This window comes from Extibacter sp. GGCC_0201 (assembly GCF_017566055.1).
In the GTDB taxonomy this organism is placed as follows: domain Bacteria; phylum Bacillota; class Clostridia; order Lachnospirales; family Lachnospiraceae; genus Extibacter.
Genome location: NZ_JABFCH010000009.1, coordinates 57,672 through 114,030 on the forward strand (window position 1 = coordinate 57,672; position 56,359 = coordinate 114,030).

The 56,359-nt window shown below is 42.2% G+C and carries 67 protein-coding genes, 1 tRNA gene and 1 pseudogene (2 of these 69 only partly in view); 45 read left to right on the forward strand and 24 right to left on the reverse strand.

Annotation, left to right across the window (positions count from 1 at the left end; all coding sequences use genetic code 11):
* From HJV72_RS07970 to HJV72_RS07985, 4 genes are all read left to right on the forward strand, one after another.
* Positions 1–330, forward strand: the 3' portion of a protein-coding gene (locus tag HJV72_RS07970) for a DUF4446 family protein (protein ID WP_066571215.1). Its footprint begins 213 nt before the window's first position; 330 of the gene's 543 nt are visible here — the last part of the coding sequence; its start codon lies beyond the left edge, outside the window; its stop codon occupies positions 328–330.
* Positions 331–362: 32 nt separating this feature from the next.
* Positions 363–1,649: a serine--tRNA ligase gene (gene serS, locus HJV72_RS07975; RefSeq protein WP_066571214.1), complete on the forward strand. Its 1,287-nt coding sequence runs from the start codon at positions 363–365 to the stop codon at positions 1,647–1,649.
* Positions 1,650–1,675: 26 nt separating this feature from the next.
* Positions 1,676–2,551 (forward strand): DUF3881 family protein, encoded by an 876-nt coding sequence (locus tag HJV72_RS07980; RefSeq protein WP_066571212.1) that lies wholly within the window; start codon positions 1,676–1,678, stop codon positions 2,549–2,551.
* A 206-nt stretch (positions 2,552–2,757) separates the two neighbouring features.
* A tRNA-Arg gene (locus tag HJV72_RS07985) sits at positions 2,758–2,834 on the forward strand.
* 233 nt (positions 2,835–3,067) lie between these two features.
* Here the strand turns inward: HJV72_RS07985 and HJV72_RS07990 are convergent.
* Both HJV72_RS07990 and HJV72_RS07995 read right to left on the reverse strand, forming a co-directional pair.
* Entirely contained in the window at positions 3,068–4,579 is a 1,512-nt protein-coding gene (locus HJV72_RS07990; protein ID WP_006773345.1) for a tyrosine-type recombinase/integrase, read from the reverse strand.
* Positions 4,580–4,587: 8 nt separating this feature from the next.
* The gene (locus HJV72_RS07995) at positions 4,588–4,800 is read right to left on the reverse strand and encodes a helix-turn-helix domain-containing protein (protein WP_006778124.1); all 213 of its coding nucleotides are present in this window, start codon (positions 4,798–4,800) and stop codon (positions 4,588–4,590) included.
* Between the two features lie 243 nt (positions 4,801–5,043).
* Between HJV72_RS07995 and HJV72_RS08000 the strand changes: the two genes are divergently transcribed.
* A complete protein-coding gene (locus HJV72_RS08000; RefSeq protein WP_006778125.1) occupies positions 5,044–5,745 on the forward strand; it encodes a helix-turn-helix domain-containing protein in 702 nt (233 codons plus the stop codon).
* Positions 5,746–5,801: 56 nt separating this feature from the next.
* Here the strand turns inward: HJV72_RS08000 and HJV72_RS08005 are convergent, their stop codons facing one another.
* Complete coding sequence (locus tag HJV72_RS08005) at positions 5,802–5,999, reverse strand: ribbon-helix-helix protein, CopG family (protein ID WP_006773348.1); 198 nt, start codon at positions 5,997–5,999, stop codon at positions 5,802–5,804.
* A 90-nt stretch (positions 6,000–6,089) separates the two neighbouring features.
* On the opposite strand from HJV72_RS08005, the gene HJV72_RS08010 reads away from it, so the two are divergent.
* From HJV72_RS08010 to HJV72_RS08020, 3 genes are all read left to right on the forward strand, one after another.
* Complete coding sequence (locus HJV72_RS08010; protein ID WP_006773349.1) at positions 6,090–6,566, forward strand: hypothetical protein; 477 nt, start codon at positions 6,090–6,092, stop codon at positions 6,564–6,566.
* A 49-nt stretch (positions 6,567–6,615) separates the two neighbouring features.
* Positions 6,616–7,035: a hypothetical protein gene (locus tag HJV72_RS08015; RefSeq protein WP_006773350.1), complete on the forward strand. Its 420-nt coding sequence runs from the start codon at positions 6,616–6,618 to the stop codon at positions 7,033–7,035.
* Between the two features lie 157 nt (positions 7,036–7,192).
* Positions 7,193–7,639, forward strand: coding sequence for a hypothetical protein (locus HJV72_RS08020; RefSeq protein WP_006776313.1), 447 nt, complete (start codon positions 7,193–7,195; stop codon positions 7,637–7,639).
* 262 nt (positions 7,640–7,901) lie between these two features.
* On the opposite strand, the gene HJV72_RS08025 is transcribed toward HJV72_RS08020, so the two are convergent.
* The 8 genes from HJV72_RS08025 to HJV72_RS08060 form a co-directional block, all read right to left on the reverse strand.
* Entirely contained in the window at positions 7,902–8,543 is a 642-nt protein-coding gene (locus HJV72_RS08025; RefSeq protein ID WP_006776314.1) for a hypothetical protein, read from the reverse strand.
* A 70-nt stretch (positions 8,544–8,613) separates the two neighbouring features.
* Positions 8,614–8,805 carry a hypothetical protein gene (locus HJV72_RS08030; protein WP_006776315.1) on the reverse strand — a complete coding sequence of 64 codons (192 nt, stop codon included), beginning with the start codon at positions 8,803–8,805 and terminating at the stop codon, positions 8,614–8,616.
* Positions 8,806–9,179: 374 nt separating this feature from the next.
* A complete protein-coding gene (locus HJV72_RS08035) occupies positions 9,180–9,905 on the reverse strand; it encodes a TraX family protein (RefSeq protein WP_006776316.1) in 726 nt (241 codons plus the stop codon).
* 352 nt (positions 9,906–10,257) lie between these two features.
* A complete protein-coding gene (locus HJV72_RS08040) occupies positions 10,258–10,668 on the reverse strand; it encodes a plasmid mobilization protein (protein ID WP_006776318.1) in 411 nt (136 codons plus the stop codon).
* 220 nt (positions 10,669–10,888) lie between these two features.
* Positions 10,889–11,440, reverse strand: a complete 552-nt coding sequence (locus tag HJV72_RS08045; RefSeq protein WP_006776319.1) for a hypothetical protein — start codon at positions 11,438–11,440, stop codon at positions 10,889–10,891.
* Positions 11,441–11,620: 180 nt separating this feature from the next.
* Positions 11,621–12,676 carry an AAA family ATPase gene (locus tag HJV72_RS08050; protein ID WP_208070131.1) on the reverse strand — a complete coding sequence of 352 codons (1,056 nt, stop codon included), beginning with the start codon at positions 12,674–12,676 and terminating at the stop codon, positions 11,621–11,623.
* Between the two features lie 585 nt (positions 12,677–13,261).
* A complete protein-coding gene (locus HJV72_RS08055; protein WP_208070133.1) occupies positions 13,262–14,641 on the reverse strand; it encodes a site-specific integrase in 1,380 nt (459 codons plus the stop codon).
* A gap of 13 nt (positions 14,642–14,654) precedes the next feature.
* On the reverse strand, positions 14,655–14,867 hold the full coding sequence (locus tag HJV72_RS08060) for a helix-turn-helix domain-containing protein (protein ID WP_208070135.1): 213 nt from the start codon (positions 14,865–14,867) through the stop codon (positions 14,655–14,657).
* Positions 14,868–15,479: 612 nt separating this feature from the next.
* On the opposite strand from HJV72_RS08060, the gene HJV72_RS08065 reads away from it, so the two are divergent.
* The 29 genes and pseudogenes from HJV72_RS08065 (at position 15,480) to HJV72_RS08195 (ending at position 38,566) form a co-directional block, all read left to right on the forward strand.
* Positions 15,480–15,668 carry a 2-ketoisovalerate ferredoxin oxidoreductase gene (locus HJV72_RS08065; protein ID WP_208070137.1) on the forward strand — a complete coding sequence of 63 codons (189 nt, stop codon included), beginning with the start codon at positions 15,480–15,482 and terminating at the stop codon, positions 15,666–15,668.
* 343 nt (positions 15,669–16,011) lie between these two features.
* A complete protein-coding gene (locus HJV72_RS19765) occupies positions 16,012–16,251 on the forward strand; it encodes a hypothetical protein (protein ID WP_243765575.1) in 240 nt (79 codons plus the stop codon).
* 141 nt (positions 16,252–16,392) lie between these two features.
* Positions 16,393–17,148, forward strand: a complete 756-nt coding sequence (locus HJV72_RS08070) for a hypothetical protein (RefSeq protein WP_243765576.1) — start codon at positions 16,393–16,395, stop codon at positions 17,146–17,148.
* Between the two features lie 15 nt (positions 17,149–17,163).
* Positions 17,164–18,207: a YqaJ viral recombinase family nuclease gene (locus tag HJV72_RS08075; protein WP_208070139.1), complete on the forward strand. Its 1,044-nt coding sequence runs from the start codon at positions 17,164–17,166 to the stop codon at positions 18,205–18,207.
* Positions 18,207–18,596, forward strand: coding sequence for a DUF7768 domain-containing protein (locus tag HJV72_RS08080; protein ID WP_208070141.1), 390 nt, complete (start codon positions 18,207–18,209; stop codon positions 18,594–18,596). Before HJV72_RS08075 ends, HJV72_RS08080 begins: the two co-directional genes overlap by 1 nt.
* Positions 18,574–20,811, forward strand: a complete 2,238-nt coding sequence (recD2, locus tag HJV72_RS08085) for an SF1B family DNA helicase RecD2 (protein WP_208070143.1) — start codon at positions 18,574–18,576, stop codon at positions 20,809–20,811. The genes HJV72_RS08080 and recD2 overlap by 23 nt, the downstream gene beginning before the upstream one ends.
* Positions 20,812–20,902: 91 nt before the next feature.
* The gene (locus tag HJV72_RS08090) at positions 20,903–21,790 is read left to right on the forward strand and encodes a hypothetical protein (protein WP_208070146.1); all 888 of its coding nucleotides are present in this window, start codon (positions 20,903–20,905) and stop codon (positions 21,788–21,790) included.
* Positions 21,791–21,844: 54 nt separating this feature from the next.
* Positions 21,845–23,122, forward strand: a complete 1,278-nt coding sequence (locus tag HJV72_RS08095) for a DNA primase (protein ID WP_243765577.1) — start codon at positions 21,845–21,847, stop codon at positions 23,120–23,122.
* 42 nt (positions 23,123–23,164) lie between these two features.
* Positions 23,165–23,944 (forward strand): class B sortase, encoded by a 780-nt coding sequence (gene srtB, locus HJV72_RS08100; protein WP_208070148.1) that lies wholly within the window; start codon positions 23,165–23,167, stop codon positions 23,942–23,944.
* Positions 23,941–24,348 (forward strand): hypothetical protein, encoded by a 408-nt coding sequence (locus tag HJV72_RS08105; RefSeq protein ID WP_208070150.1) that lies wholly within the window; start codon positions 23,941–23,943, stop codon positions 24,346–24,348. The genes srtB and HJV72_RS08105 overlap by 4 nt, the downstream gene beginning before the upstream one ends.
* Positions 24,349–24,385: 37 nt before the next feature.
* Positions 24,386–25,459: a phosphoadenosine phosphosulfate reductase domain-containing protein gene (locus HJV72_RS08110; protein ID WP_208070151.1), complete on the forward strand. Its 1,074-nt coding sequence runs from the start codon at positions 24,386–24,388 to the stop codon at positions 25,457–25,459.
* Between the two features lie 128 nt (positions 25,460–25,587).
* Positions 25,588–26,526, forward strand: a complete 939-nt coding sequence (locus tag HJV72_RS08115; RefSeq protein ID WP_208070152.1) for a ParM/StbA family protein — start codon at positions 25,588–25,590, stop codon at positions 26,524–26,526.
* Positions 26,519–26,893, forward strand: a complete 375-nt coding sequence (locus tag HJV72_RS08120) for a hypothetical protein (protein WP_208070153.1) — start codon at positions 26,519–26,521, stop codon at positions 26,891–26,893. Before HJV72_RS08115 ends, HJV72_RS08120 begins: the two co-directional genes overlap by 8 nt.
* 23 nt (positions 26,894–26,916) lie before the next feature.
* Complete coding sequence (locus HJV72_RS20495) at positions 26,917–27,174, forward strand: sigma factor-like helix-turn-helix DNA-binding protein (RefSeq protein ID WP_442899296.1); 258 nt, start codon at positions 26,917–26,919, stop codon at positions 27,172–27,174.
* A 260-nt stretch (positions 27,175–27,434) separates the two neighbouring features.
* Positions 27,435–27,899 (forward strand): VOC family protein, encoded by a 465-nt coding sequence (locus tag HJV72_RS08125; RefSeq protein ID WP_208070154.1) that lies wholly within the window; start codon positions 27,435–27,437, stop codon positions 27,897–27,899.
* Positions 27,900–27,944: 45 nt separating this feature from the next.
* Positions 27,945–28,313 (forward strand): hypothetical protein, encoded by a 369-nt coding sequence (locus HJV72_RS08130; protein WP_208070155.1) that lies wholly within the window; start codon positions 27,945–27,947, stop codon positions 28,311–28,313.
* A gap of 53 nt (positions 28,314–28,366) precedes the next feature.
* Positions 28,367–29,119: an inositol monophosphatase family protein gene (locus tag HJV72_RS08135; RefSeq protein WP_208070156.1), complete on the forward strand. Its 753-nt coding sequence runs from the start codon at positions 28,367–28,369 to the stop codon at positions 29,117–29,119.
* 12 nt (positions 29,120–29,131) lie between these two features.
* A pseudogene (locus tag HJV72_RS20320) lies at positions 29,132–29,604 on the forward strand (GNAT family N-acetyltransferase).
* 58 nt (positions 29,605–29,662) lie between these two features.
* The gene (locus HJV72_RS08145; protein ID WP_208070157.1) at positions 29,663–30,220 is read left to right on the forward strand and encodes a CD3072 family TudS-related putative desulfidase; all 558 of its coding nucleotides are present in this window, start codon (positions 29,663–29,665) and stop codon (positions 30,218–30,220) included.
* A gap of 36 nt (positions 30,221–30,256) precedes the next feature.
* Positions 30,257–30,661, forward strand: a complete 405-nt coding sequence (locus HJV72_RS08150) for a GNAT family N-acetyltransferase (protein ID WP_208070159.1) — start codon at positions 30,257–30,259, stop codon at positions 30,659–30,661.
* Positions 30,662–30,731: 70 nt separating this feature from the next.
* Positions 30,732–31,148, forward strand: coding sequence for a pyridoxamine 5'-phosphate oxidase family protein (locus HJV72_RS08155; protein WP_025641484.1), 417 nt, complete (start codon positions 30,732–30,734; stop codon positions 31,146–31,148).
* Positions 31,149–31,233: 85 nt separating this feature from the next.
* Positions 31,234–31,785, forward strand: coding sequence for a DUF3795 domain-containing protein (locus tag HJV72_RS08160; protein ID WP_066733216.1), 552 nt, complete (start codon positions 31,234–31,236; stop codon positions 31,783–31,785).
* Between the two features lie 301 nt (positions 31,786–32,086).
* Complete coding sequence (locus tag HJV72_RS08165) at positions 32,087–33,010, forward strand: DUF2268 domain-containing protein (RefSeq protein ID WP_025641490.1); 924 nt, start codon at positions 32,087–32,089, stop codon at positions 33,008–33,010.
* On the forward strand, positions 33,000–33,221 hold the full coding sequence (locus tag HJV72_RS08170) for a MerR family transcriptional regulator (RefSeq protein ID WP_025641492.1): 222 nt from the start codon (positions 33,000–33,002) through the stop codon (positions 33,219–33,221). Before HJV72_RS08165 ends, HJV72_RS08170 begins: the two co-directional genes overlap by 11 nt.
* The gene (locus HJV72_RS08175) at positions 33,215–33,550 is read left to right on the forward strand and encodes a TipAS antibiotic-recognition domain-containing protein (RefSeq protein ID WP_029467290.1); all 336 of its coding nucleotides are present in this window, start codon (positions 33,215–33,217) and stop codon (positions 33,548–33,550) included. Before HJV72_RS08170 ends, HJV72_RS08175 begins: the two co-directional genes overlap by 7 nt.
* Before the next feature lie 515 nt (positions 33,551–34,065).
* The gene (ltrA, locus tag HJV72_RS08180) at positions 34,066–35,346 is read left to right on the forward strand and encodes a group II intron reverse transcriptase/maturase (protein ID WP_208070160.1); all 1,281 of its coding nucleotides are present in this window, start codon (positions 34,066–34,068) and stop codon (positions 35,344–35,346) included.
* 116 nt (positions 35,347–35,462) lie between these two features.
* Entirely contained in the window at positions 35,463–36,392 is a 930-nt protein-coding gene (locus HJV72_RS08185; protein ID WP_025641494.1) for an AraC family transcriptional regulator, read from the forward strand.
* Positions 36,393–36,583: 191 nt separating this feature from the next.
* Entirely contained in the window at positions 36,584–36,709 is a 126-nt protein-coding gene (locus tag HJV72_RS19775; protein ID WP_242868062.1) for a DUF3788 family protein, read from the forward strand.
* A gap of 159 nt (positions 36,710–36,868) precedes the next feature.
* The gene (locus HJV72_RS08195; protein WP_049947331.1) at positions 36,869–38,566 is read left to right on the forward strand and encodes a S8 family peptidase; all 1,698 of its coding nucleotides are present in this window, start codon (positions 36,869–36,871) and stop codon (positions 38,564–38,566) included.
* A 175-nt stretch (positions 38,567–38,741) separates the two neighbouring features.
* Here the strand turns inward: HJV72_RS08195 and HJV72_RS08200 are convergent, their stop codons facing one another.
* On the reverse strand, positions 38,742–40,205 hold the full coding sequence (locus tag HJV72_RS08200; protein ID WP_025641498.1) for a GntR family transcriptional regulator: 1,464 nt from the start codon (positions 40,203–40,205) through the stop codon (positions 38,742–38,744).
* Positions 40,206–40,365: 160 nt separating this feature from the next.
* Between HJV72_RS08200 and HJV72_RS08205 the strand changes: the two genes are divergently transcribed.
* From HJV72_RS08205 to HJV72_RS08215, 3 genes are read left to right on the forward strand one after another with little or no spacing between them, the layout of a single operon-like run.
* A complete protein-coding gene (locus tag HJV72_RS08205) occupies positions 40,366–42,018 on the forward strand; it encodes a diguanylate cyclase (protein ID WP_025641500.1) in 1,653 nt (550 codons plus the stop codon).
* 19 nt (positions 42,019–42,037) lie between these two features.
* On the forward strand, positions 42,038–42,400 hold the full coding sequence (locus tag HJV72_RS08210; protein WP_025641501.1) for an Hpt domain-containing protein: 363 nt from the start codon (positions 42,038–42,040) through the stop codon (positions 42,398–42,400).
* A gap of 5 nt (positions 42,401–42,405) precedes the next feature.
* On the forward strand, positions 42,406–44,970 hold the full coding sequence (locus tag HJV72_RS08215) for a hybrid sensor histidine kinase/response regulator (RefSeq protein WP_208070161.1): 2,565 nt from the start codon (positions 42,406–42,408) through the stop codon (positions 44,968–44,970).
* A 200-nt stretch (positions 44,971–45,170) separates the two neighbouring features.
* Here HJV72_RS08215 and HJV72_RS08220 read toward each other — a convergent pair whose 3' ends face one another.
* Positions 45,171–45,506, reverse strand: a complete 336-nt coding sequence (locus tag HJV72_RS08220) for a helix-turn-helix transcriptional regulator (RefSeq protein WP_208070162.1) — start codon at positions 45,504–45,506, stop codon at positions 45,171–45,173.
* 373 nt (positions 45,507–45,879) lie between these two features.
* Between HJV72_RS08220 and HJV72_RS08225 the strand changes: the two genes are divergently transcribed.
* From HJV72_RS08225 to HJV72_RS08245, 5 genes are all read left to right on the forward strand, one after another.
* Positions 45,880–46,338 (forward strand): sigma-70 family RNA polymerase sigma factor, encoded by a 459-nt coding sequence (locus HJV72_RS08225; RefSeq protein WP_208070163.1) that lies wholly within the window; start codon positions 45,880–45,882, stop codon positions 46,336–46,338.
* Positions 46,328–46,516, forward strand: a complete 189-nt coding sequence (locus HJV72_RS08230; RefSeq protein WP_208070164.1) for a helix-turn-helix domain-containing protein — start codon at positions 46,328–46,330, stop codon at positions 46,514–46,516. The genes HJV72_RS08225 and HJV72_RS08230 overlap by 11 nt, the downstream gene beginning before the upstream one ends.
* Positions 46,517–46,829: 313 nt before the next feature.
* On the forward strand, positions 46,830–47,489 hold the full coding sequence (locus tag HJV72_RS08235) for a recombinase family protein (protein ID WP_208070165.1): 660 nt from the start codon (positions 46,830–46,832) through the stop codon (positions 47,487–47,489).
* A gap of 44 nt (positions 47,490–47,533) precedes the next feature.
* On the forward strand, positions 47,534–47,761 hold the full coding sequence (locus tag HJV72_RS08240; RefSeq protein WP_208070166.1) for a DUF5348 domain-containing protein: 228 nt from the start codon (positions 47,534–47,536) through the stop codon (positions 47,759–47,761).
* 9 nt (positions 47,762–47,770) lie between these two features.
* Positions 47,771–48,082, forward strand: a complete 312-nt coding sequence (locus HJV72_RS08245) for a hypothetical protein (protein ID WP_208070167.1) — start codon at positions 47,771–47,773, stop codon at positions 48,080–48,082.
* A gap of 153 nt (positions 48,083–48,235) precedes the next feature.
* Here HJV72_RS08245 and HJV72_RS08250 read toward each other — a convergent pair whose 3' ends face one another.
* The 11 genes from HJV72_RS08250 to HJV72_RS08300 form a co-directional block, all read right to left on the reverse strand.
* Complete coding sequence (locus HJV72_RS08250) at positions 48,236–48,532, reverse strand: hypothetical protein (RefSeq protein ID WP_208070169.1); 297 nt, start codon at positions 48,530–48,532, stop codon at positions 48,236–48,238.
* A gap of 12 nt (positions 48,533–48,544) precedes the next feature.
* Positions 48,545–49,012: an NADAR family protein gene (locus HJV72_RS08255; protein ID WP_243765578.1), complete on the reverse strand. Its 468-nt coding sequence runs from the start codon at positions 49,010–49,012 to the stop codon at positions 48,545–48,547.
* Positions 49,013–49,077: 65 nt separating this feature from the next.
* Complete coding sequence (locus HJV72_RS08260) at positions 49,078–49,767, reverse strand: YkgJ family cysteine cluster protein (RefSeq protein ID WP_208070173.1); 690 nt, start codon at positions 49,765–49,767, stop codon at positions 49,078–49,080.
* A 37-nt stretch (positions 49,768–49,804) separates the two neighbouring features.
* Positions 49,805–51,808: an NAD-dependent DNA ligase LigA gene (gene ligA, locus HJV72_RS08265; RefSeq protein WP_208070175.1), complete on the reverse strand. Its 2,004-nt coding sequence runs from the start codon at positions 51,806–51,808 to the stop codon at positions 49,805–49,807.
* Positions 51,809–52,421: 613 nt separating this feature from the next.
* Complete coding sequence (locus HJV72_RS08270; protein WP_208070177.1) at positions 52,422–53,054, reverse strand: hypothetical protein; 633 nt, start codon at positions 53,052–53,054, stop codon at positions 52,422–52,424.
* Positions 53,051–53,299 (reverse strand): hypothetical protein, encoded by a 249-nt coding sequence (locus HJV72_RS08275; RefSeq protein WP_208070179.1) that lies wholly within the window; start codon positions 53,297–53,299, stop codon positions 53,051–53,053. Before HJV72_RS08275 ends, HJV72_RS08270 begins: the two co-directional genes overlap by 4 nt.
* Positions 53,300–53,317: 18 nt before the next feature.
* Complete coding sequence (locus tag HJV72_RS08280; protein WP_208070181.1) at positions 53,318–54,373, reverse strand: SAM-dependent methyltransferase; 1,056 nt, start codon at positions 54,371–54,373, stop codon at positions 53,318–53,320.
* Complete coding sequence (locus HJV72_RS08285) at positions 54,370–54,930, reverse strand: RNA polymerase sigma factor (RefSeq protein WP_208070183.1); 561 nt, start codon at positions 54,928–54,930, stop codon at positions 54,370–54,372. Before HJV72_RS08285 ends, HJV72_RS08280 begins: the two co-directional genes overlap by 4 nt.
* Before the next feature lie 15 nt (positions 54,931–54,945).
* Positions 54,946–55,461, reverse strand: coding sequence for an AbrB/MazE/SpoVT family DNA-binding domain-containing protein (locus tag HJV72_RS08290; protein WP_208070185.1), 516 nt, complete (start codon positions 55,459–55,461; stop codon positions 54,946–54,948).
* Between the two features lie 54 nt (positions 55,462–55,515).
* The gene (locus HJV72_RS08295) at positions 55,516–56,211 is read right to left on the reverse strand and encodes a hypothetical protein (protein ID WP_208070187.1); all 696 of its coding nucleotides are present in this window, start codon (positions 56,209–56,211) and stop codon (positions 55,516–55,518) included.
* 13 nt (positions 56,212–56,224) lie between these two features.
* Positions 56,225–56,359: the end of a vWA domain-containing protein gene (locus HJV72_RS08300; protein WP_442899295.1), read on the reverse strand. It continues 1,935 nt past the right edge of the window; only the last 135 of its 2,070 coding nucleotides appear in the window; the start codon falls outside the window, past its right edge; it ends in the stop codon at positions 56,225–56,227.

Here is a 56,359-nt window from a genome sequence, read left to right on the forward strand (position 1 = left end):
CTTAAGGTTACAAAACAAAACAGACAGGATATAAGAGAAATAAATAAAAAAATGGAAGGTGACTATCAGAAGCTTGGCATTATCAAGTATGACGCATTCAACGAAATGGGTGGAAAGCTCAGTTTTGCACTGGCTATGCTTGACGGCAACAATAATGGATGGGTCATTAACGCGATGCACAGCAGAGAAGGCTGCTACACTTATATCAAAGAAATCGTAAAAGGCGAGAGTTATGTGGAATTAGCTGAAGAAGAAGCTGAAGCACTTGACAGAGCTATATTCAGTGAATCATATGACAAAGAGATCAAAGACATTATCGATAAAGAGTAAATATAACAATAACGAATAATGAGGTGGAAATTATGTTAGATATCAAATTTGTAAGAAATAACCCTGATACAGTAAAAGAAAATATCAAAAAGAAATTTCAGGATGATAAACTTCCTCTCGTAGATGAGGTATTACAATTAGATCAGCAGAATAGAGATATTAAACAGGAAGTTGAGGCGCTGCGTGCGGACAGGAACAAGATATCCAAGCAGATTGGCGCATGCATGGCACAGGGCAAGAAAGAAGAAGCGGAAGAACTTAAGAAAAAGGTACAGGAAAATGCAGACAGAGTAGAGGCTTTGTCCTCAGAAGAAAAGCAGGTAGAGGAAAGAATCAAAAAGATTATGATGACGATTCCTAATATCATCGATCCATCTGTACCTATAGGAAAAGATGACAGTGAAAATGTAGAGATACAAAAATATGGAGAACCTGTAATACCAGAATTTGAAATACCATACCACACGGAGATTATGGAGAATTTTAACGGTATAGATCTCGAGAGTGCAGGAAAAGTTGCAGGAAATGGGTTCTATTATCTTATGGGAGATATTGCCAGGCTGCATTCAGCAGTAATCACATATGCTAGAGATTTTATGATCAACCGTGGCTTTACTTACTGCATCCCTCCATTCATGATTCGCAGCAATGTCGTGACAGGGGTCATGAGTTTTGCAGAGATGGATGCCATGATGTACAAGATTGAAGGTGAGGACCTCTATCTCATCGGAACGAGCGAACACTCAATGATAGGCAAATTCATCGATACGATGCTAAATGAAAACCAGCTACCACAGACATTGACGAGTTATTCACCCTGCTTCCGTAAAGAAAAAGGAGCTCATGGGATCGAAGAACGTGGCGTGTACAGAATCCATCAGTTTGAAAAGCAGGAGATGATCGTTGTTTGTAAGCCGGAAGAGAGCAAGGTATGGTATGATAAACTCTGGCAGAATACAGTAGACTTATTCCGTTCTCTCGATGTGCCTGTACGTACGCTGGAGTGCTGTTCCGGGGACCTGGCTGACCTGAAGGTTAAGTCCTGCGACGTAGAAGCATGGTCACCGAGGCAGAAGAAATACTTTGAAGTAGGAAGCTGTTCCAACCTTGGGGATGCACAGGCAAGAAGGCTTGGCATACGCGTGAAAGGCACAGAAGGAAGCAAATACTTTGCACACACACTTAACAACACAGTAGTAGCGCCACCTAGAATGTTGATTGCATTTTTAGAAAACAACCTTCAGGAAGACGGCTCAGTCCGTATTCCAGAAGTATTGCAGCCATACATGGGTGGTATGACGAAGATTGAAAAGAAATAAAACATTCAAATTGTAAGGAAAAACCCATGCATAAATTTTTACAGGCCATAGGTTATGGCAATATAACTTCAAAAAGACGATTGAATGAATTCCTGAAAGATACAGAGGAGTCATTCACCCATCATGAACTCGTAGAAATCGAAAATGAACTGGATTTCTGCGAGTATCAGCGGGAATGCGGCGCCGGCATAGGCGTATCTATCTGTGGGGATATGGATATAAACGAACATTTTGAACGACAGTATTATTATCCATATTTTATCGGCAGCGGACTGACATCTTATGCTGATGTCGTTGTGGAGAGGAGGATGGGTGAAGAAGCCTACGTAGGTATATGCGAAGATGTAAAAGTAGGTATCAGCCTAATCTTTTATCTGCAGAATGCGGTAGAATTTATCAAAGAGAAGCAGATGTCGGGCAAAAAAGTGAAATACGGTTCTGTAACACTTTCAGGACTATGCAATAAGGGTACGATTCTGCTCCCGGTATTAAAGAATGCCGAATTAGAAAAAAAGAGACAGGAAGAATCCAGAAACAGGATGATGCTATTAAGTGCGGCTAAAAACGGCGATCAGGCCGCGATGGAAAGCCTGACGCTGGACGATATAGACATTTATTCCAAAGTATCAAGACGTCTCATCACAGAAGATGTGTTCAGTATAGTGGATACATGTTTCATGCCGTACGGGATAGAATGTGACTGCTACTCCATATTAGGTGAGATACTGGATATACATACAATAGAAAATGAAGATACAAAGGAACAGCTCTATGTCATGAAACTAGATGTGAATGAGCTGCAGTTCGATATCTGCGTGCCCGTTAAGAAAGTGACAGGAGAGCCTGCCGTAGGACGCCGCTTTAAAGGAGATATCTGGCTGCAAGGAAGAATTAACTTTTAAAGGTAATTGGGGACGGGGTATTTCTAGAAATACCCCGTCCCCAATTAAAAAAAGGGTGTCCCCAATTTCGTTATTGATTTTTTTCTAATAAAATGATAGAATATAAAAGCTGACAACTTAATATGTTTCCGTAGCTCAGCTGGATAGAGCGACCGCCTCCTAAGCGGTTGTTCAATCCTCACTATTTACAATTTCATTTGATATACGCGCCAATAGCTCAGCTGGATAGAGCGTCCCCCTCCTAAGGGGAAGGCCGGGGGTTCGAATCCCTTTTGGCGCGCCAGATAATAACGCCGAAAGCCTTTGTTTTCAAGGGTTTTCGGCTTTTTTATTGAGCAGTAAAAGAAAAAATAATCAAGCTTCGCTTGGAGAGGTTTTTCTCTTTTATTGCTGCAAGGGAATCATGGTTCGGGTGTTTCGTATCGCTTATATTATACAGTAAATTCAGTGGTTTTGTACAGTAGCTAAATATTTAGGTGATTAACGGCGTTAAATACGGTTGGTGTCGGATGACCTTTAATTGCCCGAATTGTTCTTCTCGTACATGGCGATAGCAAACTCAAGCATCTGTTTTCCGGCTGAATCAGAAGCCACTTCCTCAAGCTTTTTTGCAAAATCTTCATCTGCCAGAGAGATTGTCGCTTTGGATTCAGAATCCGATTTGCCGGAGCGACTAAGAAACTTTCCAATCGCTTTCGCTGTATCAATTCTTACGCTGTCCTCCGGCGTTTCGTAATAGTCCTGTATCGTGCTCAACTGACGATGGGCGGTATCCTTAGCCAAGCTCACATAGTCATGCTTGTTATAATCAAGTTTTTTTGTGATTGAGAAATGCCTTAGGCTATACAGGTCTACTTTTGGAAGTCCTAAAGGCTCATAGAGTGAACGGAACATATCATCGGCGTATTGTGAACTGATATGCGTACCATCCTCGTGAGCAAATATCAAATCATCATCAATGTAGCTGTCTCCTGCAAGCTGCTTATGCTGATTCTGAACAAGCCTGTAATCACGGAGCATGAAAATGACTTCCGGCGCTATATAGATTCTGTCCGTCTTTGCTTCGATTTCCTTTTCCGTCTTGGTAACATGAAAGACCGCACGTCTTTTTGCATCCGGTCGAGTGCTACGAACTTGGTCGAATACTTTGAGAATCCCCCGACCATTTGTTTCTTTAATAAATTTCTCAGTGCGGTAAGTCAACTCCTTGTAGTTACGAATATAGGACGGTTCATGCTTGTCCTCGTTATCGTATACATCAGACCATGTTAAGGCAAGACATTCTCCAATACGGCTGCTCAATGCCACCATAAGGCTGATTAGAAGCTTGAGCTGTGGATCGGAACAGTTATCATACGCAAAATTAAACTGTTCTTCTGTCCACACCTCACGCCTGCTTGACTTCGGCTGCTTTACAGTCACACCCAACATGGGGTTTTCTGTGATAAGCTCCAAATCATCCGTAGCGTACTTAAATGCTCGGCTGATGATTTTCTTGCAATCATAAACAGTACGCTGTGATACCCTTGCCCCATTTGCCTTATGATTCCCGTTGGCTTGCGGTAATTGAAGCATATCCTTGAAGCCCTGTCTCATATCGACACGGGTTATTTTCCATATAGGGAATGAACCAAACACGGGAACAATGTAATTACGAATCTTACCGATATTCGCTCTGTAAGTGCCCTCGTCCCATCCATATCTGTCTCCGATGGTATGTAAATACTTAGTATGTTCGGCATAGGCGTACAAGAGTTGTTCAACGGTTTCTATCTCCGTTTTATCAACTTTTGAAGCTACTGTTGTGCCCTTGGCAGCCTTATGCTCCTTTTCTCGGAGCAGAAGATAGGATAAGAACTGATTCTTCGCACGTTCGTTGTTCACAGTCTCGGTGGTCTGGTGTTCCTTGCCTTCGGAATCAAGATACCCATAGCGGATGCGCCAGTTGTCATTGGTAGCGTTAATCTTGGTGGGTTCGCTATGCCACAAATACTCAGCTATGTCTTTCTTCTTAGGTTTTCTGCCCATAACATCCGTTAGAACTCGTTCGGATGATTGTTATACCAATCTTCAAAACTGTTCTTGTCGATACGAAGATATTTCCCCACCATGAATACACGAAAATCATTGTTTTTCTGATGCTTTTTGATAAAGTTGCGGACACTTTCCTCTCCGACACCATAGATGTTCATAATGTCCTGCACAGAGTAGTTGCGACACTCCATGATAGACTGGGTTACTCCTGCCATAGTATTCATCTCCTTTGTTATTACTGGTTAATGCGGCTTTGCAACACAGTATAACGTTAATGTTATATTGTGTTATATTCTTATATTACTCCTGAGTAGTGCCGTTGTCAATACGGTTGAAGCAAAATAGTTACGTTAATAGCGTTTTTCATTCGAATGCGAATGGTTAATCTTGATTTCCGGCTCAAACGATGGTATTATCTGAAGTGTATTGTTGGGGCAACACAGTTGGGAGGAAAACAAATGGGTTTGTGGGATAAATTTCGAAGCGATAAAAAGTCTGGAAGGTATCTGGGAACAGGAACAAAAATTCGAAGAATCCGTTCGCAGAAAGATACAACTGTTGTTGAATTGGCAAACGCTTTAGGGGTAAATGAAGCCGCTATAAGGAATTATGAAATTGGATATAGACAAGCGTCCCGAGATAAATTAGAACTGATTGCCCAAAGGCTCGGTGTGCCAGTAGAAACACTCATTGACCGCCAGATCGACAGCTATAACGATGCCATACACATTTTGTTTGAACTGTCCGAGAAATATGACCTTGTGCCAATCGAACTTCCGCAAGAGCCTAAATACGCTATCCAGACAAAGGATGAGACAATTCTTCAAGCGTTACAAGCATGGTACAACGAAAGGCGCAAATGGGAGAACGGGGATATCACACAAGCCGAACTGCAAGAATGGACGGACACATTCCCTTTACAGTGCGAAGAAAACGAACCTCCGGCAGAAAAAGTGGAATCCCGTTATACAGACTTTGAACGCATTCTGGGGTTGAAATCCTCGTTAGAGCAGTTTGATATGATTGTGAATGACAATGTAGAACTGATTGAGGATTGCATTGCTCATAAGGACTATAAAACAGCTCGGGAGCATTTGAGAACGCTTAAAGCCACCGTCCACACGCTGTCACAGGTGGATATCAAACGATACGGAAAATAAGAAAATCACAGGCGATTCCTATTGCACTACGCAAAGGAGCTGCCTGTGATTTTTTGTTATTTGGGTTCGATGGAGCAGCGGTCTAACGAAAACTCCAACAGTATACCAATCAGTTCATTTCGGCTGCGCCCTGTCTGAGCCGATATTTCATCAATGCGCTGCACAACGTCCTCTCTGATACGAACAGAAAAGGTCTTATAACCGTCATCCCCCTTGGGACGTTTCGGATGAATTATCAATTTTTCCTCTTTCATGCTAAATCACCTCTATGTTAGATTTTATGTTTCCATAGATGTGATTTATATGTTATAATTTATGTTATAAATTATATTGGAGGGATTGAAATGAACTCGGACGAATTATATACGCTGAAAAGTATGGTGCTTGATAACTATGAGCAGTACCATGACGGCCTTAGAATACTCTTAGAAAGCGATAAGGGGCTTTTCAAGGCGTTTGGACAGTCTCCCCGTACAAAGTACCTAAAGACGGAGAACTTCTACCTAACGTCAAAAGAACGTCTTACATACATGATGGGATTTATTGATGCCTTAGCTTGGCTGACAAGACAGGGAAAGTTGGTGCCGGATACATTCCCTACAGATATCACAGGATTCACAGACCCGGAGGAAACCCCGGAAGAACGTGCAGAATATTTTGAGCAACGATACAAGGGCTTATCGCCGGAACAGCGTGCCGAACTGGAAGCGTTTGATAAAGAAAACGAAGAACTGTGGCTTGAACAAGTCGAAGAAAGCATTAAAGAGAATAAAGTAATCAATAATCTGATTCTGCGTTTTATTACAGGGGAAGATTTTTGATTTAAGATTACACCGCCAGAAACAGAAAATTGAATTTGCGGAGGTATATATGAGCAGAATTACAACAAAAATCTTAAAAATGATAATTTTTTTAGGAATCTTTGCTTGGTACGTATATAGCCAGTTCCAAAAAGGAGGGGCGATTTTTTCATTAGAAATAATAGGTGCCGGTCTTGGACTTGCCTCTTTAGCCTATATAAGCTTATCGCTTTATGGATTTATATTAGATGTATCAAAGAGGTATCTCCTTGCATTTATAATAACGGTAGCGATAGCGTTGTTTGTAAGTTTTAAAATAGATGGAATTATTGCTTCTATTCCTTGGCTGAGCGAAGATGGATTTGTATTTATCATAATTGTTCTGACAGTTCTCTGTGTGGTTCGGGATGTTAAGACAATACGAACAATATCACAAATTCAAAAAAGCAGTGTAACACAAACAAATTCTACGGACGAGCGTAATACATAAAAAATTCTACAGCCATGAGCAAAACTCCGATTTACTCATAACGACATACAACATATAGCACTATCAAGCTCGATACAGCGGCATATGGTGGTATCAATGTTGCAAAACCTGCGTTTTGCTCATGGCTGAAAATTCTATTCTTGCGAGGTGATTCATTATGAAAGATTACAACTATAATGAAAATAGAGAAGAACAGAGTGCAAGGGAGATTGGCAAGAAATTTGCAGAGTTGGGTTTTGGCACTGTTATGACAGATGAAGAATACGCAAGGTCAGAAAAACGAATTGAAAAGTCAGAAAAAAGATATAAGTTTTTCGGTTCTGTTTTCAGTGAATTGAGGACGATTATTTACACGCCACTTTCCATTGCGTTTCATGCGGTTTCCTATGTCGCAAAAGGAATTGGTTACATTTCTTCTTTCGGACTGATTGCAGGAGTTTACTATCTGTATCAGTCTTTTTGTGCTTTCAAAAGCGGCGTCCCATTTGGAGAAATTGGAGAATTTACAAAGGCAGTAGGCTTCATTGTTTTTCCTTTTATCGCTTATCTGGTAAGCTATGTTTCGGAAAAAATCTACACCTACTTTGAAGAAAATGCGTACTAATACCAAGGTATGCCCGACAAAAGCTCTGCATTAGCTTTTCGAATATGATAAATAACAAGAGCACCTCTGCACTCAATTGAGTATAGAGGTGCTCTTTGCGTTTGCGTCAGCAGTTAAAGTGAAATCAATACGTTGACAGTTTATCGCTGGTAAACCACAAACGCAACCATCATCCCCAAAAGCTGTTGTGTGCTAATCGGCAGCTTTAAACGACTTTATTTTGATACAATTAGTTCGTAAAACTGGAAGTTAGATGACAAAGCTATTTGATAAGCCACCGTTCCCCGTTTGGCATAATACGAATATCACCCGGAAGTCTCTCCAAAATCGCTCCGTCTCGCAGAGAACGCACCAGCGTCTCCTCCCGATAGTCCGGGTCTTCGTACCAAATATTGAAATAAAGGTCATCCCCCTCCCGAAAGTTAAAAGATTCCCTATCATTTATCGCAAAGCTTATTTTCTCAGGCCAAATCATCTCAAATGTCCCGTCATTTGGCTGCCGTGTCAGCGATAATGGAGAGGTATGAAGGATGAGATTATAGCAGTCTTTCACTGTGGACAGAGGCAACCTTGCCACTTCCTGCGTTTTCTCTTGTTGATGTATGAACCGAAGAATATATATCATACTTTCTGCGAAATTCACTACCAGCAGCACAATAGCGCCTTCATCATACACGGGATAGCCAAGATATTGACCGTCCACAGGCGGCACAGGCTCATACACTGTACCGTCCGGATAGTGGATAAGATACAAGCGGTTACTCCGCACATGGTGTCTCTGCCGGAATAGTTCTTCCGCTTCATAGAGATCGCCGTGAATATAGTCCGTTGCCCAGTACCATTCGTCGGTTCCTCCCTGAACAAGCTCCATATTGGTCATGCCATGTATGTCAACGGTCTTCATTAACGCACCTCCCGCTTCACAAATATATACTGCTCAAATACGTCTCGTTCATAGTGCAAGTTAAGCCTGCTCACTCATCAAGGACACATTTCCCCTTTGTACCATCAGCATTCATATAGTATCCATCTATAATGGTGCGATAGCCACCGCCAAAACTCCACTCATTTTTCTCAATGAATGCAATAAATTTATCAATAACTTCATCCATCGAGACGTCTTTTGGAATGGTAATGCAGCCTTGAATTTCAATTTCTTTTGTCATCGGAAGTCCCTCCCGGAATCAGCATCGTCTTATTTCCAAACAATAGAATGATGGCCTGTTAGGATACATTTTATCGGGCGTATTCCAAACATCGGCGTGGTCAATTTCTTTGATATGCTATGTTGAGTATATAAACCCACACCCCTCTGGCTTCGCCTTGACCGCTAATCTTATCAATAGAGTTTTTCCACCTTTGGTAAAGTATAGCACATTATACTTTACTCCGTAAAGTCATGTGCAGGGGATACTCCCCTTGCCCCCTCTTGGGGCTTTGCCCCAAACCCCACACTCGCCGTGTGGCAGGGGAATAAGCCATTGCTTTTTCCCCTTTGGGAAGTGTTACACTCCACTCCGTCAAGGTCGGGTAGTATAAACTAAATGTTTAAATATATGCGCAAAAGCCCTAAGATTAGAATATGTACTGGATAAAAGAAATAGTTGAACCATTTATATTGTTTGCCTCTTTCACCATTATAGGTTAGAGTCATGCCAAAACCTATAAATGAGTAAAGTTCTTTTATAATTGATATATATCCCAGGCCAGCACCAAGGAGAGGTTTATCATAGAATATATAAAAGAGATAGGCAACGACTATTGCGTGATAATCATAATCAAGATTTAGCTCCATAGATAGAAACCCAAAAAATGCTACAATCAGGATTGATAAAGCATACCAAGGATATTTATTGCTGATTTTATCTTTAAGAATGTCAATAATCCAAATTGTAATAAGGCATAGCGCTAAGGTAAACATTATATTGTTCCAATATGGAGAGAAACAAGTTTTTGATGTAAACAAATCAAAAGGCACTTCTGATATTACACCAAAAATTAAAAGCATAATCAGATATTTCATTCTGTTGCCAGTTTTGAAGAATCCCTCTACAAGAAAAAAAACAAACAGCGGGAATGCAATTCTGCCCAAAATAGAAAATAGATTGGACAAATGTAATAGAAAACCTTGTCCATTTAAATAAGGTGTTATTAAAGCGTTATTAACATGATCTATTAGCATAGATGCAAATGCCAAATACTTCAGTTGTGCTCCATTGAAGATCTGGAGCTTCTTTAATTTTGTCTGGTTGAACCTTGTATCCATAATATCCCCCTCTAATAATTAAATGTTACTTTATCCTCTGTGCAAATCGTCACTGTCGCAAGTAGCCAAAAACTCATATATGCGTATCTCTTTTTCAATCTTACCCTGTTACATCAGCTTCTTATAGCTCTCTGCCATTACCGAAAAACCATTCATCTTTCACCCTCCTGTGTCGCTTATTGTCGAACTTCATGCTCGTTTGCCCTCTGACCTGTGCGTTCTTGACCTTTAACACTTTCCATAAAAGGACAAAGGAGGGATATCTCAAATATCGATTTGTTGGTTTCATTTTATCATATAGCATCATCATCTTACAAGCGTATTTTCTACCATGGTTAGAAAACAGAGATTATTATACACTTGAGGAATCGTCCTTTGGCATCAGTTCCAGAATCTTTTTATACCAGAGTTTTTCCTCTCCGTTCTCTCGCAACGCAAACTGACAAAACAGTGTCATTAACTCAAAATATTTTGTTTGGAGTTCTCCCCAATCCTTATTAGAAGAAAATCGAACAGCATTTGTGTTATAAGCAATTTGATTGACATTGTTTCCAATGCGGTTCACTTCGTAAATCAACTGCTTTGCCTGGTCTCTATCCATGTGCCACTGCTTACCCGTCAACGATTCTGCAAGAATCAGTTTTCTTAAATATTCCGATTTCGATAAGCCGTACTCAAAAGCATTTTTTGTGAGCATAGCATTTTCCTCTGGAAGCAAAGTAAAACGGAATTGCTCTGTGCGAACTCTATCTTTTTCAGCCATTTATTACTTCTCCTTTCAAAACTTCCTCACCGTGAGGAAATTACAAAATTGTTCGTCAGTGGTTTTAGTTTTGTTGTGCCGTCTGTGGGACAGTCATTTTGCCGTTTTGCAAAATGGTACAGGTGGGGGTATTAGGGGGCGTTGCCCCAGTGCAACGGCTAACAAGTGGGAAAATGACACGAGTGGGTACATTTCCCCTATGCTTGCTAATAATGTGTTGCTATGGATTTTCGGGGTCGAGAATTGTATCAAGCTGCGATTTCCACGCCATAATATTTTCGATTTCTTTTTCAAAAACATAGGATTCTTTTTGACGTTTTCGCTCCAAAAATTTGCCCCAATAATAATCAATTTCTTTCTGCAACTCATTGATATACTCTTGCAGTTCGTCCCGTTCCTCAGCGGAGTATTCTTCGGCATCGGCTGTCATTTCCGCCATTTCTTTTTTATTGCTTTCAAGTTCATCCATCAAATCAATATAATCGTCCAAATCCCCCCACAGCAGCAAAAATTTCAGAAATGTATCATCCGAAAACATGGCAAACCAACAACGCTGATACCACTGTTCCGCATACATCCGTTCATCACTTCCGTTGGAATATGTTCCGTCTACCAAATCCCCGATGAAGTTCTCCAACAGCTCTGAAATTGTCAACCCACCCTCGCCGGATTTTTCGGCAAGGCGTTTCACATCTGCATTGGAAAGATTCACTGTTATGGTTCTTGGTTTTATGGTTTCAATCTCAATTTTTTGTGAACTGTAATCTCTCATTTCGTCTCCTTTGCTTATAAAATAGATTGATTTAAGCTGAGGACAACGGCAACTACGGGTGCGCCGTTGTTTCCGTTAGGATAAGCGGTAGAATTTTGCCGTTGTCCTCAGAAATCCGACTACGGGTAATTTTTCTTCATCGTCCTATGAAAAACAACGGTGCTGGCGTAGTACCCGTAGTTACTTGACTTCGATATAGTCAAGGGTTATCCATTTTTTCTTGTTATGGAATGCGCTCACATAAGAAACCCCATAGATCTCTCTCAGCGAATCTTGCGCTGCTTTCAAGCTCTTTGAGAACACAGCAGCACTGTAACTAACAAGAATCGGCTCTCGTGCCTGTAAGTTTGTCAGCAGCTCTGTTGCCGTCCCCTCCCAATGGTGTGCTTCCTCTGCTTTGACGAAATTAACGATAGCGTGTAAGAACCGCTCCTTTTCATTGACAACAGATTCGTCACGGGTGAGCTTGTTCCAACGGCAGGATTCTTTGTCAAATTCAAGGGCAAATTCAAAGGCTTCGGTATCACGGTTGGAAATGGTGAGATTGGCTCTGGTGTCGGTGCGCTTGCTCTTTGTCAGCACCCAGTTCCCGTCTGTTCCTCCTGCCATGCCCTCGCTGCCGGAAATCTTGCTGATATTATCATCGTGCTTGCCTTTGTTGGTGTGCGTGAGCGCAAGGATGGTAAGGTCAAACTCCATGCTTATCTGGCGCAGGATGTTGGTAAACTCCACGTCCCCGGCATAGATGTTTTTTACAAACTCATTCCCTCTGATATGTTGGAGCGTGTCAATGACCACCAGTTTGATATTGGGATGCTGCGTTAAGTAATCACGGATATCTTCCTCAACGCCGGAAGTGATGCTGTTTGCCTTTAAAACGAAATGGATGTTCTCCATACCCTCATAGGCTTCAAGCATCTCAAAACGGCTCTGTAAGCGTGTTACGGTATCTTCCAGACCGAGATACAAGACCTCGGACTGTATGGCTTGATAGCCCCAGATTTGCCCTCCACTGGCAACAGCGTAGGATATCTGCTCGGCAAGCCACGATTTACCCACTTTAGCACCTCCGGCGAGGATAAAGAAACCGTGCGGTAAAATGGTACTGATGGTGTAATGAAGCGGCGGCAAGTCCATTTCCATCAAGTCTTTTCCATTGATGGATTCAAAGCGGCTCTCCTTTATTTTTTCTTTTATCGCTTCTTCGGTTCTCATATTTGTAGTCGATTCATTCATTGCGAATACTCCTTTGCGTACTATTGTATTTTGAGATTCGCCATGCTATAATGTGGTATATTGTATTTCATAGCATGGTCTGAGCTTCTGTGTATTTGCCTATACAGAAGCTTTTTTCATGTAAAAAGAAAACCACAACTTCGATAAACGAAATTGTGGTTTAGTGAGTGATATTTTGTAGAGACATCAAGCTATTTGTACAGTTGCGTTTTTAAGTATAAGCCGTGATAACCAGTTTTAATCGGCTTGATGTCTCTATAATCGTCACGGAGAAAATACAGAAACCGGGCACTAACGTCACGAATCCGTTACAAAACGGATAACCCGGAAGCCTCGATTTGCCTCCTAAGCGAAGGGTCGGACGTTCAAATCGTCTCAGGGACGCTAGAAGTGCTGGAAATTCAATGTTTCCGGCACTTTTTCTTTTGTCCAAAGCTGAAAATCCCAACCCTTATCTTTTGCATATTGCTTTGCATATTTGCTAAGAGGTGGGCGAACCACTAAAATCGGGAATCGAACTCTTGCTAATAGGCTGCTAATAAAATTTATTTGCTAATATTGGGCTAATAAGGATAAATCCTAAAACTACTTTGTATTTGAGGCAGCTTGTGCAATTAAATTACTCAGCATCGAGGTCAATTCCGGAGAATTTTGCAACACCTCAACAATATTGTTAAGTTCCGGTGCTGGCTTTTCGTATTCAGACGGTTTGACATCACGAAGGTCACAATAAAAAGCTTTTTCAAATTTCTGGGCGTTAATTTTGCGATCCTCATCCAGAATATGTGCATATACGTCTGTAATCATATCAATCTGTGCGTGTCCGGTATCTCCCTGAGTGGCTTTTAAATCCCCTTTATTCAATTTCAGCTTATATGTGGTGCTTGAATGGCGTAACGAATGAAATACCACATTTGGAAGATTGAGCTTTTCCTTTAAATGGAGGAACTCCTTTTCAATCACACGATTTTCACAAGGCCTGCCATTCGGAAGCGAGATCACCAAATTGTAATTGTAGTATTCATTACCAAAAAAGGATTTCATCTCATCCTGCTGTTCTTTCCATTTTCTTATAATGTATGCAACGGTTTTAGGCAGCCAGACCTTTCTGATACTTGAATCGGTTTTGGGCTTTTTCAGAACAAGATTGGTGCTGGTGCCATTCATCATCGAAGGGAATACTTCTATAATATCCTTCTCATCCAAAAACTGGCGGGCATCTTTCGATACTCTGGAAAGTTCCTGTTCAATCATAACATAGGCATTATCTTCCGCAATATCCGCATCAGATATATGAACCTTTGTCCACTGAAGGCCAAGAATTTCTCCTAATCTCATTGAACACGCAAAGGCCAGATTCATAGCAATATACAACTTTGGCTCTTTGCAATTATCGAGAGCTGTGCGAATCATTTCAGCATTCCACATATCACGTTTCTGATAGGTCTGCCTTGGCCGATTTGCAAGTGGAAATGGATTCCTTGTAATAAGCTCCCATTTAACTGCCTGCTCGAAGGCACATCTCAATAATTTGTGTATGCTGTTAATGACTCCAGTCGTAACATATTCGCTTCTGGGCTTACGGTTATTCTTCACAATGGATTTTGTCTTTTTTAATGTCTGATAATACTCATCCACAACCTTTGGTGTAATTTGTTGGATAGGCAAATTACCAATGATTGGATTGATATAATTTGCTATCAAAGAACAATTCGATTCGTAGGTGGATAAGGCCCAGTGTGTTGTTCCGTATATTTTAATAAAGTCATAGAGAAAATCACTTACAACCGTGTCTTTTGGTGGAATGAACGTTCCATGAATCTGATCTGATTCCACTTCGATTTTTCTTTTGTTAGCTTCAGCATAGGTATTATATGTTTCCCACTTTTGCCGCTTAACTCCTTTTTCATCGTCATAATAGTAAACGACAGAATATTTTTTCTTACGTTTAATAATTGTAGCCATACGGTTTCTCCTTTTATTCAGGTGGGTTATTCAACCAGTCCTCAAAGGATTTCTTGTTAATCCGTATAATCCTGCCAATTCTCTTGCAGACAAAGCAGTTCTGTTCGCAGAGCTTATAGGCAGATTTATTGCTTATTCCTAAAATGGAAGCAATCTCCTGTACGGAATATGTGCTAGATCCTCTGGAAGAATCAACCGATATTTGTTGTTTTGGATCTGCTGTCATATAGCCTCCTTTCATCAGACAGCATAAAAAACCGTATAACGCAGAATCCTTATGACATTATTATACGTTTCTTATGCCTCTATGTAAAATAATATTTTATGGATTATGCTGCCGACAGTTCAGTTCCTATGCTCGTCCTGACCACGTATCAGGTACTGCTATGCAGATATTAAGCTGCAGGTATGCCAAAGTGAGACTATCTGCAGCGCCTCTATGACCACTGAGGCAGCTATGAAGTTTTCAAAGTACAAAAGCAAGTCCCGTTTTTTGTACCTGCTTATATAGAATAGAAAATGGAATAAGAAAAAGTCTGGAAAAAAATAAAAAAGACACTTTTCAGCGCCTTTAGAAAAAATCAGATTCAAAACTATTTACGATTTTGGGATAATCGTTTTAAAATAGGGATGATGGATATTATATCTTCCTCGTCAAGCTCTTGCAGCAAATCCGATGCTGTATAATACAGAGGAATATTGTGCAGGTCTTGATTGAAGAATTCTGCAGGGGTAATTTCAAAATAATGACAGATTTCAAGAAACAAATAGTGTAAAAGTATTTAATTAAAAGCTAAGTTCGGATATCCTATGGATACATAAAGGAAGTGGAAATGGTATGCGTATTATCGGAACACAGGAAGAAATCAACTGGGCGATGGAAGCACTGGCAAATGGATGTGACCACTGCCCTTATCAAAATGCGTGTGAGGAAAATGCCCGAATGGATACTGCAAAGAATGAAAAAGTACATGGCCGGTGCAAAGATTTTCTGGCAGAATATATACAGGTTGAAGTAAGTAAATAAACAATATATAGTATTTGTTTCGTTGACACAAACCATATCTTGTGATAATATACGCATATAGTAATGTTTATGCGTGCCCTGCTGGGGGAAGTTTTGGGATAAAACGAATCCCGGAACCAGAAAGATGGCGTAAGATACCGCCATCCAAGCATAAGTTGTTTAGGATTGTAAGAAATCAGTGTCATATTATGCCTGTTGGCAAGTATGGCGCTTTTTTTGTTTGTTGGGCTGTCAGCCATAGAGAATGGATAGAAAGAAAACTCTTTCCATTCTCTTTTTTTATTGTCAGAAGCAGCGACTGCTGTTGATGAATAAATCATATTAAAGAAAGGTGGAACAAGACATGAATGAAGCAAGAGTGTTTGCAGACGAGTATCAGGCTCGGTTTGCAGAAGAAGGACAGTTGATGAGGTTTTTACGAGAGCGGACAGAAAATGCTACATGGCTCCGAAAACCCGCCAAGGATTTAAGGCTTTTTCCTCTGGACAGCGAAAAGGTGCAAAAAGAGATTCACAATACCGGTGAGGAGATCTTAGAGGACACGAAAGAGCATACTCAGCTTGTGCTACGCATGAAGGATTAGTTTTATCCGGTCCGGAGCTGTGCCATCCAGACGATTTTAAAACGGGCCGGAATCAGCGGCTCTGGCCTTAACCGGCTGGACACAAGGAATTACGCAAAGGTCATCAATCTCTGCCTTCAGACAGCAAAGGGTGAGGTGCTGGTGAGGATAGCTGACGGAAAAGTATCGGCGGCTCACGGCGGCGACCATTGTGATTACAAAATCTTGGAGACGGAGGATGTGTTCCGGGAGACCATTGCTTATTTAAAGCATAATTTCCCCGGATACTGCTATATACCGGAAACGGGTTCCTTCGACCACAGTATTGTGACCGCTATGTGGGAGCTTACCGGGCACCCGGAGCTTTTAAAGACCTATCAGGAGGTCTTGGATGAACACGGTATTACGCAGAAAATCCATGCGCCGGCGCTTCGTTTGGTAACTTCAGATGTAGCTGCCAAAAGCGTTACCCTCTATCCCATGCTTTTATGCGACAGCAATAACCAAACCTTGAATTTGGGACATCCTATCCGTCTGGAGCACAGCGGCAATGCGGACATTACCCAGTTTCGCAAAAAGCTGTCATTTTTGTACAGCCGGTATCAGGATGCCATTGCAGATATGGCAAAGCTGGTGGAGATCCCCATTCAGTATCCGGTGAACTGCCTGACTGGTATTTTAAAACAAATGCCAATCGGAAAGAAACTGGGCAGTAAGGTGGTGGAATTATATGTCTGCACACACGGAGAGGGGCCTACAACAGCACACGAGCTTTATTATGCCCTGAGCGAAGCCTCTTTTATTGCGGCTTGCGAGGGATTATCCAGCAGCCGGATTTTAAAGATTGAGGAGGAAATCACAAAAGCACTGCAGTATGACTGGTCAGAATATGACCTCTACGGAACAGTCTCATGGTAAGAAAGGGGAAAAGCTATGGCATCGTTAAACTTAAATTATCAGCCGCAGGTATTCGTAGATACCGCACAAATGACAAGGGAGGTATGGCTGCAAAACAGAAGGCATGGAATCGGAGGCAGCGATGCGTCCATCATAATGGGCGTATCCCCATTTGCCACACGCAGGGATCTCTATTATGACAAGCTGGGCATCAAGCCGGTGGAAGGGGAATCGGAGGAGGAAAATTGGATTGCAAAGGAAGTCGGGAACCGGCTGGAAGAACTAGTAGCAATCATTTTCTCAAAAAAAACCGGTCTGGAGGTATATCCTGATAAACACATGTACCGGCATCCACTGTTCCCTTTTATGCTGGCGGACATGGATTTTATCATCCATTTTCCAGATGGAAAAAAAGGGATTTTAGAGTGCAAGACCTGCAATTATAACAGCCAGTGGAAATGGAAGGACAATCAGGTGCCCATCAATTATGAGTGGCAATGCCGGCATTACATGGCGGTGATGAATCTGGATGTGGTTTATATTGCTTGCTTATACGGCAATAACGAATCGGAATTTGTTATCCGTAAGATTGAACGTGATTTGGATCTGGAGGAAAAACTGATTATGGCAGAACAGGATTTCTGGAATCATAACGTGCAGGCCGGTGTGGAGCCTCCTTATGTGGAGGAGCCGGATATGGTGCTGCAAAGCCTCAAGAAATTCATGGAAAAACCAAACCAGTCCCTGCAGCCCCTTCAGATTACAGAGAATGTACAGGATAAGTTGGAAACCTATCTCTCTCTTTCCGAGGAGAAAAGCAAACTGGAAGCCAGAAAGCGGGAAATTGAGAAAGCACAGAAAACCATCAGTATTCCTTTTGTTGAACAGCTCGGAAAGAACTGTGCGGCTTTTTACAGTGATGGCAATAGCAAGTATCACATCACCTACCAGCCAACCGTCAGAAAAATGGTTAAAAAGGAAGATATTGAGAAACTGGAAAATCTATACCCGGATGCCTACGAGGATGTTGTATCGGAAAGCATCAGCAGGACATTCCGAATCAAAAAGGAGGCAGCTTAATGAAGAAAAAAGCATATATCTGTTCTCCGCTGTCTGCTCCGACAAAGCAGGAAATGATAGAGAATATGCTTATGGCAAGGCAGTATATGCAAAAAATCAGGGAGAAATTCGGGTATCGCACCTATGCCCCTCACGCATATCTGCCGGAGCTGCTGGATGACCATTTGCCGGAGGAGAGAGCGGTTGCTCTTTCTTTTGGGCTTGAAGTCCTTCGGCTCTGTGATGCTCTTATCATTTGCGGGAAGCGGATATCCAGCGGTATGAACGAGGAGTTATACCAAGTGCTGCTGTTAAAGATGGAAGTATATTGGTATGACGAGGAAGATACTGGAAAACTGATACGAATCAGGGACAGGAGGCAGGTACATGAGATGCCGGTTCAACGATAGAATCTATGAAAACAGTGAAAACGGATATTGTATCGCTATATTTTGGACGGCAGATCCTTCAATTCCCCTTGAAGCACGTAAAAAGGATGCATCCACAGGTTCTTGTTTCATAGCCTGTGGATACCACATCCCGTTAAGTGAAAATGCAGATGTGGAATTAGAAGGGAGCTGGGTGACTCATCCACAATACGGATTGCAGTACAAGGTGGAATCCAGCATGGAAATCGTAAGGAAAACGAAGGAAGGCATTATCGGCTATCTGTCTTCCGGAACCATCAAAGGAGTCGGAAGAAAACTGGCCGAGGCAATCTATGCCCGGTTTGGAATGGAATCTTTGGAGGTCATAGAAAAGGCACCAGAGCGGTTGTTATCTATACGGGGAATCAGCGAACGGAAACTGGAGGAAATCAAGGAGGCCTTCCAAAAAAACCAAGCCTTCCGTGAACTGATGACATATCTTGCCCCCTTTGATATCACACCCAGTCAGGTACAGAAAATCCTTCTGGAGTTCGGCCCCCAATCTATGCAAATTGCCACCACACGCCCTTATCAGCTATGCACAATAAAAGGGTTCGGCTTTTTGACTGTGGATGAAATCGCACGTAAGTGTTGTGCGGCATTAAATGATCCTATGCGGATTTCCTGCTGTATCGCCTACGTGCTTACACAGGCGTCCAAAAACGGGCATCTGTATCTTACGCAGGAAACGCTGGTGGAACAGGTGATGGAGACACTGAACCATAACCTGAAAAATCCGGTGGTGTCACATCGGGATATACAGAATGTATTGTATCGTCTGTCTTTGCAGAATAGTATCGTCGTTGAAAAACAGCGGATCTATGAAGCAAGGCTCTATGAAGCGGAAACAGAGACAGCCCGAATGGCTGTCCGGCATCTTCTTGATAAGCTGCCGGGCGTGGAGCATATAGACTCTGCTATAAAGCAGGCGGAACAGGCGCTGGCCATACAGCTATCTCCTTCCCAGATCAAAGCAGTACGAATGGTATTTGAAAATACGGTGTCCATTATAACGGGTGGCCCCGGCACAGGAAAGACAACGGTGCTGCAGGTGATCCTGTATATACAGAAATTATTATGTCCGGGGGAGATCCAGCTTATGGCTCCTACCGGACGGGCTGCACGTAGGATGGCCGAAAGCACAGGCGTTATGGAAGCATCTACCATGCACATGGCCATGGGCCTTATAAGTGATGAGGAGTTCTGTGAAGAATTTCAATATCTCAGTGCGGATTTTTTTAACGTGGACGAGTTCTCCATGGTGGATATGCGACTTGCATATGAATTTTTCAGCCGGCTGAAAGGCGGTGTGCGGGTTGTCATGATAGGTGATGTGGACCAGCTTCCAAGCGTCGGTCCGGGCGATGTGTTCCGCCAATTCATTCAGAGCGGACTGATACCGGTAACGGTCTTGGATTTCGTTTACCGGCAGACACAGGGAAGCCGGATCAATAGCAATGCGACGCTGATTAAGAAAAACAAGACAAATCTGCAGTTCGGTGAGGACTTCCAGTTCATTGAGACAAAAGGGGCTGTGGAAACAGCAGAGGTTGTAAACCGCTTATACTTGCAGGAAGTGTCTGCAAGTGATACGGACAGTGTACAGGTGTTAAGCCCTTACCGGGTGAAGCTGGCATCGGGCGTATCCCAGTTAAATGAAACGCTCCGTGAGCTGGTCAATGCAAAGGGAAAGCATACGGAGGAGATAAAAGTCACTGGGCGGACTTTCCGTTCAGGGGATAAAATCATCCAGACCAAAAACACGGATCTGGTAAGCAACGGGGATATGGGAACCATTCAAAGCCTCCATCAAGACGCTGAGGGCGAATGGAAAGCGGAAATTGGTTTTTCCGATAACCGCATTGTCACCTATGGGAAAGAACAGATGGAAAATATAGAGCTGGCTTATGCCACTACCATCCACAAATCACAGGGCAGCGAATACCCGGTGGTCATCCTGCCATGGATCAAGGCTTTTTATGGAATGCTGAAAAGAAATATCTTCTATACAGCCATTACCCGTGCCAAAGCCAAAGTTATCATTGTGGGAGAGAGAAATGCCATCTATCAGGCAATCCATACAGATGACAGCGGCAAGCGTAATACGGCGCTGAGTGAGAAAATGCTGGGATTTTATAAAGAATATAACAAAGGCAGTCAGGGACAAGAACCTGAACAGCTAAAATTAGCGGTATAGCGGAATGTAACAATCCGTTTTCCAGAAAAACAGTTGCGGCAGGTTTCTATTATATAAGGAATTTGCGACCAGATAAGAAAGGGGAAACAATATGAGTGAATTATTATATAAACGCTCAAAAGCGGTTGCTGCCATGAACCGGGTGGAAGGGTTTGAACCCTTGGAATTTGCCCGGACCATACAAAAAGAAGGTCAGGAGGACCAGCTTTACCTTGATGTAAAGTATCGGAAATTATGGTTTCGGCTCTGCAACCCCGGAGGCAAGATTGTGAAGAAAATACTTGCCATCAAAGATGAAATGGCGATTGTCGAGGCAAAAGTGTACTTGGACCGGAACGATCCGGAGGAAAGCTTCATCGCAAGCGCTCTAGCTCAGAAATTCAGAAGCCCAGACCCGCAGTTTGGAGACAAGTTCTTGGAACTGGCGGAAACGGCTGCAGTTGGAAGGGCCTTAGGAGACGCCGGATACGGAATCCAGTTTGCGGATGCCGATGTGTCTGAAACGAATGATCCCCATCAGGTAGATGCGGGAATCCCCGTTACCGAAGGCGGCGCCAAAGGATTGCCGCAGGCAAACCCCTCTGGCGGGCAGTACAGGACCGGTCAACAGATGCCCCCGGCATTTGGACAGCAGCCTTTTGCGGATGCACAAAGACAGGCCGGATATGCGCCGATACAGCAGGGTATGTCGGGATATATGCAACCACAGGCAGCCAGCCAACAGCCCGCGCCATCTAATACACAGGGGACTGGAGTGTTGGATTGGAAGCAGCCGGTGGAAATGCTGCTCTCTCAGCTTACCTATGAACAGGCCAAAAATGTAGTCATTGGCGGCCATGGCATCCATGCCAATAAGACCATGGGACAACTGGCCATGGAGGACCCTTCTGCTTTGGAGTGGTATAGGAATACATACAACGGACCGAATAACTTATTACGTGCGGCGGCTCAGTTTTTGCTGGCAAAGGCAGCCGCATAGTCCAAATAATATCCATGAGGCTCCTTTAAGGGGAGCCTCGTTAGGAGAACATGAATGAGACACAGTATCAGTGACTTTCCGTTCCGCATTTCGGATGTAACAAAAATCATGGGAATCCATCCCACAGACCGAAACGGCAAGCCAGCGCCATTTACCAAACAAAGCGACTGGTATTGCAACTGTATCTTTTGCGGGCATAAAGGGAAAATGAATATCAATCTGGTCAAGAACGCTTTTTACTGTAATTATTGTGGAGCAAATGGCGGTATGCTGGATTTATATGGGGATTATTATCATATTTCCCGGAAAGAGGCATATGACGAGATCTGTAAGGAACTCCATCTGACCAATGAAGCGCCTGTTTCTGAAAAGACAGTAACAACAGCGTGTGCAGAACAGAAAGCTTTGGTAGAAACGCCAGACCGGGCTTCAGACAAAGAAATCAACCGGACATACTCTATGTTGCTGTCAATGCTGTCGTTGTCGGATAAACATTATGAAGATTTGAAAAGGCGTGGACTAACGGACCTGCAGATTAAAGAGCGCCGCTATAAAAGCACGCCGGTCTTTGGGTTTCACAATCTGATAGACCGGTTACAGGAGCAGGGCTGCACGTTAAAAGGCGTGCCGGGATTTTACGAGGACGCAAAGGGGCGCTGGACCATGAATTTTTCACCAAAGGGTTCCGGCTTCCTGATTCCTATGGAATCCATAGACGGTTTCATTTGCGGGATGCAGATTCGGCTGGACCACCCCAAGGGCAGCCAGAAATACATCTGGTTTTCCAGCTCGAATAAAAAGAACGGAACCGGCTCCGGAAGCCCCATACATTGGATTGGAAATCCGGATGCGGAAGTAATCTGGCTTACCGAAGGCGGCCTGAAAGGAACAATTGCCCATTATATGACAGGATATTCCTTCCTGTGTGTTCCGGGAGTCAACCATTATAAGAATCTGGAGGCAGCACTGATTAAGTTAAAAGAAAAAAAACTGAAAACCGTCCACGAGGCCTTTGATATGGACAAGATGATGCAGGTTGTGACAGACCCGTTAAAGTGTCCGCCATGTGAACGGAGAACGGACTGTAAGGCATACCTTGCTTACCAGAAGCTATCACCAGAGATCAGAGAAAGCATGGTGGAAATGAACTGTCCCCATAAGGAACAAAAGCGTGGGATTATCCAAAAAGCCTGTATGCGTGTCTATGAAATCTGTGAGAGGCTGGAACTCTCCTGTGTGCGCCGGGTATGGGATTTGAACGAAAATGGAGAATGGAACGGTAACTACAAGGGAATTGACGATTACCATTATGAAATAAGAAAAAAGGTGTGAGGGTTGGCGTTTGCCTTCCCTCTCTAGAAATGGAGGATGAACATGGAACGATTTAAAAACTGGTGCCTCACGATTGTAATAGTTGTGGCTGTGGCTGGGCTATCTTTTTCTGCCTTGCGTCTGATGGACAGCCATAATCAATACCGAAAAGGTGAGGACACCTATCAGGAAATAGCGGATGATTTTGTAAAGAAGGAACCTAAAGAAACGCCGGAGGTGGATGCTAAAAAAAACGATGGCGCTAGTCAGGGATACCAATTCCTCCAGATTGATTTTAAAGGTTTAAAAGCCCTGAATCCGGAAGTGATAGCATGGATTGACATTCCCGGCGCCAAAATCAGCTACCCGGTGCTTCAGGGGGGTGATAACAGCTATTACCTCTCCCATTTAAGCGACGGTACGGAAGGGATTCATGGAAGCATCTTCATGGATTATCATAACCAGCCTGATTTTAGCGACAGAAATACCATCCTTTATGGACATAACATGAAGGATGGCACGATGTTTGCAGCGCTGGATGCGTATGCACAGGAATCGGTCTGCCGGGAATATCCGTTTTTTTATATCTATACCCCGGAGCATGCCATCGTTTATGAGATCTATGCCTGTTACACAGGCTGGGTAGAAAGTGCGGCTTACAGCTATCAGTTTCCAGCAGAGGAAACCTTTTTAGAATTCCTTCAAGAAACCAGCCGCTCAAGCCTGTATGATGCAAAAGGGATACCGGATGACAGCAGCCGGATTGTGACACTTTCTACCTGCACCAACATCAGCAGACAACAGCGGTTTATCATACATGGGATGAGGAGGGAATCAAAATGATGGATTATGAAAGCGCAAGAAAATATATTGCAGAGGATACAGGGTGCCGGGATGCGGTACTTAAACTCCGGCTGCAGGCATTACAGCAGTTTTACCAAAGGGCAGATGGTTATTTAAAGAAAGGCTTCTTACCAGAACTGGTGGAAGCTTTTTTTGATAAAAAGGTAGAAATGTTAAAAGAGGTATCCACCAAATCGGATATGAAGGAATTACTGGAGGTAAGCAAGCCTGTGTATAACGGGAACCGGATCACGCCATCAGATAACCGCTTCTATGTGGAGGAGGAAGAATTGATGTTATGGTCATTGACATCTTTACAGGCACCGCTTAAAGACATTGGCTACCAAAGATACCGGGAATTATTTCAGAAGTACCTTCCTGCACAGGCGCAACAAATATGGTAACAGAATCAGATGATCTTTACAGAGATGGGGTAATGCAATGTACATACAAAATAAAGATTTAAAGTATCAGGAGTGGGCATACGCACAGCGCAAATACCTTCCATATGAGGAAAAATTAAAGCTGGCAGTCCGGCGGATACAGGAATGGCACGAATATTGGGATGGAATGGTGTATCTAAGCTTTAGCGGCGGACTGGATTCCACGGTGTTGCTGGCACTGATCCGAATGACACTTGGAAAAAGGATACCGGCAGTATTTTGTAATACCGGACTGGAATATCCAGAGATTGTAAAGTTTGCCCGGAACGCAGCGAACTACGGAGCTTTTGAGGAAATACGTCCAACGAAAAATTTTAGACAGGTAATTTTAGAAGAAGGCTATCCGGTTATCAGCAAAGAGAATGCCTGTAAAATCCGCAAACTACGGCATGGAAATCTGTCTCCCCGTTACAGGAACTATCTTTTAAACGGAGATGAACGGGGAAAATTCGGTATGCTGCCAAAAAAATGGCATCACTATCTGAATGCGCCTTTTGAAATATCAGAACGCTGTTGTGACATTATGAAGAAAAAGCCATTTCTGAAATATGTGAAGCAGACAGGGTGCTATCCATATATGGGAATTACACAGGATGAATCCTTTCGGAGAGCACACCAGTATTCAAAAACAGGCTGTAATGTCTACTCCGGCACTACCATCAAAAGCCAGCCGTTAGGCCCATGGACCAAGCAGGACGTATTCCGGTTTGCCTATGAACATCTGGGAGAAAAAATCATAGTGCGGGACGGTTCTGCCTACCCGTTTGAAATCTGCAGCATTTATGGGGAAATCAAACAGACAGCACAGGGAATCTATTATCTGACAGGAGAACAAAGGACCGGCTGTATGTATTGCTGCTTTGGCCTCACGGAAGAAACAGAGCCTAATCGGTTTCAACGTATGCAGACTACACATCCAAAACATCACCAGTTGTGCATGAAGGCGTTGGAAGAAGGTGGTCTGGGGCTTCAGGAGATATTAAAGTACATGGACGTTCCGTATGAAACATGGGAATCTGCCGGGCAGTTATATTTATGGCAGGACGAATACAATAATTTATATGTAGCTTAAAAGGATATAGGATTCAGAAAAATCCGAGGGGCATCAGCTTTTTCTGCTGGTGCCTTTTTAAAAAAGTTTTGCGCCTTATGTACATCTCACGTATTGAGTAAGTAGAAAGAATAAAGGAGGCGTTTTTTATGATTAAACGAGTACGGATAGCGATTGATCACGGAAACCGTAATATGAAAACCGTAAACCATGTATTTACCACAGGCGTGGAGGTCAATGATTTAAAGCCGGGCAGGGGAATCCCCTATCTGGAATATCAGGGGAAATATTACACCCTGACCAGCCAGCGGATGCCCTACCAGCGGGATAAGACAAAGGATTTCAGGTACTTCATCCTGACGCTGATCTCCATTGCAGAGGAGCTTTCGCAGAATCCTCAGATTGAGGAAGGCGATATTGTTCAGGTACAGCTTTCCATCGGCCTTCCGCCGAAGCATTATGCAGAGCTTTATGAACGCTACGAGGAATACTTTAAAGGCAGGGATGGCATGATACACTTCTGCTATCAGGGACATCCATATGACATTATTATCTCCGATGTAAAGGCATTTCCGCAGAATTATGCTGCTCTCATGCTCTATGCGGAAGAAATCAGCGAGATTCCGAAAGTTGTCGGGGTGGATATAGGCGGGTTTACCACAGATTATCTTATGGTACGGAAAGGAACGCTGGATATGAGTGTCTGTGATTCTCTGGAAAATGGAATTATCAACCTTTACAACGGAATCATGTCGAAGGCCAGGGCGGAATACGATATGGTGCTGGAGGAGGTAGACATAGACAGCATCATTGAAGGCAAGACGCAGTATTATGACAGCCAGATTGTATATTGGATCAAGCGGTATGTAGAGGACTTTGTAACTGACCTGCTATCCTCTCTTAGAGAACGGGGGATTGATACCAAAAGCACCTATATGATATTTCTTGGAGGCGGGGCCATGCTGCTAAAGGACTTTCTTATCGCTTCCGGGAAGCTGGGGAAACACCGGTTTGTCGAGGATATTTGTGCCAATGCCAAGGGATATGATTTATTGTATCAGGTTCAGGAGCGTGAGGAGAATGAATAAGAGAAACCCGTATATCTTTACCATCGGATTCAACGAGAGGAATCCGCAGCATCTGCAGGCGGCTGAAATTTTAAATCAGTTGGGCCGGGGAGAAAAAGCGGATTATCTTGTCAGAGCTATCTTAATGTATGAAGGGAAGCTGGAATGTGGAGTCGGACTTACAGATATGGATATGCTGAGGCGCCTGATCCGGCAGGTTCTGACGGAACAAACCGGAGACTATGAAAAGTATCCGTCCAAAAGAGAAGAACCACAAACAGCAGAAACCGTTGTGGATGTATCCAGTAAGGCAGATATTGAAAAGAAAAGCGATGCAGTTTTGCGCAACATTTCCATGAATCTGTCGGCATTTCGTGGACAGTCCTGACAAAAAGAAGGAGGTCTCTCTGCCTGTCAGAGAAGCAGAGGAAGGTTTTGCTGTTCAACTTCTGGTATGCTTGGACAGACGGAGAAATTGCAGCCAGAATGGAGGTGAGGAACCGCACTGTCTACACCCTGAGAAGGCGCACTTTCAAGGCAATCCGAAATTCTATGAGTAAGGAAGCTCAGAGCTATGAATTAACCTATGACTTAATAAACCTACTCAATCCAAGTCCAACGTCTATGCCAAACGCAACCGCTACATGGTGGAACATTCAGACCGTGTAATTGTAGTGTATGACGGTCGGGAAAAAGGCGGTACAGTTAAGACGATTCGTTTTTCACACCAATATCGGGAGGAACTGCGGGAAATACCGATAGGGCTAAACTTGGATAAAACCGGAGATGAAAAAAAGTGGAGGTACAGGCTGGCCTGTGGTATAATAAATATCCAACCGTGAAGATCAGTAACAATTCGGTTGGATTTGAATAAATAATCCATCAACTTTTATGAAAAAGGGAAACCACAGTTTGAAAGGAGTATATGCATGAAACACGTATGTATGCTTATATCCGTGGCGGACATTAACGCTGCGAGAAAATTTTATGAGGATCTGTTTGGATTAGAGGTATTTCAGGATTACGGAAAAAACATCGCCTTTACCTGCGGCCTAGCATTGCAGCAGGATTTTGACTGGCTTGTGAATCTGCCGAAAGAAAAGATATTAAAGAAATCTAACAATGCGGAAATCGTCTTTGAGGAACAGGATTTTGACGGTTTTCTGGACAGGCTGAAACAGTACCCGGACATCGAATATCTGGGAGAAGTGATCGAACATAGCTGGGGCCAGCGGGTGATCCGGTTTTACGATTTGGATAGCCATATCATTGAGGTTGGCGAGGATATGAAAATGGTGATAAAGCGCTTTCTTGCTTCCGGCATGACCATGGAAGAAGTTTCTGTGAAAATGGATGCTTCCGTTGAGGATTTGACAAAACTTCTAAATAGCTAATACATGATGGACGAATAAACAAATCAGAAGTGGAGATGAAGAATAATGATAAGTAACATGACTATTTTTAGTGTCATGTTACTTATCATATCACTGCCTGCTTGTTCACCAGATTTCAATGGAAGCAGAATAGGGAATGACAATCAACTAATTATGGAATATACAGCGTTTAATACTACTGATTCTCAAGATTTAGTTGTTGAAGCTGGAGACACCATTCATGTGGAAATTGTAATTGAGGACGGTCATTTGTCATATAAAATTCAGAAAAATGATGATGAACCTATCGCTGAAAGTGAAAGCATTTTCTTTTCGGAAGAATTGGATGTTGAAGTAAAAGAAAGTGGAACATATACAGTAACTGTAACAGGAGAAAAGGCAAAAGGAAGTATAAAAATCACGGTAGGTGAATAAACAAATCGTTAAGAAAAGAATCGAAGGTGGTTGCACCGATGGAGGAAACGAATATGGATATTCAGAAAATTATCAGCTTAGTAACAAAGACGCAGGGGTTGATTAAGAACCGTGAAATGGCTGCCCATGTGGAAGAGAAGGGGCTTGCTGACTATGTAACGCAGGTAGATATTGCCGTGCAAAATTTCCTAAAGAAGGAGCTGTTTGTCTTTGCACCGGATATTCAGTTTCTTGGAGAAGAAACCGGCCTGCAGGAAATGAAAGCGGATAGCTTTTGGATTTTAGACCCGGTTGACGGAACTACAAACCTTATGCACGATTATCAGCACAGTGTTGTATCTTTAGCCCTTTGCTGTCAGAGGGAAATTGTAATGGGAATCGTGTATGATCCCTTCCATGAAGAAGTGTTTTCAGCGGTTAAAGGCAAGGGCTGCTTCCTAAATGGACAGCCCATACATGTATCAAACGCAGAAAAACTATCCGATACGATGATTGGGCTGGGAACAGCAAAAAGAGAGCTGGCCGATGAAAACTTTGCCCGGTTCCGCAGGGTGTTCGGTCAGTGCCAGGATGTCCGCAGGATTGGCTCTGCTGCTTTGGAGTTGGCATATACCGCCTGTGGCAGACAGGGAGGTTATTTCGAGATATACCTAAATCCTTGGGATTATGCTGCCGGTATGCTTTTAATTCAGGAGGCTGGCGGTCAAGTAACTGATTTTACGGGGAAACCACTTGATCCGAGAAAAGGCAGCAGCGTAGCAGCTACAAACGGATATATACATACAGAACTGCTAAAGTTGATATAAAGGATAACACAAATGAATTTAACTTTTAGAAATGCAGAACGGAAAGATACTTTGTTGATTCTGCAGTTTATCAAAGAACTTGCAGATTACGAAAAAATGCTGAACGTAGTTGTGGCTGATGAGGCCACGCTTGAAACATGGATTTTCGATAAACAAAAAGCAGAAGTGATTTTTGCTCTTGAAGATGGAAAAGAGGTTGGATTTGCACTTTTTTCCACAACTTTTCTACGTTCTTAGGACGAGCCGGTATTTATTTGGAGGATCTGTATGTCAAGCCGGAATGCCGCGGGAAGGGCTACGGAAAAGCTATTCTGAAAAAATTGGCATCTATCGCTGTGGAACGTGGCTGCGGACGGCTTGAACGGTGGTGTCTTGACTGGAACAAACCCAGCATTGACTTTTATCTGTCGGTTGGAGCAGAGGCCATGTCTGATTGGACAGTCTATCGCATTGCAGGCGATACATTAACACAGCTTGCTGAGTGACGCCACTTCTTGTTTTAGTTAACCAAAAACAAATTCGGGCTTAAAAAGAGGAAAATTTATGTTTGAGGACGGTCGAAGCAAAAAAGTTATTTTTATAGCGCATTGTATATTAAATCAAAATTCAATATCTGATGGAACAGCCGTTTTTCCAGCAGCTTTTAAGGATGTAATAAAAATTCTTCTTGATGCTGATATTGGTATTGTCCAAATGCCATGTCCTGAACTTTGCTGTTTAGGGCTTAATAGAGGAAACAACAATGGGGCAGATGTTCCTGTCGTTATTGAAAATACCCGTATTCGTAAAGAAATGCAAAAAGCAGAATCTTATAAAATGCTACTGGTTCAAGTTGATTATGTGATGAAACAAATAACAGAATACAATGCCTACGGCTTTGAGATAATCGGGATTATTGGTGCAAATCGCTCGCCGAACTGCGGTGTGGAAACCACATCAGATTTTAACAAAGAGATAAGCGGTAAAGGCATTTTTATGAGCGAACTTAGCAATAGAATAAATGCGGAAAAATTGAATATTCCTATGCTGGGTATCAAAGGCACTGATAATGTTCTTGAGCAAGTAAAGTCTTTCATTAAGTCAAACTTTGTCAAGGAGTAGAAGAAAAATAAATAAGAAATATTGAGAGATTGTGGTATGAAAATTGAGTATAAAGACATCCATATTTTTACAGAGAAAGAACTGCAAAGACTGTTTTTGTCCGTGGGATGGGAGTCCGGAAATTACCCCGATAAACTCGTTCGGGCGATGCAAAATTCTTCGCATGTAATTTCAGCATGGGATGATAACAAACTGATTGGACTGGTACGGGCACTTGATGATGGCGAAACAGTTGCATTTCTACATTATCTTCTGGTAGACCCTGCATATCAGGGGCATCATATTGGCGATGAATTGATGAAGATGATTATGAGTTGCTTTGAAAACCTCCTTTATGTCAAAATTATGCCGTCCGATCCTAAGATGATTGCGTTTTATGAACGATATGGGTTTCAGCAATATGATAATTACTCAGCAATGGTACTGAAACATTTTCGATAACAATATAGCTTCCGGTTTATCTGGAATTTGATCAGAGTTAAAAAGTGTATTTTAAGAGGAGAATAATTCAATGAAAGAATTTAGTCAAGAAGCAGAACAGGTCATGATTGAGCGTTTCGGGAAAGATACAATTATATCATTAGCAACAACGGAAAATGCAACGCCTTATGTGCGATACGTCAATGCCTATTACGAAAATGGTGCATTTTATATCATTACCCATGCACTCTCAAATAAAATGAAGCATATAAAAGATAATCCTGTTGTTGCAGTCGCAGGTGAGTGGTTTACAGCGCATGGGAACGGCATCAGTCTGGGTTATTTCGGAAAAAAAGAGAATTGTGAGATTGCTGATAAGCTGAAAAAAGTCTTTGCTGAATGGATTGATAACGGCCATACTGATTTTAACGATGAAAACACCATCATTCTGCGTGTGGAATTAACAGATGGCCTGTTGCTCTCGCATGGTACAAGATATGAGTTTTAAAATTCTCTAATTTCCTACTGTGTTAGGTCAAGCATTATTAAAGCTTATCCTAACCGTTTGCAGGTAGGCTGCTTAAGGAGGTTCTATGAAAGGATTTAACCGGCAAAATCAATTATTTTCCCTCTGCGGTTTGAATTGCGGGCTTTGCCCCATGTTTTTGAATAAAAACTGCCCTGGCTGTGGCGGCGGTGAAGGAAATCAGTCGTGTAAAATTGCAAGGTGCAGCATAGAGCACAACGGCGCCCAATACTGTTTCCAATGCAGTGAATACCCTTGCGAAAAATATGATCATATTGACGATTTTGATTCCTTTATAACACATCGAAATCGAAAATCCGATATGGAAAAGGCCAAACGCCTTGGAATAGACGCTTATAATGCAGAGCAGGCGGAGAAGGCCAACATTCTGGAGGTTTTATTATCGAATTATAATGATGGCCGCAAAAAGACACTCTTTTGCGTAGCCGTCAACCTGCTGGAACTGCAAGAACTGCAAACGGTACTTAAAGAAATTGACCGTAAACCTGATATGGAAACACTGACGCTCAAAGAAAAAAGCGCTTTTGTTGCTGGATTACTGCAGGATGCAGCGGCAACGAAAAATATTGACTTAAAGTTACACAAGAAAAAGAGATAATGTATTTGAAAAAGCGCCACATATTTTCAGTGGCGCTTTTTGTTTGTAAAAGAACGCAATGACAATGTAAGAAACTGCAAAGAAATGGGAGTAATACAAGCACCGGGTGCAGAAACTATGTGTAAAGAACCGGATCGATGGTGTGGTTCACCTTAGCCGGGTACGGTTGATTCCGAAAGGTGCGGATAAACTGGCAAACGGATGTAAAAAGAAATTTTTCAAATATTTCAAAAACTATTGACTTTGACGTTCCGTCATACCGTAGAATGAGGTTACAAAATATTGAAAGGAAGTACAAAATATGAGTATCCTAAAAGTACAGGCCGTTCGTTCTGACGGTATCTACAGAAAAATCATGGAAGCGCCAGTTTCTAAAAAGAATGATATTTATCGCTATGAAATGATGAAGCCTTTTGAAAAGAAATGGGCCTGCTACAATGTGCCAATGAAGGCTGCACAGCCGAATGGCTATGATGTTATTATGGCAAGTGGTATGTTAGGCTTTCTTCTGCCAGAAAAAATTGATGAAACATGGGCTCAAAGTATTACACTGTTAGACGATAACCAATTTTGGGATAACTGTCAAAAGTCTATCGAGCGGTCATTAAAGTGTTTTACTGATGCAGAAATTGAGTTGCCGATAAAAGAATATTTCTACACCGTTTTGCTGGCTGATCCAGAGAACCCTTATATGATAATGAATGATAATTACTGTGGAGATGGAGGTATTCCCGGCTACATTTTTACATGGCTTGTTCCATCTGAACACACTAAGAGCAGACTTCCCGTAGCTTTGGCACATGAAACAAATCATAATGTCCGTTTCCAGTTTATTAAATGGCACAATGACATTACTCTTGCTGAAATGATGATAAGTGAGGGACTTGCTGAAAACTTTGCTACTTACCTATATGGTGAGGAAAATGTAGGGCCGTGGGTAAGCAAGACAGATATGGAAACTTTGAACGGATATATCAAGCCTATCATTAGGGGAGGTCTTGATGTACAGGGCTTAGATAACCTGACAGCATATCTATATGGTGATGAAATGGCAAAAATGCAAAATTATTTTCCTGTTGGTTTACCCTATTGTGCCGGATATGCTTGTGGCTATCATATGATAAAATACTATCTGAAAAAAACAGGAAAATCTATCATTGATGCTACCATGACACCTGCTGATGAAATACTGAAAGAAGTGGAGGGATTTTGGGATGAATCCTAAAAAAATGATGATTCACGAGGTAGCAAAGCTGACCGGCATTACGATACGTGCTTTGCATTACTATGATGAAATCAGTCTGCTGGAACCTGCCAAAGCAGATAAGACAAAATATCGTTTATATTCTGAAAACGATTTAGAGAAGTTACAACAAATTCTATTTTACCGTGAAGTGGGGTTTTCACTAAAAGAGATCAAGGCATTATTATGCTGATGTATCTGGGCGAACTCTATCAAACAGATGAACGATTTGTCGAGTATATCAATAGATTTGCCACATGGAATGTTGCGGAATTTTTGGTGAAGCAATTAAAGTCTATTGCTGTAATAGCTAATAAACTATTATATCTGTCCAGCGGCAAAAAAGAAAAACGCTGTTGGGCAGCTCCTTTCCTACACTCATATTACATTTTGCTGGCGGCGGCTCTGTTTTCAAAGCCGTCGTTCAGCAGCCCTTATTCTATGTCTCTGTTTTATAAAGTGCATTTTCTTAATCAAAAAGCGCATTGCGTGAAAAGCCTGGCAAAAAATAAAATGATATAATTTGAACATCAAATATAGGAGTGCGCCAGTTCGGCGCTTGAAATATAAGTGGGTGAAATTCCCACTCTGGAAAAGTTTAGCGAACAGCCAGTACTTAGCCTTGGAGCCAAAGCCGCGAGGTCAGGTTTAAGCGTAGGCAAAGGAGCATAAGAGCCGCAATGCGAAAGCGTGAAGCCAATCAGCCCCGTAAGTTATAAAGAGTGGAAGTCGATGTATTTCCTTTTACCGCAGACAGCAATTAACATTCGCTATCGCAAGAATGTTAAGGTTCCACCGGGGTCCAAGGGCGTGGCGAGTATGCAAAGTAGTTCAAGCGTACCTGGGAGGTCTGTACATCTCTGTGGTAACAGTAAGACCAAACAAAGTCTTGGAAACGGAGTACGGTCTAAGGGTGTGCAGAAGTCGGACTGACCCATAGTAGTGATGAGATCTGTGAAAGCAGACGGAGCAAAGGGGTCAGCAAATCAACAATCACCAGAGGTGAAACATGTAGGGCACAGGAGGCTCGCAGAAGCATGGAACAAGAACTAAAGGGGATAAGGTATCAGTCAGAGAAATATGCAAAGCTGACAACGCTTATCAACCGTGTTAATGAAGGAAGACTGAAGGAAGCGCATAATCAACAGAAAACAGGAAAAGCGGTAGGAATTGACGGAATAACAAAGGAAGAATATGGGAGAAATTTAGATGAAAATGTACGGGAACTGATAAGACGTATGAAAACATTTAAATACATTCCCCAACCAGTACGTCGCACCTACATCCCAAAATCCAATGGGAAAATGCGGCCATTGGGGATACCTGCATACGAAGACAGACTGGTACAGAGCGTAATGGCAGAAATATTGAACGAAGTATATGAACCACGATTTCTGGGCTGTTCCTATGGATTCAGACCAAACCGTGGGGCGCATGATGCTGTAAAATATATAAACCAGACTATAATGACCAGAAAAGTGAATTATATACTTGATGCAGATATCAAGGGATTCTTCGACAACCTAGACCAGAAATGGCTCATGAAGTTTCTGGAACATGACATAGCAGACAAAAATTTTCTGCGGTACGTAAGCAGATTCCTCAAGTCTGGAATCATGGAAAATGGAGCAGTAGTGGAAAGTGATAAAGGGACTCCACAGGGAGGACAGATATCGCCGATACTGGCAAATGTATATCTCCATTATGTACTAGACCAGTGGTATGAAATAGTGATGAAGAAATATGCAAGGGGCGAGATATACTATGTACGCTATGCTGACGATTTTCTGATAATGTTCCAGTATGAGGAAGAAGCGATAAAAGTATTAGAGTTATTGAGAACACGGCTGGGAAAATTTGGACTGGAAGTGGCAGAGGACAAGACAAGAATCTTGCCGATAGGACGCTTTAAAGGAACAAAGGAAGACTTTGACTTTCTGGGATTTACATTCTTCAATACGAAAACAAGGGGAGGAAAATATCGCCTAGGGATAAGAACCAGTAAGAAGAAACTGAAAATGAAGAAGCGGACAGTGAAAGCATGGCTCGTGACTAGGCTGACGAGACCGGTTGCAGATACAATGAGGTACATCAATCTATCGTTGGCGGGACATTACAATTATTATGGAGTCAGTGGGAATTATCATGCGGTACAGGGATTTTACAAATATGTAAAATATGCAACATATAGAATGCTAAACCGCAGGGACCAGAAAGGGAAGTTCCGATATGAGAAGTTTCTCCGAGTATGGAACTTTTATGTAAAAGAACCACATCTGACCACAGATATTTGGAACTGGAAACCGATGTTGGTTTGAAGAGCCGTATGCGGGAAAACTGCACGTACGGTTCTGTGAGGGGCAATAGGCAAGTCTTTCACAACAAATAAAATTTGAGAAAGGAATGTCGAGATTGTCTACTCGACGGTGCCGCAATGCACGCATATGAAGCAATCGAACAATCCTTGACTTTTATCGAGGAACACTTGACAAAAGAAATTTCAACGGAAGAACTGGCAAATACTGTCGGTCTGTCCCCCTTTTATTTTCAGCGCTTGTTCAAGCGGCTGGTAAATAAACCGGTTCAGGAATATGTGAAGCTCCGCCGTCTGGCAAAGGTTATTGAAAATCTGAAAAGTACCGACCAGAGGATTCTTGACGTTGCCTTGGAATATGGCTTTTCAAGCCATGCGAATTTTACACGGGCTTTCAAGGAAACGTATGGGATTACGCCTGAAAGCTACAGGAGGGATTTACCAATGCTCAATACATTCGATAAGCCGGAAGTTTCCATGAATTATGTTTTAATAGACGAAGGTGTTCCGCTGGTGGTAGGAAATATCGTCTTGGAGATTAAGAGAAAGACATTGGAAAAACCGGAAATTTATTTCGGATTGGAAACAGAGGTTTGCATTTCTGAACAAATGCCGGTTGGTGAAAGCACAGGTGTAGACGTGCCAGGACAGCTTTGGAAGCGTTATCACATGGAGAAGGCTTCAATCGCAGCCAATCTTAATACTACTGTTGAAATGGGAATGTCCCATGCGGAAGGTACTGCACAAAACCTTTTCACTTATTTTGCAGGCGGCCTTGTTCAAAATATTCCGGACCGGCTGCAAGATGGTTTTGTTAAGAGAGAACTCTCGGCAGGAGAATACATCGTTTGCAGAGTTGAAGCAGAAAATTTTGAGGATTTGGTGACGGTAGCTTTGGATCAGGCCAGCAAGTACCTTTTTGGTACATGGTTGCAGCACCACAGCCTGACCACAGAGCCCTTCTCTGCAGAGAAGTATTACAGAGATGCGGAGGACATGGCCTACATGGAAATTTGGGTTAAGCCCTTGCCGCTGAAAAATAAAAGCTAAGGAGGAATTTATGATGGATTGGAATGCGCTATATTCAAATGAACAACCTCCATCACTGGAGCAAGTCACGGAATACATTAACAATCCGTTATGGACAGATTTTAATAACCATATCCAGTCCACCTATCGGAGCAGGCAGGCTGGAATATTAAGAATAAAAAGGTGGAAAGTCTCTTTGTACGCGCTATCCGATGCAAGGCTATTTTATCGCTCTTGTGGTTGTAGGAAGTCGTGAACTTACGGAGGCAGAGTTTCTTATGCCACAATGTTCCGACTATGTGCAGACAGTATTCAAAAACAACGGTTTATTTCAATAATAATGAAATTCACGAATGCTTTTTCTCTTTGAGGAATTTGATAGCCTCTATGTTTCTTTTTCAGGAGGATTTGTTTTACAACTATGATAAAATATCTGTTAGTTTACACAAAGCCATAAAAGTTACATATATTATAACAAATATTGTCGGAGTATGGGAATGATGGAAAGCTGCAGAGAGAAAATTGTCTCAGACAAATATGCTGATTTTTTATGGAAGTCCAGCTGGAGTCCCAATGGCTTGGAAAGTTTTTTTCCGGAAGTGTGTTTTCAGATGATAAATGATTATTATGATGTATATTATGTTTCCAGAGAATATTTGGAAACAAGATCCAGAACTGATTATGAATATGAAGTATTTCCAAAACTATATGGTTTGTTGGAAAATGAAAGTCTGGTAGATTCACGTATACTGCAAATACAAAAGCATCCAGTATTGCAGCTACAAGGAGCGGGTGTGATTTTGGGCTTTTTGGATACGGGAATTGACTATACCAACTCCTGTTTTCAAAACTCGGTAGGAAAGAGCCGGATTATAGAAATCTGGGATCAGTCTATTCAGACGGGAAACACACCGGATGGAATTGACTATGGCAGTATTTATGGACGGGAGATCATCAATCAAGCGTTAGAGAGCGACATTCCTTTTTCAATTGTTCCCAGCAGGGATGAAATAGGACATGGAACACAGATGGCTGCTATAGCCGCTGGAAGCCGGGATAAAGAAACTGGTTGGATTGGTGCAGCCCCGCTAGCAGATATTGCAGTTGTGAAGTTGAAGCCTGCGAAAGGGTATCTGAAACAATATTTCGGTGTAAAAACGGATGTGGTTGCTTATCAAGAAAATGATATTATGCTGGGACTCCGGTATCTTCATGAACTGGCATTGCGAGAAAGAAAACCCCTTGTAGTCTGTATTGGCTTGGGAACTAATATGGGAGGACATGAAGGGACTTCTCCCCTTGCTTCTTATATCAACGCCATTGGCTCTCGTGTGGGGCGTTGTATTGTAGTGGCAGGAGGCAATGAGGCAAATCAAGGGCATCATTTTTATGGGATTCTGAAAGAGGGGCAGGAATATGAAGATGTAGAATTTCGAGTGGCAGAAGGGGAATATGGGCTTACAATGGAACTCTGGGGAAGCACACCGGATGTGCTGTCTGTTTCTTTAATCTCCCCGACAGGAGAAATGGTACCCCGACCCTCTGCTAGAAGCGGAAGTCAGCGGTTTGATTTTATATTTGAAAGGACAATCATATATATTGATTTCCAGCCATTGGAAGCTCAGAGTGGAGATCAACTCATTGTAATCCGCATGTTCTTTCCTATACCGGGGATTTGGCGTCTGCGGGTCTATGGAACTAACGTGCTCAGTAGGATTTATAATATTTGGATGCCCGTAACTGGGTTTATAGCGGAAGGTACAAGATTTTTAAGTTCAAATCCAGATATTACTCTGACCGAACCCTCAAATGCAGAGATTCCTATTACAGTGGGGGCTTATCATGTGCAGAATAAAAGTCTTTATATTAGTTCCAGCCGAGGCTTCACAAGAAGAGGAAGGATCAAACCAGATCTTATAGCTCCGGGGGTAGACGTGAAAACGATAGGTCCGGGAAACCGTTCTGTGTTTATGACCGGAACCAGCATGGCTGCTTCAGTGACAGCTGGGGCAGCAGCATTGATCTTGGAGTGGGGCATTGTAAGGGGAAATTGGCCTGCCATGAGCAGTTTAGAAATTAAGCAACTTCTTATCCGAGGGGCTGACAGAAGCAATAATGAACTGTATCCTAACCGTTCCTGGGGGTATGGAATCTTAAATCTATACGGCGCTTTTGAAGCCTTGCAAAGATTTTGAAGTATTACAAAATGCAGTCTGCTGTTAGCACAACGAATCCGCTTTGGAGGGATAAGGCCATACGGTCGGCTTTACCCTTTCAGAACTCATAAGTGTAGAATGGCAGAAGATTCTGGGATAAAATGGGAAAGACCAGCAGAAACAAGATATTCTTGCCCTACTGGTCTTATTCAGGCTAGTATTTTTCTGGAACTCGAATATTAGCTACATTACGAAATCTATATTTTTCTACCATATGCTTCTTCATACGAACCAAATTGTAACGATAACACTCTGCTATGCCATCCGCAAAGGAGTCTGCATTACCTTTCCTCAACTGTTGAAGCGCAAGAATGACTTGCTTGTTGAGATGTGAAAGTGTATGTTTCTTAGATGGATAATAAGCAAAATGGTGCCCCCATTCAAGGAGATGATTGGTTTCAGATAATATAACATATAAAGGTTCTAACGTGGTGTGTTTCATTATGGCTTCCAAAATATCTGCCAAATAAACAGAGTCAGAAGAAGTAAATCTATCCGCCAACTCGCACAGTTCTTCACCAGCAAACTGTGAAGCTGCAGCTAAAGCAGCTGGGCGAATAATTAGCACCATTAGCTGCAGGGCATGAAGGTAACGTAGTGATTTTTCTACATATCCGGAATTAAGAGCCAGCTGATGAAGTTTAGTACTATCGGGTTCAATAACTATAGTACCTTTACCGTTTAATGTCTTTACGAAACCTCTTTGTTCAAGTTCTGACAAAGCCTTTCTGACCGTCGATATAGAAACATCATACTGGCTGGCCAGTTGCTTTTCATATGGAAGAAACATTCCAACAGAATATTCTCCAAGGCCGATTTTTAGATTCAGGTCATCAACAATTTTTGAGTAACAATAATCTTGACCACGCATGGGATTCCACGAAAACTTCAAACCAGTTTGTGAAGGGCATTTGGGGGTGTCCTCTGACAGATGATTTAACGTATTTTCAATGAAATCCGTAAGTTTCTGATACATATCTGAGAGCAGGTTGTACATTATGAGTGGATCATCGCCTTTTAAAATATCTGGAATGACCTTGGCTACAGATACAGCTTCCTGTAAAAAATGCTTAGAGAAATAAGTGCACTCTTCTGTAAAAAATGAAAGTTTATTATAAAGGCCAAACGTAGAATAGAGTTCGCTGAATAGGGGATTACCGCCTATTCTTAATATATCATATCCTAATTTAGAGGGAGGACGCCATCCACCAGCGGTATATCCTAAACGCAATGCTTTCACCGCCTGTTTATAGTGAGGCAGTACCTCCACATCACATCCCTGCAATGCAAAAACTAAAAGTGAAGGAAGTATTAGAGCAAAAGTTTGATATACCTGTAAAATCTCTTCCTTTTGTTTTAAAATCTCAAAAACAGTGTTTGAGGAATTACAAATATCTTTTGTTGAAACAACAGTCGGTGCAAGACGAGGCTGAATATCAATTAATCCTTCTTCCCTCAATGCGTCAAAAACGCGGTTAATCGTATATCTGCTAACATGGAATTGTTCGCAGTACATTCTTGAAGATGGCAAGGTATTTCCATGAAGTATCTGCCCATCTAAAATACTCTGCTTAATTTCGTTATATACAAATGAAAATTTTGTTTCTTGTGGTTTCATTACTAGTCTCCTATCTGCCTGATTATATCATAATGAACCCATTTTGTCAGCATCAAAAAACGCAAACCTATTTGCATACCTTACCAATATGGCTATTGTTAGCATATGGGATAAAATATATAATAAAACTGTATAATTATTAGGAAAGAGTTTGAATATCATGGAAAAACAAAAAATTTTAATTGTGGACGATTCAGAAATGAATCGCGCTCTTTTAGTGGATATTTTGGAGGAGCAATATGAGGTAGTTGAGGCTGAGAATGGTGTAGAAGCAATTTCTGTTCTTTCAAAGCAAAGAACAGATTTCTCCCTTCTGCTTCTGGACATTATGATGCCTGAAATGAACGGATTTGAAGTATTAGCCTACATAAACAAATACCACTGGAATGACAACTTCGCTGTTATTATGATTTCTGCGGATGATTCTCCTGCGAATATAAAGCGAGCTTATGACTTGGGGGCTTTTGACTACATTAGCCGTCCTTTTGATTCGACCATTGTCCAGCGCCGCATTTCTAATACGATGTTTTTATATGCAAGGCAGCAGCGCCTTGAAAAAATTATTGCAGAACAATTTCATGAGCAGGAAAAGAATAATAAACTGATGATCTCAATTTTATCTCATATTGTGGAGTTCCGTAATGGAGAGAGCGGCCTACATATACTGCATGTTAATACGATCACAAAATATTTGCTGAAACAGTTGGTTCGGCTTACAGATCAATACCATTTGTCCAAAGCAGATATTTCTTTAATCAGCACTGCTTCAGCGCTGCATGATATTGGGAAAATCTCAATCTCGGATGCAATACTTAATAAACCTGGACGACTAACAGCAGAGGAATTTGAAGTCATAAAAACACACTCAGTCGTTGGTGCCAACATGCTGTTAGACCTACCCATTGAGCAGCAGGAAGCTCCGCTTATCAAAGTGGCTTCTGAGATTTGCCGGTGGCATCACGAAAGGTACGATGGTAATGGTTATCCGGATGGATTAAAGGGAGAGGAAATTCCCATAGCCGCTCAAGTGGTTGCATTGGCTGATGTATACGATGCCTTGACCAGTGAGCGATGTTATAAGAAAGCTTATTCACATGAAGAAGCTTTGAAAATGATTTTAGAAGGACAATGCGGTGCATTTAATCCTTCTCTTTTACTGTGTTTACAAGAAATTGCAGATACTCTTGAAAGTGAGCTTATGGAAGTCTCCCCTGAACAAGAAACGAAAAATATTCAGGATATAAGAAATAAAATCGACTACGACAGGCTGTTTTCCTATGAAAAATACACTTTCCTGTCTCGCAAACAGCGGCATCTAAAATTACTATATATTGATTCCCTAACTAGTGTCTACAATCGCCGTTATTATGACGAGCATTTTCAAAGAGCAGACGATATTCAGGCAATGGTGGTAATCGATGTAGATAATTTTAAGCATATCAATGACAATTACGGCCATGATGTTGGCGATATCGTATTGCAGAGAATTGCACAAAGCGTTTTATCCTGTGTACGAAAAACAGATGCTGTTATCCGTTATGGTGGCGATGAATTTGTAATTATCTTTTTCAGTATACCGGCAGATATATTTGAGAAAAAACTGGAGCGGATCCGGCATTCCGTCGATTGTTTGATAATTGATGAATATCCCGAACTACATATGTCTGTAAGCATAGGCGGAGTATATGGAATAGGGAACACAAAAGAACTTTTCAAAGCGGCAGACAATATGATGTATCAATCAAAAAAAGTAAAAAATCAAGTAAGCATATGTTTCCTAAACGAGGAAGAAAGCAAACCAGACAACATTTAAAAATGGAGGAATTGTGATTATGAACCTAAAAGATTGTTATATAAAATTTGGCGGTGATTTTGATGAGGTATTGGGCAGACTGCGGCGTGAACAAATCGTTCAAAAATTTGTTTACAAATTCTTGGACGATAAAAGCTTTCACTTGTTTGAAACGTCTATGGGAAATAAGGATTATGAAGAAGCGCTGAGAGCCGTTCATACACTGAAAGGGATTTGTCAAAATCTTGCTTTTACCAGATTGTTTGAGAGCAGTAATTTGGTAACAAAAGCATTAAAAGAAAACGACTGGAATACAGCAAGCGATATGATGCCGAGATTATCAATGGATTACTATGAAACAATCAATGCTATTAACGAGTTTAAAAGTTCCACGGAGGAATAACATCAATGGAAAACAATAAAAAAAAGAATTCTACAACACGTTTTCTAATATGCAGTTTCATTGGGCTTTTGATCTTCAGTATTATTATTTTCAGTCTGCTCGGAGTCTATATGAGCCGAAAAAGTAAAAATACTGTTTATGAAATTGGGAATATTTATATGTCCGGAATGAATGAACAGATGTCCAGACATTTTGAAACTGTGATTAAATTACGTTTTGATCAGGTCAGCGGCGTTGTTTCTGTTGTCCCAACAGATAACAAAGATAGGGAGAGTCTATATGAAGAACTTATTTACAGAACGCAGGCCAGGGGCTTTGACTATTTAGCACTTTGTTCTGCCAAGGGGGATTTTCAGACACTTTATGGACAATCCATACAGCCACTTAATCCGGAACCTTTTGTTGAAGCATTATTACAAGGAGAGCAACGAGTCTCTGTGGGCGTTGATGCTGATGGAAATGAAGTGGTATTGTTTGGCGTTGATGCTGCTTACCCGATGCACAATGGAGATAGGAGCACTGGCCTGATTGCAGCCGCTCCTCTGGAATATATTACTGATTTCCTTTCCTTAGAAGACGATGGGCAGCTGATGTATTATCATATTATCAGGCCAGACGGTAGTTTTGTTATACAGAACCCTAATACGGAGTTGTGGCATTTATTTGAACAACTACAAAAACAGCTTGATCCTACGGCCAATGAGTTATCTGTTGATAATTCTATTAAAGAATTTGGTGCCGCACTAAAAAATCATCAGGAATTTGCTATGACATTTGAAGTAAAGGGCGAAGAACGGCAAATATACGGTATCTTATTACCCTATTCTGAGTGGTATTTAGTATCTGTAATGCCTTATAGTATATTGGATGATGCCATAAATAATCTGAGCAGCCAGCGTATACTCATGACACTATTATCCTGTGCTTCTGTTTTGATTATTCTGACCTTGATTTTTCTTCGGTATTTCTCCATAACCCGTTCTCAGGTGCGTGAATTGGAGACAGCCCGGCAGGCGGCTCTTGAAGCGAACAAAGCCAAAAGCGAATTTTTAGCAAATATGAGCCATGACATCCGTACCCCCATGAATGCAATCGTTGGCATGACTGCCATTGCCACAGCCCACATAGATGACCGGAAACAGGTACAGAACTGCCTTAGAAAAATTACATTATCAAGTAAACATTTATTAGGGCTGATTAATGATGTTTTAGATATGTCTAAAATCGAGAGTGGGAAATTAACTTTAACAACAGAACAAATTTCATTAAAAGAAGTTGTTGAAGGAATTGTTAATATTATGCAGCCACAGGTCAAGACAAAAAAGCAAACCTTCGACATACATGTTGAAAATATCTCAACAGAAAATGTGTGGTGCGACGGTATCCGCTTGAATCAGGTTTTATTAAATCTCTTATCAAATGCAACGAAATATACACCGGAGAGCGGTTCGATACAATTATCCCTTTCTGAAGAAGAATCTCCGAAAGGTGAAAATTATGTCCGAATTCATATCAAGGTCAAGGATAACGGAATTGGTATGTCGCCAGATTTCCTGAAAAAGATATACGAATCCTATAGCCGTGCGGATGGAGCCAGAATACATAAAACTGAGGGCGCCGGTTTGGGAATGGCGATTACTAAGTACATTGTGGACGCAATGGAAGGAGCCATTGATATAAAAAGTGAGATTGATAAAGGTACCGAGTTTCTTCTCACGTTTGATTTTGAAAAGGCGGCTGCAGTGGAAATGGATATGGATATGGTTCTTCCCTCGTGGAATATGCTGGTGGTTGATGATGACGAGTTACTATGTGAGACAGCCACGGACGCACTAAAATCTATCGGAATAAAAGCTGAATGGACTTTAAGCGGAGAAAAGGCGATAGAACTGGTAATTCAACACCATAAAAAGAGAGATGATTATCAAATCATTCTATTAGATTGGAAACTGCCAGACATAAATGGGATTCAGGTAGCAAGAGAAATCCGAAGTAATTTAGGTGATGAAGTACCGATTCTGCTGATTTCCGCATACGACTGGAGTGAATTTGAGGCGGAGGCCCGTGAAGCGGGGATTAGTGGTTTTATTTCCAAGCCCCTTTTTAAATCCACGCTGTATCATGCTTTGCGTCAGTATATGGACATTGAAACGGAAGATGACCAGACATTGAATCAAAATATCGATCTATCCGGACGTCGTATTCTGCTTGCCGAGGATAATGAACTGAACTGGGAAGTTGCGAAAGAATTGCTGTCCGATTTAGGGGTAGAGCTGGATTGGGCAGAGGATGGCCAGATATGTCTGGACAAGTTCCAAAGTTCACCAGAAGGTTATTACGATGCCATTCTTATGGACATACGAATGCCGCATATGACAGGATATGAGGCCACAAAATCAATTCGGGGCCTGAACCATCCCGATGCCTTAACTATTCCAATCATAGCTATGAGCGCAGATGCTTTTTCTGACGATATACAGCATTGCTTGAAATGTGGTATGAATGCCCATATAGCAAAGCCGATTGATGTCGTAGAGCTGACCCGCTTATTAAAAAGATATTTATCATAATGTTATCTATACTAGAGAAATATGCAAAAGACAACGGTTTCTCAATCCCCTTTATGATACGAAAGCCGTTGGGGCACCTTCCTTACAGAGGGTGCCCCAATGCTCCTGCTTTTCTTGAATCTTTACTTTATAAAATTCACAGAGTTTCCACAGATTACTCATAGATTGATAAGTTATAACTCCTTGCTGAAGATGGATAATCAGTGAAACTTATCGGGATGTAAGCCTTTCTCCAATCCCGCCAGCACTTCTCTGGCAATCTTCAAATCATCTTCCGAATACTGGGAAAGCTCGTTGCACAGTATTTGGTAAACAATCCTCGGTTCTTTGTCTGAATAAAAAATTTCATGAACAGGGATACGAAGATATTGAATGAGTTGGCATAATGTATCAAAACGAGGGTTGGCCTCGTAGCTTTCCACGTCTGTGATTGTACGGAGGGATACACCGGTAGCGTCAGCTAATTGCATCTGTGTCATGCCCCTTCTATCACGCTCCCGTTTTACTGCATCTCCAAGTTTTATCTTTTGATCCATCGTTTTCACCTCTTCCTTATTAGAATATTTTAACGTATTATTTGTAAATTTTATGCGCAACATAGAACGCAAAAAGCGCAACATAACACGTGTTAAATAATATAAGGAAAGGATTGTCGGAACTTGATATTTTTAAGACAGTATAGAAATAGTTTTCAATCAGGAAAAAAACCCCTGACTTTAAACAAAAATATCACACCTTCATATACGCAATATACTGCTTAATACCATATAATTTATCTTCATATAACGCCGAAACGGTTCTAAATCGTTTCGGTATTTTTTTGTCGAAAAATGGATTAAATTGCAGAGGGCCTCCATAATTCCCACACCACCAATGGGAACCAAAGGCTACGAATCATGGAGGATACCAATGAAGAACAAAGAGACATACAAAAATAAAGTCCAGAATATGTTTACCGCTTATCTGGCTCGTTCTATCGAGGGAAAACGCTTAAACTATCTGAACAAAAAAAATCGGTGGGAAATGCATGAATTTTACTTAGAGGACAGCATAGGCACTGAGTCCGCTGCTTATTTTGATGAGCTATTTGAGAGCTACGAAAAAGAGACGATCTTAGAAAAAGAGGCACATGGCGACTATCCCGAATGGGAGGCGCTGCCGGATGACAGCCTGATTGCCGCTATCCGGTTATTAAAGCCAGAAGAACGGGGATTGTTATACGCCCATGTGTTTGAAGAAAAATCCTTTGAACAGATTGCGGCGGAGCAAAAAACAGCGCCAAATAAAGTGGAGAACCGCTATTACTATGCAACAAAGAAAATCCGGAAATGGGTGAAAGAACTGGAGGGAACAAAAGATGAATTTTGAACAGTTGCTGTTACAGGCAAGAGAAGGGAATGAGACTGCTGTTGTGCAGATTTTTGAAATGTATAAGCCGCTTTTGATTAAGAAGTCTATCGTAGAGGGCAACTTTGACGAGGACTTATATCAGGAGCTGGCGGGAACGCTATTGGTGTGTATTCGGAGGTTTCAGATACTTGAGTAAATGATGAACGCCAGAAGGGAAAGCAGATGTCTATGTGCATTCTAATAAAAAAATCAAACCGAGCACATGGTATCTGAAATATTTTTATACGGTAAGTGTATCCGATATAATTTTCAACCACTCTCAGAGGAGTAACAACCTCTGGGAGTTTTTTGCGCTTTTTCCTTAAACACCGTATTTATATATGTACCAAAAAGTAAGGATTTTGGAAATCAAAAAAAAGCCATGATTTCCGTACCAAAAAGTATGCAAAAAAGGTTTTGGGACGTCCCACCTAAAGATGTGGACATTTTGGGAGAAGGAGTGAGGAAAAATGAGTATATATGGGTATCACCGGGCCAGCACCGCAAAGCAGCACCTTGACCGGGGCGATATAGAGATCAGAGAATACTGCAGGGAGCATAAACTGCCATTAACAAATATTTATATGGAAAAAAGGACTGGAAGAAATTTCGACAGGCCCAGATATACTGTCCTGATCGAAGACGTGTTACGTGCGGGTGATACGTTAATTATTACGGAGGTAGACCGGCTGGGGAGAAATAAAAAAGAAATCTTGAAAGAGCTACAGCACTTAAAGGATATGGAAGTGCGTGTTATGGTACTTGAACTGCCAACCACCCTTGTAGACTTGTCTCAGATGGAGAATGGTTTGGCAAAACTGATGATGGAGACCATCAACAATCTAATGCTGGAGATGTATGCTTCTTTTGCGGAAGCTGAAATGCAGAAAAAAGAAAAGCGCCAGCGGGAAGGCATTGAGGCCAAAAAGCGTCGCGGGGAATGGGATGATTATGGCCGACCTGCAGTAATGGGGGCGGAGGCCTTTGCGAAAGCATACGAGCGTGTTCTTAGGCAAGAGGTCACGCCTACGGTACTCATGCGGGAGCTGGGGATGGCAAGCACCACCTTTTACCGATACCGGAAAAAATATCTGAAAAAACAGAATAAAATTCCTGAAAGACAAAATTAAGGGTTTCTATTTTATATAAAATAAAATTTTGCGGAGGTACTGAAATGAGGAAGTTACGAGAAGGAAGTTTATTTTTGGATCAGAGATCCGGGCGGTATGATATTCGGTTTGGTTTGGAGGAATTTTATGGGGGACTTCATTGCGGCGAATGCTTTGAAGTGCGGGTAGGAAATGAATGGGTGCCGGTTCGGATTGAAATGGGCGACAAGGACAAATGGTATCTGGTCGGTTTGCGAACCACGTGTTTGGATGCCTTGCCGGTACGGATATAGGAGGGAAAGATGCAGACAGTACAAAGGCAGTATGAACGGTTTATTATGAAATCCGTAAATGATGTGGCAATTATGCTGGAGTGTTTACACGAGGTGTATGGTACGGAAAAGGAACAGCTTCTATCCAGGGGGAATATCCGTAATACTATGGTATATCCGTTCCTGAAAATGATAGAGTCACAGTGCGGGAATCTGCCACCTCAAAGACTGCATGAGCTCTTGTGGAAACTTTTCTTGGAAACATCGGATAAAGAGGAGTTTCTTACGCAGGCAGGTGAACTGTTGCAACCACACAGAAGTGAAAAAGGACCGTCCGAGTAAGGGCGGTCCGAAGTATTATCCTCTCCAACAGAGCAATCCTAACGGCATTGAGACAAATCTTTTATGCTTTCGGCCATAATACAACCCCATCTTCACTATATGCTTATAGAAAGGCACGAACACTGATACAGATACAGGCCATCATATTTTCGCTTACAGCAGCCGTATTTCATCCGGTGCCACAATAACGAGGTCTAAGGGAATGTCCTCTATGCTTTTTGATATTTGATATAGCTCCGAAAAACGTCTTTCCAGATCCCTGATTTCGGCTGGGGAGTGTGGCGGAGCGAAACAGCAGTAAATATCCGGTGTCGGATTATCTGTTTCCTTCTCACTGCCATCCCGTATTTCCAGAATCACGCCATGGAGTCCATGGTAATCGCTTTTTGGAGTGCCGATAATTGGTTGTCCTGCTTTATATAGTATTCCATTATATTTAATTTCAAACATTTTTTCCTCCACTTACATTGCTCTTTGATAGTCCATTCTTAGCTTTCCTCGAATGTCCATTAGGATAAGTCCCAGATTGTTCTCTCCATAACCGTCACACATTCCCCAATACCGGTCCTTCCACACGTTCTCCTCAATGAGTAAAGCATTATCTGTCGCTAGCAATGCCTGTGCAAGCTCCGGGTGCTGATGGAATTTGGTCATGCAGATTTCGTACATTAGCATAATCTTGACCTTTTCCCAGTCCGGACGCAGCGTGATCCGGCGTCCAAGTCGTTTTGCCTCCGCAGGATCAGCAAGCTGAGAACTACAGAACTTCAGGCGCTCTTTTGGATAGAGTGTTTTCTGTGACTGGAATGCCGCCTCGTTATTGGCATAGCGCAGGCCACGGTAGATAATAGGAGCATTATAAAAATTGCTGAGAAAAGCGTATTTTCCTCTGAAGGATGTAATTTTTGAGATACCTTGTGTTTCTTGCAATTTAATCACCTCATCATATTCATTTTTTGAAAAGAGGTACGGAAAAACCGCACCCCTTGTTGCATTTAAACTATAGAAAACATTTCTGCCAGCTTCAAAAGATTGTTCCTGTTAGACTGAAACTGAGCCTTAAATGGCTGGTATGGATTGTAATTGAGATATAAATATTTAAAACAATGATTCCATAATCTACGCATTTCCATTTCATCAAGTATGCCCTCGGTTTTTTGTATGGCCATGCTGAGTTTCGCTAACAACTCTGTCCATTTAACAAAGAACCAGTCATCCACCTCAATTTCAAAACTGGAAAGCCAATCCTGTACCGTATGTGTTTCTGAGTTATCACCACACCCCGGATTCTGACAAATGAATTCAATTTTGGGGGATATAGAGTGAGAGCCTTTCTCCATGCGTATAAAGCGCCCAATAGGGAATATGGCGCATACGGCTGGTTTTGCATCGTGAACTGAGCATTGGTTGCCAGACAACAGAGGACAGCGTTTCAGCTGCCCTTGTGGATTAAGTCTGACAACAGGAAGGTGTGAATTGCGTCCTATATATGCATCGCAATATTGCCTGATAACCTTTTCAGGAAGCATGGTCAGCTTTTGCGAAATACGAAATAAATCTTTTGGCGTCAAGATAATGTCCTCCCTGTTCAGGCAGCATTTCCCGCACTGGGTACAATGAAACTGAAAGGTTTCATCGGCTTTGATAGTAGAATTTAAGTATTCATCAATTAAACTTTGCTTCATGGTTTTATTTCCTCCGTATTGTATTTTGCGTACTGCTTTAGGCAATCATGTCTAAAAATTCCTGCTCTGTTAAGACCGTCACGCCAAGTGATTTTGCTTTTTCCAGCTTGCTTCCGGCTTTTTCTCCGGCAATCAGAAAGTCTGTTTTCTTTGAAACAGAGCTGCCGGGCTTGCCTCCGAGCTCTAAAATCTTTGTATGGATGCCATCACGGGTGAAATTGTCAAGCTTTCCGGTTGCCACGACCGTCTTGCCTGCAAATGTAGTGCCCTCATTGGTTGCTGTTTTCAGTGCATTTTCAAAATTCATCATAGTTTGTAACTCCTTCCATAACTTTAAATTTTCTTCAATAGAGAACCAAGTGTGTATATTTCGGTTTAATATCTCTCCGATTCCTTCAATATCTGTGAAATCGTATCCATCCAACGCAGCTTTTTCAAATGCATCTAAGTCCCCGGAAAAGACTGCAGCTAACAGGCGGCTTGCGGTACTCCCAATAAGAGGAATATCCATTGCTACCAGATAACGCTCAAAGGTGGTGTTGCGGCTTCCTTCTATGGAATCCCAAAGATTCTGGTAAGAAGCTTCTCCGAAACCATCCATTGCTACAATTTCTTCCTTATGCCGATCCAGATGATAGATGTCCGTGAATATTTTAAGCCAACCATAGGATAAAAACTTGTCCAATGTGGTTGAAGACAACCCACGGATGTTCATGGCCTTTTTACTGACAAAATGAACAAATCCTTTCAGCAGCCTGCTCTCGCAATCCGGGTTATCACAGTGTAATGTGGAGACTATTTTTCCATCGCTGGATTTCCGGGAATAGATACGTGTCTTTCCGCCACAGCAAGGGCAGATGGGCGGCGTCACATCCTGATAATGTCCACGGTCAAGATTATCTTCCACATGAGGGATAATCATATTCCGTTTTGACACGAGTATGCGGCAGCTTGGCATCAATTCCAGCTTCCTTATGAAAGAAACATTGTGCAGGGAAGCTCTGGAAACGTCGCATCCGTCGATGTTTACCGTATCAAAGATGGCTACGGGTGCAATCTCACCGAGACGGGATGGTGTCCATTCGATGTTCCTTAGAATCGTTTCATAGGTTTCATCCTCAAACTTATAGGCGATTCCGTCCTTGTTATGATGCCCTGTATATCCACAGCTTTTTGAAAAGCTGAGACTGTCATACATGACAACGATTCCATCAATGGGAAGATTCCTGTTTTCCGCCAGCGTGACCAGGTCCTGAATGTGCTGTGATAACTGAGCTTCATTCAAGCCTGGCTGTATGACCGAAATATAAGGACAAGGGGTAAAGCCAAAAGTATTCAGCCGGCTCAGTTTCCGTTGCCGGCTGTCGGATTCTGGTATTTCCACTAAGCCCTCCAAAACATGAAAGGGCATAAAATGGATACATCTACCCCGGCAGTTATCCGGACTGAAGCTCCGTACAGAGCCGGCAGCCAGATTCCTTGCATTTTTATAGGGGCTGCCATTTCCGTCACGCAGGGTATCTTTGAGTCTTTTAAAATCGTTGATGGGGATAAAGGATTCCCCGGTAATGACTAAGCGGTGCTTATAAGGAATCTCCAACGGAACATTGGAAAAAACAGGGATATTATGTGTGATTTCTTCTCCAACTTCCCCATCTCCACGGGTAGACGCTTCAACAAGATGACCGTTCTCGTATACCAATTTGGTAGTCAGGCCATCCAGCTTCAGCATCAGCAGGACGTTATGATTTTTGATGAAAGTAAGCAGCCCGGATACCTGCTTCTCTTTATCCAGAGAACGCAAGGGGATGGGGTGCATTACTTTCGCAAGGCTGCTGACCGGAGGGTAACCGACAGTATGTGTAGGGGAGTTGCTTAACACAATCCCTGTATCCTCCTCTAATTCCTTTAATTCATCAAAACGCTTGTCATATTCCCAGTCAGATATATTTGATTGGTTTAAATTGTAGTAAGCGTGCCGATGCTTATTCAGCCAGCTTACAAGATCATTGATTCTTTTGATTTGAGTTTCTGTTGTCATATCAAACCTCCTTTTCTTTGTATGCCATTCCGGAAGCTGTCCGCTTCTCCTCCTTTCCTGTTATTTGGGTATAAAAAAAGAAGAACGAGCGTAACGCCATTCTCCATTTCCCTGCAGAACCCTGCAAAATAAAAAAAGCCAGAAGCCCCTGCATCATGCAGAGCAGACTTCTAGCTATCTATTTCAAACCTAAACAACATGTGTTATCCTTCCGGATAGGCACAAACATTTACTACAATCACAGTATAACACTATATATTGATATTTTCAATATGAAAACACTATATTTTGTATGGCTTTGCATTAAAAAGGACCGTCCATGAGGGCGGCCCAAAGTCATTCTGCAATTTTGATATAAGATACTTACCTTCATCCAGAATAAGAATTCGTCCAATTCAGAAGACTCTCCACTTCATCAATGACAGAATCCAGCGTGGTGTTATAAGTTACATTGCAATCTTTCCACTTACAGTATAATATGTAAGCAAAATCTAACAAGGAGTCCTCCTCGGAGAGTGTGTCATAGGGAAGATTGCAAAGCCCGGTTTTATCCTGAAGGCGCTCGTTGCAGCGCTCAATAAAATCCTGATAAAAGCAATGCCGCTGATATAACTCATGGACTTCTCTTATTTGAACGCTGGTTAAATAAAGCGACAGTTTCATGGTAAGTCCCTTGTTCTTTTGTGTCATTTGGTGCATCTCCTTTCGCTGCTATACATTTCATAAAAAATTTTACAGACTGGTCTTGCAGGAGAAATTTCCCCTGCAGGTCCAGCTTTTGCGGAACCCATTGGCCATTTTCGTAAACTCTACGCATAATTGTGTTATAAAGCACAGGGTGTTGTTCGGGATGATCCAAGTCCATAACCCAATAATTTTCCAGAGCGATAAAAGGCTGCAGGGAGGCTTCGATTTTGTGACGAAGCTCCATGGTCAGCCCATGGGCACGCTTTAAATCATAGGACTGAAAAATACTGCGGCTGATTGCTTTCATCATACCGGAGTCCTCTATGGTACGGTTTATGACCGCTATCTGTTCATCTAAATCTGCATTGGGATTGACAAGCAGGCCCGTAAGTGCAATATTCTTGACATACTGTGTCGCTGTGATCTGAATCTTCTGCAGCAAGGCTTGATAAGCCTGACGATAGATTGTCTTTAGCTGTTGCGGGTCCACGTTTTCCCGGTTTTTTTTTAAGATGGAAAGCAGCCTTTCAAGGCTGCCCTCCAGTTCTTGCGTGGTCAAGCGCACATCACCTCTGTTTTGGCGGCTGACAGATAATTCAGCCGATAAATTGTGTTGCAGGTTTCAAAAAGGATACTATCCGGCGCCACCTCCCAAATATACCTTACTAAGGAAGTGGTAATGGTCTGGTTTCCATAGGTAATCCAAGCACGTTCACCAACCCTAAGCGGCAGGGATAAAGTGCCGGTCAGGATTTGTGTTTTTTTCCTTGCGTTTGTCAGGTCTATTATATTCTGATTTGCCATAGTCATTTCACTCCTTCTTTAAGCAACCGCATAAATCAAGCGGAAGCAGCCGCGTGAGACGGGAACATATTCACTGGGATGCTCGTATAAAGTTGCCCGGATACGTTCCTGATAGTGGCAGTTCTTTTGGGATTTTGGATGTCCTTTTAAAAAGTCATACAGTTCGGACAGGAATGCCTGCCCGCCCATATACTCCAGTGTCATCCGAATTAAGTGGTGCCATGTAAGGGATTCAAGGTCAACGCAGGTAACAGAAAACTGGTCATTTCGTTTCCAGCTAAAGGGAACCATAAGTGCATCGGGTTTGTGGTAAACCAACAAATATTCCGTAACGATGGGGATAAAAGGCTTCCGATAGGTCTGGCTGTCAGATACGCAGTTAAACTGCCCTTTGACCAGAAAGGACTCAAAATTGCCCATCCGCATCATATCGTGCTGAATGCTGTAAAACTTTCCCTTTGTACGAATATCACCTACGAGGATTGCCAGACGCCCGTCTTTTCTGAGTGCAAAGAAAAATTTTCTTACACAATAATTTAACTTTTCCAGAAAATCTTCATAGCTTTCGCAGCGTGACAGATCATCCGGATGAGGAGAGCCCCACATAGTACCGCTGTATTTGATGATGTTATGATATGGCGGATGAAAGAATATCAAGTCCGCTGAATCATCTACTTCATTTTTCAGTGCGTTCCAATTCCCACGTCCGCAGAGCGGAGCAGGGTTTAAGTCATAAAGCAGGGAACGCACCTGATACTTGTTTGCAGCGTACTGGCTGGTGCCGGAGCCGCTCATAGGATCTAACAGCGTAAATGTGCTGGTATCTTTTCCGTAATACTTTTTTGTGTCCAGTACATAACGTAAAACCGCAGAGACAACCTCTGGGGAGCAGTTGCCCCGCCAATGGCTGTCACCGCCATTACCACGGTTTGGAAAGGCCATAAAAGAAGTCAGATCTTTTCCAACCCGCTTCCTTAACCCTTCTGTTCCCAATTCTTCGGCAATGGCCCGCCAGTTAGAACCAAATTCCTGTTCTAAGAGATGGGCTGCCCGCTGGATTTCCAATTCCTTCATGCTGCAGTTCCTCCCTGTGGTGTGACGTGTATTGTCATCAGCCGGTTCCGAAAACGGGTAAAGCGGCTTTGTACACCGTGGATAGTGATATTGCATCGCTCGGCAATCTCATGATAGCTGTATCCATCGGCTTTCAGCCGCACCACTTCCTGTTCTTTGGGCGTCAGGTAGGATAACAGTTCTGCAAGGATGTCCTGGTCATGCAGCATATCTTCCAGCGCCGGTTTACGGTCAGGCAAGAGACGGTTCAGCGCCCATAAGGAACCATCTTCCACATAGGACACAGTAACCGCTTTTCGCTTTGCACGATTCATATGGCGAAACTCCTCTGCAACCGCATTTCGCATCTGGGTCCATGCAATTGACTTGAAAGAATAGCCATCAGCCAGTTGGGGACGCCGTAGGTATTCCTGTACCGCCTGCAGGTAGCCAAAGATGGCTACATCATAATAATCATTTTCCGGGAGACAAGTGCCCTTCAAAAACTGGTACACCAAATCATGGTGTTTTGTGGCAAAAATCTGTTCTGTTTTTGTTAATTCATATAGTTTTTTCATGATATCCCTTCTTTCTTATAAGAATTTCTTTGAAATAAGCATTGCAATCATCTTAGCACAGAGCCGGCCCTCATCGGTGACCTGCTTCTTTCCGTTTCTAAAGAGCAGAAGTCCCATTGGTGGCTGTAATTGTCCGACGGGCAGGGGAATCAGCGTATCCACCGGGTATGCCTTTGAATGGCCTGTATACACAGGCGTGTCAAAGATAATCTGTTCCCGGCGGCGCAGATATTCGCTAAAATCCGCTGAAACGGAAGCACCTTCTAAAAGACCGATTCCTTTTGAGAGGATAATGTAATCCTCAGAACAAATGGCAATACTGCAACGGATAACGGAATATAGGATTTCCAAATACTGTTTGATCTCCGGTGAATCGATGCCTGTACCGCAGTATTTTGTCAGGTGGATTTGATTATCCTCTGTGTGGATTTCCAAAGCATCACCATCGGAAAGATTCATAGTCTTGCGTATCTCCGAGGGGATGATGAATCGCCCTTGTGCGTCGATGGTGCGTATCATTGCTGGCCTCATAAAAATTTCCTCCTTCATAAAAGGAAGGAAGCAGGCGCTTCCTTCCAAAATGATTTATGCGGCATAACCATCTTCCTGATAACTAGCCTGAGTCTGCAGTGCCTGCTGTTTCTGCATTAGGGCAGCCTGCATTGCATTTTTACCGTTGCTGATGAGGCTTGGCGATACCGTAATCATCCACATTGTTATGTATCGGGTGACACGGTTCAGTAATACAAACATATCGGCATCCGTGATACTGATGGACGCCTTTGCTGTACACTGGAAACTGTTTTTTTGCATATAAGTGCCTCCAGTTTGGTTTTTCACCGCAATTCCTTTGCCATTTTCCATTGTTATCTTCCATGGGATTCTTAATGGTTCCCCTTTGTAATCCTGTGTGTTTCTGGTGATAGAAAGCTTTGTGGCAGAAGAATAACCGTTTTCGTCCTTGTTTCCGAAGATTTTATCCTGACGGAATTCAAAGACCGGGAAACCAGCCTGAAGCCGGGAAAAGATATAAAAAATTTCATCCGGCAGAAGGTTTGCCTTCACTGTTACGGTATTTTGTCCTGTCCCCTGTGAGTAGTCCAGAAGCGTAATTCCAATCAAGGAGCGTACTTTCCGGTTGTTTTCCATGTATTCACCATCCGCATGAAGCTGTGAATAGTTATATACGGAAGCAACACGTAATTTGTCATAAAAAGCGACCAGCTTTTTGTCTGTTTTCAGTACGCAGATCTGGCTTGATACATAAGGTTGTTCATTCATGAGATTGTCCTTTCTATTCTTTAATATAGCGAGAAATTAGTGTCGGCAGGAGCTTAGGCAGTTTATTTAAGTCCGTGATGTCCAGAAAACCATCCTGATAAATCTCTTTGATCTTTTCTTTGTCATCCCCGATTGCGGCAGCAAACAG

Coding starts and splice junctions, on each gene's coding strand:
- HJV72_RS08240 (WP_208070166.1), top strand. CDS start 47,534: ATGAGGAAGTTACGAGAAGGAAGTTTATTTTTGGATCAGAGATCCGGG.
- HJV72_RS08275 (WP_208070179.1), bottom strand. CDS start 53,299: ATGGCAAATCAGAATATAATAGACCTGACAAACGCAAGGAAAAAAACA.
- HJV72_RS08175 (WP_029467290.1), top strand. CDS start 33,215: ATGCTGATGTATCTGGGCGAACTCTATCAAACAGATGAACGATTTGTC.
- HJV72_RS08125 (WP_208070154.1), top strand. CDS start 27,435: ATGAAACACGTATGTATGCTTATATCCGTGGCGGACATTAACGCTGCG.
- HJV72_RS08235 (WP_208070165.1), top strand. CDS start 46,830: ATGAGTATATATGGGTATCACCGGGCCAGCACCGCAAAGCAGCACCTT.
- HJV72_RS08035 (WP_006776316.1), bottom strand. CDS start 9,905: ATGGATACAAGGTTCAACCAGACAAAATTAAAGAAGCTCCAGATCTTC.
- HJV72_RS08120 (WP_208070153.1), top strand. CDS start 26,519: ATGAATAAGAGAAACCCGTATATCTTTACCATCGGATTCAACGAGAGG.
- HJV72_RS08290 (WP_208070185.1), bottom strand. CDS start 55,461: ATGAGGCCAGCAATGATACGCACCATCGACGCACAAGGGCGATTCATC.
- HJV72_RS08245 (WP_208070167.1), top strand. CDS start 47,771: ATGCAGACAGTACAAAGGCAGTATGAACGGTTTATTATGAAATCCGTA.
- HJV72_RS08225 (WP_208070163.1), top strand. CDS start 45,880: ATGAAGAACAAAGAGACATACAAAAATAAAGTCCAGAATATGTTTACC.
- HJV72_RS19765 (WP_243765575.1), top strand. CDS start 16,012: ATGAATGAAGCAAGAGTGTTTGCAGACGAGTATCAGGCTCGGTTTGCA.
- HJV72_RS08080 (WP_208070141.1), top strand. CDS start 18,207: ATGAAGAAAAAAGCATATATCTGTTCTCCGCTGTCTGCTCCGACAAAG.
- HJV72_RS08095 (WP_243765577.1), top strand. CDS start 21,845: ATGAGACACAGTATCAGTGACTTTCCGTTCCGCATTTCGGATGTAACA.
- HJV72_RS08065 (WP_208070137.1), top strand. CDS start 15,480: ATGCGTATTATCGGAACACAGGAAGAAATCAACTGGGCGATGGAAGCA.
- HJV72_RS08010 (WP_006773349.1), top strand. CDS start 6,090: ATGAACTCGGACGAATTATATACGCTGAAAAGTATGGTGCTTGATAAC.
- HJV72_RS08145 (WP_208070157.1), top strand. CDS start 29,663: ATGTTTGAGGACGGTCGAAGCAAAAAAGTTATTTTTATAGCGCATTGT.
- HJV72_RS07995 (WP_006778124.1), bottom strand. CDS start 4,800: ATGGCAGGAGTAACCCAGTCTATCATGGAGTGTCGCAACTACTCTGTG.
- HJV72_RS08280 (WP_208070181.1), bottom strand. CDS start 54,373: ATGAAGGAATTGGAAATCCAGCGGGCAGCCCATCTCTTAGAACAGGAA.
- HJV72_RS08150 (WP_208070159.1), top strand. CDS start 30,257: ATGAAAATTGAGTATAAAGACATCCATATTTTTACAGAGAAAGAACTG.
- HJV72_RS08160 (WP_066733216.1), top strand. CDS start 31,234: ATGAAAGGATTTAACCGGCAAAATCAATTATTTTCCCTCTGCGGTTTG.
- HJV72_RS08220 (WP_208070162.1), bottom strand. CDS start 45,506: ATGGATCAAAAGATAAAACTTGGAGATGCAGTAAAACGGGAGCGTGAT.
- HJV72_RS08250 (WP_208070169.1), bottom strand. CDS start 48,532: ATGTTTGAAATTAAATATAATGGAATACTATATAAAGCAGGACAACCA.
- HJV72_RS08205 (WP_025641500.1), top strand. CDS start 40,366: ATGGAAAAACAAAAAATTTTAATTGTGGACGATTCAGAAATGAATCGC.
- HJV72_RS08005 (WP_006773348.1), bottom strand. CDS start 5,999: ATGAAAGAGGAAAAATTGATAATTCATCCGAAACGTCCCAAGGGGGAT.
- HJV72_RS08030 (WP_006776315.1), bottom strand. CDS start 8,805: ATGACAAAAGAAATTGAAATTCAAGGCTGCATTACCATTCCAAAAGAC.
- HJV72_RS08050 (WP_208070131.1), bottom strand. CDS start 12,676: ATGAATGAATCGACTACAAATATGAGAACCGAAGAAGCGATAAAAGAA.
- HJV72_RS08165 (WP_025641490.1), top strand. CDS start 32,087: ATGAGTATCCTAAAAGTACAGGCCGTTCGTTCTGACGGTATCTACAGA.
- HJV72_RS08185 (WP_025641494.1), top strand. CDS start 35,463: ATGCACGCATATGAAGCAATCGAACAATCCTTGACTTTTATCGAGGAA.
- HJV72_RS08210 (WP_025641501.1), top strand. CDS start 42,038: ATGAACCTAAAAGATTGTTATATAAAATTTGGCGGTGATTTTGATGAG.
- HJV72_RS08090 (WP_208070146.1), top strand. CDS start 20,903: ATGAGTGAATTATTATATAAACGCTCAAAAGCGGTTGCTGCCATGAAC.
- HJV72_RS08045 (WP_006776319.1), bottom strand. CDS start 11,440: ATGAGAGATTACAGTTCACAAAAAATTGAGATTGAAACCATAAAACCA.
- HJV72_RS08075 (WP_208070139.1), top strand. CDS start 17,164: ATGGCATCGTTAAACTTAAATTATCAGCCGCAGGTATTCGTAGATACC.
- HJV72_RS08295 (WP_208070187.1), bottom strand. CDS start 56,211: ATGAATGAACAACCTTATGTATCAAGCCAGATCTGCGTACTGAAAACA.
- HJV72_RS08020 (WP_006776313.1), top strand. CDS start 7,193: ATGAAAGATTACAACTATAATGAAAATAGAGAAGAACAGAGTGCAAGG.
- HJV72_RS08230 (WP_208070164.1), top strand. CDS start 46,328: ATGAATTTTGAACAGTTGCTGTTACAGGCAAGAGAAGGGAATGAGACT.
- HJV72_RS08200 (WP_025641498.1), bottom strand. CDS start 40,205: ATGAAACCACAAGAAACAAAATTTTCATTTGTATATAACGAAATTAAG.
- srtB (WP_208070148.1), top strand. CDS start 23,165: ATGGAACGATTTAAAAACTGGTGCCTCACGATTGTAATAGTTGTGGCT.
- HJV72_RS08060 (WP_208070135.1), bottom strand. CDS start 14,867: ATGACAGCAGATCCAAAACAACAAATATCGGTTGATTCTTCCAGAGGA.
- HJV72_RS08195 (WP_049947331.1), top strand. CDS start 36,869: ATGATGGAAAGCTGCAGAGAGAAAATTGTCTCAGACAAATATGCTGAT.
- HJV72_RS07990 (WP_006773345.1), bottom strand. CDS start 4,579: ATGGGCAGAAAACCTAAGAAGAAAGACATAGCTGAGTATTTGTGGCAT.
- HJV72_RS08115 (WP_208070152.1), top strand. CDS start 25,588: ATGATTAAACGAGTACGGATAGCGATTGATCACGGAAACCGTAATATG.
- HJV72_RS08130 (WP_208070155.1), top strand. CDS start 27,945: ATGATAAGTAACATGACTATTTTTAGTGTCATGTTACTTATCATATCA.
- ligA (WP_208070175.1), bottom strand. CDS start 51,808: ATGACAACAGAAACTCAAATCAAAAGAATCAATGATCTTGTAAGCTGG.
- HJV72_RS07980 (WP_066571212.1), top strand. CDS start 1,676: ATGCATAAATTTTTACAGGCCATAGGTTATGGCAATATAACTTCAAAA.
- recD2 (WP_208070143.1), top strand. CDS start 18,574: ATGAGATGCCGGTTCAACGATAGAATCTATGAAAACAGTGAAAACGGA.
- HJV72_RS19775 (WP_242868062.1), top strand. CDS start 36,584: ATGCAAGGCTATTTTATCGCTCTTGTGGTTGTAGGAAGTCGTGAACTT.
- HJV72_RS08040 (WP_006776318.1), bottom strand. CDS start 10,668: ATGGCTGAAAAAGATAGAGTTCGCACAGAGCAATTCCGTTTTACTTTG.
- serS (WP_066571214.1), top strand. CDS start 363: ATGTTAGATATCAAATTTGTAAGAAATAACCCTGATACAGTAAAAGAA.
- HJV72_RS08015 (WP_006773350.1), top strand. CDS start 6,616: ATGAGCAGAATTACAACAAAAATCTTAAAAATGATAATTTTTTTAGGA.
- HJV72_RS08285 (WP_208070183.1), bottom strand. CDS start 54,930: ATGAAAAAACTATATGAATTAACAAAAACAGAACAGATTTTTGCCACA.
- HJV72_RS08135 (WP_208070156.1), top strand. CDS start 28,367: ATGGATATTCAGAAAATTATCAGCTTAGTAACAAAGACGCAGGGGTTG.
- HJV72_RS08155 (WP_025641484.1), top strand. CDS start 30,732: ATGAAAGAATTTAGTCAAGAAGCAGAACAGGTCATGATTGAGCGTTTC.
- HJV72_RS08025 (WP_006776314.1), bottom strand. CDS start 8,543: ATGAAGACCGTTGACATACATGGCATGACCAATATGGAGCTTGTTCAG.
- HJV72_RS08215 (WP_208070161.1), top strand. CDS start 42,406: ATGGAAAACAATAAAAAAAAGAATTCTACAACACGTTTTCTAATATGC.
- HJV72_RS08000 (WP_006778125.1), top strand. CDS start 5,044: ATGGGTTTGTGGGATAAATTTCGAAGCGATAAAAAGTCTGGAAGGTAT.
- HJV72_RS08105 (WP_208070150.1), top strand. CDS start 23,941: ATGATGGATTATGAAAGCGCAAGAAAATATATTGCAGAGGATACAGGG.
- HJV72_RS08110 (WP_208070151.1), top strand. CDS start 24,386: ATGTACATACAAAATAAAGATTTAAAGTATCAGGAGTGGGCATACGCA.
- HJV72_RS08260 (WP_208070173.1), bottom strand. CDS start 49,767: ATGAAGCAAAGTTTAATTGATGAATACTTAAATTCTACTATCAAAGCC.
- HJV72_RS08055 (WP_208070133.1), bottom strand. CDS start 14,641: ATGGCTACAATTATTAAACGTAAGAAAAAATATTCTGTCGTTTACTAT.
- ltrA (WP_208070160.1), top strand. CDS start 34,066: ATGGAACAAGAACTAAAGGGGATAAGGTATCAGTCAGAGAAATATGCA.
- HJV72_RS08170 (WP_025641492.1), top strand. CDS start 33,000: ATGAATCCTAAAAAAATGATGATTCACGAGGTAGCAAAGCTGACCGGC.